Raw genomic sequence first — 57,671 nt, forward strand, 5'->3', positions numbered from 1 at the left:
TCTACTGAAACTTCCAATTCCAAATTGTTATAACCGGAAACTGGAGAGAGTTTAAAATGTAATTTACTGGCACGAGTGGTACTTTGCAATTCAAATCCAAAATAGGCATGAGGCGATATGTGAATGACTTCCAACGGCGGATTTAAAGCCAATGTTCTATCTCTCAAAGTGATTTGTTGGTTTTCCAACTGAGCCACATTGGTGTAAATTTTATGCGGATTGTAATGGGCTTCAACTTCCAGATTTTTACCGAACGCTTTATTATAGGCTTGGGTTAAATGCTCAAAACTTTTATCGATTAAAGGTGTGATAACCAAAGTCGCCGTTTTGATTCCAGGTTGATACGGGTTTTGATTTTCTTGACGATCAATGCTGTACATTTCTGCTTTAATGGCTTTCAGTGCATGATAGCTTCGTTCAAAACCATCATTGTCTTTCTCTTTTAAGGCAGTGTGCATGTTTAACATGGCTAATCCCGATTGCCCCAATAGTTTAAACTGCTCAACCCACGCACGAATTTCATCTAAAAGTACAGGATTGTCCGTGCTATGCAATAAAATGTATGAAGCTTCAACCATGGCCTGAAATTCTTTTTGCACCGGATCGAAATTTTCAATAGTGCTGTCGGCTTCTAGATCTTTTAAAAATGCATCCGCTTTTGGTGCAAAACTAACAGATTCACTTCTTCTGTAACGGTGTCCGTTTGGTCCTAAATCACTGTTATGTGTCGCAAAAATTTCCAAAGCTTTATAACTTTTGGGCATCACAACCTGCAACGCTTTTTTCCAATTATTTTCGGGTTGATATTCAGACATATTCCAAGTATAATCGGCAACACCGTAAATAGCAATTTTAGAAGCTTCGGCATGTTCCATAGGGTTGGAAACAAATCCAGATAAATCTTGGGCAATATCTGTTCCATTGCCATAAGCTGGTCCTAAAAGCATGTGGTTTCTAACATAATCTGAAACGGGGAAGTTCCACCAAATAAAAGCATTACGATTTATTTTAGCGTTAATCCAATTCATGGTTTCCTTATCAATATCAGCCACTACGGTATTTCCGGTCCACATAATTCTTATGGAAGGATCTAATTCTTTTCCCAAAGTTTCCAAATAACCGCCTTCTGGTTTAGACCATCCTTTGTTGTATTCCGTGGGACACATAATCAAAGGTTTAACGTCCTTTTTCTTTTTGATAAATTCGGTATGTAAAAAATTCAACAAACCAGCTTGTTGGTTTGGGTTGGTGCCTTCACCTGAAATATCATCAAAAAACACGGCATATGCGCGTACGCCCAAATCATACATCAATTCAAATTTATGGAGTAGGGCAGTTCGGTCTTCGTTATTCCACTTTATGTCTTTTCCCGGGTGAATGGCCCAAACAAAATCCACATGGTTTAATTCGGCTCTATCTATCAATTTTTTTAATTGATTGGCTTCATTTTCAGGGTATGGTTTTCTCCAATTCGGAGAGCTGTGGTACGGGTCGTCTTTTGGACCATAGATATAGGTATTCAGTTTGTTTTCACCATAAAAATCGATTTGGCGCAAACGGTGCTGAAAACTCCATGGCGTTCCGTAAAACCCTTCAACTGTACCTCGTGCGGCCACATCTGGATAATCTGAAATTTCTCCTAAAGGTGTGGTCTCGTTTTTTAATAGCGCAATCAATGTTCTAACGCCGTAATAGGTGCCTCTTGCATCTCGACCAATAACCGAAATCTGTTTTTTTGTTAAATTTATATGATAGCTTTCGGCCTTATTTGGAACCTTGTTTTTCAGTTTTTTAGGAAATCTATCATTTATGTTTCCTATTTGAATTGAAAGTCCCGAGCCTGAAATGTTATCATTGTTAAAAAATGAAGATAATAGAATTTGTGTGGCTTTATCAGTGCTTTTTTGCTGAAGGTTAAAAAGTCCTGGCGTATTAAAATAGGCACTAATATCTACGCTTTGAGGCTTGGGATTAATATTCAAATCTTGTGCAAAACTGAAGCTAACCGAAAAAAATAGAAGTATAAAAAATGAATGACGCATTGAAATAAGACTCTGTTTATAATAATATTTTAGGGTTGATGTTAATTGCATTTTATTTGTAATCTTTATAATAGTTGATTCCTAAATCATCCCAATGGGTTTGTATTTTTTTAAGGGCTGTTTTAAAACTGTTGTAATCTTTGTTTTCAAGCTGTGTCCAACCCACTTCGGCATAAGCCGCAATTCTTGGGAAGCTTTGCCGTTCAACATCTGCATTTGTTGGTGTCCATTCGCTCCACATTTGGCAACCAAGTCCGTAAATATTGTCGTGGTATTGCGCATCTAAACCATCTGGAATGGGGTTAAAATCATAAGCCTTTTCCAATGGAATACTTTTGTAACTATAATCTAAATAGGTGCTGCTATGTATGGAGTTAACAATGCCATAGCCTTTTTTGGCGGCATCGGTTAATAGATTTAAATCGCCTTTCCAAAAATGAACAATAACATTTTTGGCGAGTTCGGTTTCAGCTTCTTTATCGTTTTGCTTTTCACCAAAATCTTTATGGATGTTTTTACCTAAAATTTCATTCCAACCCATCATTCTACGCCCGTTTTCTTCAATGAATTTTGATATTTTATTGGTAAAATCAACTTGTAAATCGGCTGGCGTTTTAATATTATTTGCCTTCATATATTTTTGAACCGATTTTGAATCTTCCCAAACTTTATAGCCAACTTCATCGCCTCCAATATGTATCACTTCAGATGGGAATAATTCAAACAATTCCAATAAAACATCTTTTATAAAAGTGATGACTTCGGGTTTTGTAACATCGTAATTATCGTACAAACGTCCAAATTTAATGGGCACATCAATATCAACGCCTGCAGTACCTAGCCACGTGTAGGCTGCAATGGCAGCACTGGAATGTCCGGGCATTTCAAATTCTGGAACAATATTTATATGTCTTTCGGCGGCATACGCCACAATATCTTTTATCTGCTCCTGCGTATAGAATCCGCCATGGGGCTCGCCAGAGGTTTTGCCGCTTTTCCAGGTACCTATTTCGCTGTCTTTTCTAAAGGCACCAACTTTGGTTAACAGGGGATATTTTTTAATTTCAACACGCCAACCGGCATCATCTATTAAATGCCAATGAAAGGTGTTCATTTTAAGCAGTGCCATTTGGTCCAGCATTTGTTTTACAAAGGCTTCACCATGAAAATAGCGCGATTCGTCTAACATATAAGCACGCCATTTAAAACGCGGATTATCGTTTATGGTTACAGAGGGCACCAAGTGTTTTGTGGTGTTTGTGGTTTCGGAGGTTTCGTTGGAGATTAGTTGTTTTATGGTTTGTACGGCGTAAAAATACCCGGCGTCATGATTGGCGTAAACCGTTATGTTTTTAGGCGTAACAACCAATTCGTAGGCTTCTTTTTCCAATCCTTCCTTTTGTTGAAAGATGATTGATGCATTTTTATCGCTGCTTGTTTTCAGTTTAAAACCCGTAGTTTCATCAACAAAATCTTGAAGGTTTTTTGCTGCGGCTTGTTGTGCTTTGGTGTCGGCAAAAATCTGTTGGCCGTCTTTAAGGGCAAAAGAGGCTTCGGACAAATCCATTGATGCCGGTTTTGGTAGTAGTGCAATTTCGGATGTCGTAAAGGTTTTGTTTTTTTCGGTACAACTGGTCAATGAAATAAGTCCGATTAAAGTATAGATAAAGAATTTCATTTTGAATATTTTAAGGGTTTTAATGATTGATAAAAATAGTTAAATAATGCGTTTTAAATAATGAATGCCTTCCCGATTTTTTGAATTGAACAGATTTTTAAGGTTTCTTTGGAAAAGCAAGATTTAAAGATGAATTTTGAAATAAATAACCAGTATATTTATAATTTTAATAGTTTTTTGAGGCTACTAATTTTATTTAGGAATCTAATTTCCTTATTGTCCTTAATATAAAATACAAAGGTAACCAATAAATTATTATGTTATACATAATACATATAACTTATTTTTACTAACTTAGTCGCAAAATTTTATTTTAAGAAATCTAATAGTTTGATTTTAAAGTCATAGTATTTCAGAAAATAAAGCTTGATAGAATTTTAATTTGGAACAAAAAAGTCTCTTATTTAAACGTATTTTAAAATGAAGAAAATCCAGAATGCCGTCATATTAATACTTATAGTTTTAACGTTTATTCCGTCTTTTGGTCAAGAAATTTCCAAATTAAGTACTTCGGACTTACCTAGTTTACCAGCAGAAAAACCAAACATTGAATCGCTTGGTTTTGCGGGCATGTTAGGAGGGGCACACAATGGTGCGATCATTGCGGCAGGTGGTGCAAATTTTCCTAACGGCTTGCCTTGGGAGGGGGGCAATAAAGTATGGAGCGCAGATATCTATATTTTTGAAAACGACCAATGGCGTTTATCAGAAACGCAATTGCCCATGCCACTTGGTTATTCGGCTTCGGTATCAACAGATAAAGGCATTTTGTGTATTGGCGGTAATAATGAAACTATGGTAAGCGATAAGGTTTTGCTTTTGGCCTATGATACATCTTCCAAAGAAATAAATATATCTGAATACCCGGTTTTGCCAGAACCTTTAGCATTTTCATCTGCCGTTGTAAACGATGATTTTGTATATGTTGTGGGCGGTAAAAACACAAAACAGAGTACCAATTCATTTTACAGGTTAAACCTAAAAGACCCTAAGGGCTGGGAGAAATTAACCGATTTCCCTGGGCCTCCAAGAGCGCTCCATTGTATTGCAACCCAAGAAACACAAACCAATAAAAAGTTGTTTGTAATTGGAGGAAGGAATGAAGTGTCCGGGCAAAAATCCGAAACGCTCACCACATATTTATCTTACGATTTTAAAAACAAAACCTGGCAAGACGAGGGAAACCTTGAAATAGATGGTAAAACCAGGGTATTAATGGGAGCTTCGGCAGAAACCATGGGTTCCATGCACATTATGGTTTACGGCGGGAGCGATGAGCTGCTTTTTGATGAGTTGGAACACATTGGTTTGCAATTACGAACGGTACAAAACGATTCTATAACCACCGCACTTACAAATAGGAGAGATGACATTTTAAATGAACACCCCGGTTTCTCAAAAGAAATTTTGGCTTATAATTCCATAACCAAAAAGTGGTTTGTTTACGATTCCCTTACAACAAAAATTCCCGTTACGGCATTATCATTTAAAAACAAGGACGAGTTTTTTATTGTTTCGGGCGAGGTTTCACCCGGTATCCGCACACCCAAAGTACAAAATTTTAAAATCGCAGATGCGGCACATCCATTCGGAATTATAAACTATAGTGTGCTTGCGTTATATCTTTTAGTATCGGTTTTAATCGGAATTTATTTTGCACGTAAACAGAAATCTACGGCAGACTATTTTACCGGAGGCGGAAGAATACCTTGGTGGGCTTCGGGTTTAAGTGTTTTTGGTACGCTGTTAAGTGCCATAACATTCATGGCAATTCCGGCAAAGGCTTTTATAACCGATTGGTCTTTCTTTTTTCTTAACATAACCGCCATTTTAATAACACCCGTTATTGCTTTTATTTTCATTCCGTTCTTCAACAAATTAAAAATAAAAACGGCTTACGAATATCTCGAAGACCGTTTTAACTATACCGCCCGTGCATTCGGGAGTTTGTCTTTTATATTGTTTCAATTGGGGCGTATAGGCATTGTGTTGCTGTTGCCCTCGTTGGCCATTTCAATTGTGACGGGAATTCCTGTGGAAACCAGTATTCTTATTATGGGTGTACTGTGTATATTTTATACCACTTTTGGAGGGATTGAAGCGGTAATTTGGACAGACGTTATGCAGGTTATCGTGCTTCTTGGTGGAAGCATTTTGGCCGTAGTATGGATTATGCTACATACCGAAGCCTCATTTGGCGAGATGATAACTTATGCCTCCGAAAGGGATAAGTTTAATATCACCAACATGGAGCTTAACTTTACAGAATCTACATTTTGGGTGGTCTTTATTGGTGGGCTCGCGTCTGCGATGGTTACACAAGGTACAGACCAAACCATTGTACAGCGGTTTTTAACGAGTTCCAGCATTAAGGACTCTCAAAAAACCCTTTATACCAATGCGGTACTTACTTTACCGGCCACCATTATATTTTTTGGTTTAGGAACGCTTTTGTTTATATTCTATACCGAAATGCCTAACGAACTTTCTCCTGCCATTTCCAATAATGATTCGATTTTTCCATGGTATATTGTTCGTGAATTGCCTATAGGGGTTTCCGGTTTGTTGGTTGCAGGTATTTTTTCTGCGGCCATGTCCAGCATCAGTAGTAGTTTAAATTCAGTTTCAACAGCGTATTGCAACGATTTCCATGCACATTTTAGACCTAAAGTGGCCGATGTGAAGTTATTACGTATTGCACGATTGGTAACCATGATAACCGGTATTCTTGGAGTTTTGCTGGCGCTTTGGATGGCAAGTTCCAATATTAAATCGCTTTGGGATCAGTTTTATCGTTTCCTAGGCCTTTTTACCGGTGGTTTAGGTGGTATGTTCCTTTTGGGAATGCTTACCAAAAGAGCCAATGCCAAAGGCACTTTATTGGGCTTGTTGGTTAGTGCCGTCTTAATATGGTACATCAGTGTTTTCACCGATATTAGCTTTTTGATGTACTCCTTTTTTGGTGTTGCTTCATGTTTTATTTTTGGATATATTTTTAGTTTATTGTTTCCTTCAAAGGAAAAAGCATAAAAAGCGGATTGATTCATTTGTGGGTACGACCCGTTCTTATTCTAAAATCTTAACATCCAAAAGCAATTATAATTCTTGGAAACCATTCTAGTTTTGATAGAAATACGGTGTCCTAAAACCTCGTATACTTCAGAATAATATACATTATCGCTTTTGTATATATTTACATATTTAAACGTAACCGTTTGATTGTTAGCTATTTTTTGTTAACTTTATAAATTATATTAATGTCTCTTACGCAGCATTAATCTCCCTATTGAATTTTTTTATTAGTATTTATATACCCTAAATCATCCATTTAAAAGGAGCGGTTTTTATTATCATTCAATGTTATAAACCACCCTTTTAATTTGAAGATGATGTACGTAGGTGTATTTGGTAAGTATTTTATTTCATCACAATAAAACCTAAATACTATGATTCTCAAACACGCTACCCATACTCCGCTAAACGAAGCTGCATTTACGGCCTTGGCTTTAAATGATGCAGATACACATAATTACACTGAAGGTTCCATCACCAAAACCATAAACCATGACTAAAAAAGCCAAAATAATAGGTGTAGAGCGAGAAGTTGCAAACATAGATTACATTGTACCAAACACCTTGGGCCAAAAATTCGAATTAAAATCTTATATCGAAGTGTCTTCGAAGCGCTCAAAAAACACATTGAATACGGTAGTTTTTGAAGAGAACGATTTGGTGGCCTTGCAATTTACCGATAATACGGAGTGGATAGGGCACCCCGAGGATGTTCAGGCCATTTACGATAAAAAAACATTATCAAAACGTTCGCTTTCCAGTGAAGATTATGTTTTTGATATTCAAATCATTTCTGAAGATGCCAGTCGTGGTTTCATTAAACGTGCCATGGTAAAGGTTTTTAGTGTTTTTAAACCCATAGCAAAAGCTAAAAATTCCGTCGAGATTGGGATTCATAAATTGGCGGAATCTTATGATAATCGGATGCAATCGCATCCGGGATTGTACCAGATTAACGACAAATTCACCAGAATAGAATACACAAAAAACCTTGATACAACCCGCCCTATTTTACTCCTTTTACACGGTACTTTATCAACCACCAACGATGCGTTTTTTAAGCTTAACGACAATAACGATACCTGGAACGACATAGTGTCGCTTTACGATAATCAAATTTTGGCTTTAGAGCACTATACGCTGTCTGTAAGCCCGTTGCAAAACGCATTGGATTTTTTAAGGGATTGCCCCAAAGGCTGTAATTTAGATATTTTAAGTCATTCCCGTGGCGGTTTGGTAGCCGATATTTTAGCGAAATGCGACCACCGGAATCCTATTATTGGCTTTAGTAAAAATGAAATAGGAATATTAGGTTCTGACGAGGATGAAGCGGGCAATCAAGAATTGATGGATGCTATCAATAAACTGGCCAAGACAAAGAAAATTACAGTAAATAAAGTGGTTCGGGTAGCGGCACCCGCCAGCGGAACAACCATTTTATCGCGTCGTGTAGACCACTTTTTCAATCTGTTTTTAAACGCTGTGTCCTTGGCATTTGGTATTGGCAATCCTATTTACCATGCCGTTAAAGCCTTTTTATTGGAATTGGTAAGCCAAAAGGAAAACCCCGAAGTATTGCCCGGTTTAAATGCGATGATGCCCGAGTCGCTGTTCCAAAAAATGATGAATGCTTCAGATACCTCGGTGGTCAGCGATTTATACAACATTGCTGGCGATGCCGATATTGGTGGCATTAATTTTAACTCGTTAAAGGTTATTTTGGCGAATCTGTTTTATAAAGCCGACAACGATTTGGTAGTCGATACCAAACGTATGGAGCACGGTGTAAAACGAAAAGAAGGCATTTATAAATTTTTGGCGGAAGGAAGCAGCACCAACCACTTTAATTATTTTTCTGCCGATAATTCCAGTGCCGCCATTATTGAAGCTTTAAGGGCCAACGAAAACAATCCCACTACATTATTTACCAAACACGTTTACACCGAAGGTGAACGCGGTATATTATTAGATGCGCTGTCTTTAGAAGGGGTAAGCCTAAAACCAAAAATTGAAGGTATTACCAAGGATATTGTAATTATCGTGCCAGGAATTATGGGCTCCACGCTTACCAATAATAAGGAAGACCAGTGGGTAGATATGCGCGAATTGAATCGGGGAGCTATTGTTAAAAAACTCAATATCGAAGCCAAAAAAGTGGATGCCAGTGGTGTTATAAAAAAATATTATTACCAATTGGCAGAACATTTATCTGAAAAATATGATGTGATTACGTTTGAGTTCGATTGGCGAAAATCGGTGCAAGAGGCTGCCAAACAATTGCAAACACAGCTTGAAGATTACATGCAATCTACCAGTGGTAAAATTCATATTATTGCACACTCCATGGGCGGTTTGGTAGTACGCCAGTGCATGATCGACCATGCCGATACTTGGTCTAAATTCAAAGAAAACGTACAAAACCGATTCGTTATGTTGGGCACACCTTGGTTGGGTTCGTATTTAATTATGGAAGTGCTCACCGGTCATAGCAAACGCGTTAAGCAATTGGCATTTATTGATTTTAAGCACAACCGTAATGAACTGTTAAAGGTTTTTTGGAAATTCCCAGGGGTTTTTGAATTATTACCTATTGAAAATGATGATGTAAAACGACCATTTTGGCAACAAAACTTTTGGAAATCGATTGATTCGAAAACCAATTTAAAGCACATGCCGGAGCCCAAGGATAACGCCCAATCGCTAAAAGATTTTAAGGCTTACCGCGATAACGTTAAAAAGTTTTTGGAAGAAGATTTAACCAACGACCATTTTAGGAATATTTATTACATCTGTGGCCAATCAGACCAAACGGTTTTTGATTACGAATTCAAGAATCGTTTTCTGTCGAAATATGAAAAACTGGTTTATAAAGCCACGTCTCACGGCGATGGAAGTGTCACCTGGAAAACAGGCATTCCAAAGCAATTGCTAAACACTTCTAATTTATATTATACACATACTTCTCATGGCGATTTGGCCAACGAAGCTTACATATTCCACGGTATTTCAGACATTTTGGAAACCGGTAGCACCAACAGATTGAGCAACCAACAGCCCGCATCGCGAAGCGGAGAAATTATTTCGGAAGTTTTTGAATCTCCAGAACCGCTTTACGATTCAAAGGCCGTTGTTGAAGCACTTTTCGGTACCCATAAAAAAAGCGAGCCAGAAACGGAATTCTTCAATGTAAAAGTAATCCACGGCGATTTAAAAATGTCGGCTTACCCCGTTATGGTTGGCCATTTCTTTATGGATCTAATTTTAAGTGCGGAAAAAGCTTTAGATGGCTATTTGGACAACCGATTGTCGCAACGTTTAGGTATTGGCTATTACCCCGGCGAAATAGGCGAGAGCGAAGTGTTTTTCAACCTTAAAACACAACCCAAAGGGGCTATTGTTTGTGGCTTGGGCAGCACAAACGGTTTAACGTCTTATGTCCTTTCCAAAACGGTAAAGCAGGCAGTACTTAAATACGCCATGTTTATGCGCGACAATTACACCTTGCCACAAGCCAAAAAGTACGCCACCGGAATTTCGTTTGTTTTAATGGGAATAGGTTACGGTAAATTGCCCATTGAAGATTCCATAAAAGGTATTTTATTGGGTGTTGCAGAAGCCAATAAGCAAATTAAAATAACAGGAGAAGGCTTAAAGCTAATCGAGAATATTGAAATTGTAAACTACTACGAATCCATTGCAAGTGAAGCCTATTTTAGCTTAACCAGACTGTACAATATCGATAACCGCGTGGCATTTAATTACACCAAAGGCATTTCGAGGCGTCCCGGAGCAAAGAAGAGAAAAATATTTCAAGATGAAGCTTACGAGAGATGGTTTAATCTTCAGATAACCAGTATTTTGGATACCGATGAAAACATAAAGGACACCGAAACGGTAACAGGGTTTAAGTATGATGCATCCTATGGATTGGCAAGGGTTGAACAAGAAATGGTTAATGTTGGTTTACATAAAATAAACCATTTATTGGAAGAAATGTCAGTCAGTTCAAGTTGGGACCAAAGGTTATCTAAATCCCTTTTCGAGATGTTGATTCCGAATGATTTTAAAAACACCTTCAGAAATCAAAATAACTTGGTTTTAAAACTGGATAAATGTGCTGCTCAAATTCCATGGGAATTACTGCACGATTACCATATTACCGATGTCCCTGCTTCGGTAGACTCTAGTTTTATTAGGCAATTGGTTACCGAAGACACCACGCGTTTTAACCAGGTGGCGTTAAACAATATAGAGGCTTTTGTAGTGGGCGACCCTATTTACAATCAAGAAAATTTGCAACAACTTCCTGCCGCAAAAGCAGAATCTGAGTGGGTATCAAATCAACTGGCAAAAGATGGGTATCATGTTAACGTGCTTTTAAATTCCATCGCAAAACATATTATGATGGAGTTGTTTAGCAAACATTATAAGATGATGCACTTTGCAGGTCACGGCATTTACGATCCCGAAAATAATAACGTAGGCATTGCCATAGGTGGCGGTATTTGTATTGACCCAGCTATGATAAATCAAATAGGCTATGTGCCCGAGTTTGTGTTTATAAACTGTTGTTTCTCAGGTGTTGTTGATGCCCAAGACGATAAATACAGTCAAAACCGATACCGTCTTGCGGCCAATATAGGCACCCAGCTTATCGAAATGGGCGTAAAAGCTATTGTAATAGCTGGTTGGGCTGTTGATGATGCGGCTGCCAAGGTATTTTCAGAAACGTTTTATAAGTGCATGTTAAAGGGTTGCGATTTTGGTAGCGCCGTAAAATCCGCGAGGTTTGAATGTTATCAAGAACACAAACACAGCAATACTTGGGGCGCTTACCAATGTTATGGTAATCAGTTTTATAAGTTCGATACCAGACAAAAATCGAATAGACAACATCAAGAATACGTGGTGTCTTCTCAGGTACACACCGATTTAGATAATTTACTGATTTCCATTCGGGATAAAAAAGTAGATGAAAAAACGGCACTTATCAAATTGGATGCCTTTATCGACAAAGCCGAAGCCTCCAACCTGTTAGATGCGATGGTGTTGGAAAAAGAAGCCCTTATTTATGATGAATTGGGCAATACCGAAGTGGCGTTTCAAAAGTATAAAGGCCTATTTGAGTTTGATAACGGCAACTACTCCATAAAAGCCTTGGAGCAATATTGTTTAGTACAATCGTACAGGTTAGAAAGTATTATTGAATCTATTATGGAATCAGATGGAAAAGACGGGGTTGCCAAGGCCGTTAACACATATCTTGACGAAATACGGTTGCTCACCTTGGCCGGTAGAAATGCCAGCAGGCTAAACATAGTAGGAAATGCCTATAAAATTTCTGCGAAATATTTAGATGGTGCAAAGAAAACCGATCAATTAAAAACGGCTTATGCTTATTATAACGAAGCTATGGAAATGGCATCAGATAAGCACAGCGGGCAGTATTTAAATGCGCTATCAAACATGTTGTTTGTTGGTTTTATCCTCGAAAAGTTGGGTGATGAAAAGCTTTTGGACCGCTTGCAAACCAATAAAGCTTTCGAAAAAGTAACTGATTTATCAAAGTACTTAAAAGATTTCCGTCAAGAATTAGATGATTTTGATAAGGAAGACCTGGATATTTCAGTGCTCATTGGAATGACCGAAATAAGCTATGCTATTTTACTGGTTTCTGAAAACAATGATGACCACCAAGACCAACAAATATTACGATGGTATAAAGATATTTTCAATCAAATATACAGTCCGCGCTATATAAACATTGAAATCTCCCAAATCGATTTCTTGTTGGAATATATTGAAAATCAAGATATTGTAGAGTGTTTGGGCATTATTAAAACCGAATTAAAAAACCTTTTAAAACAATAAACTTATGGCTGTATTATATTTAGGAAGTTGTGATGCTGGAAAAACACCTAGTAGCAGGAAAGATTTTCTTAAACCGTATCATATCGATGGTTTGCTTATCAATAAAGTGTCCTTTAGAGATGACGACAGAACCAAATGGCGTTCCTTTCGAGAAGGCACAGGTGATGATGTGTTGAAGCTTCAGCGATTTTTGTTCAATGCCGGTTTTATGCCTCGCAGTGCTTTTGATGGTGTTTTTGGTTATGTTACCCAAGCTGCGGTAAGGCTGTTTCAAGAGTATGTGCGTTCCATGGAAGGCGTTACCAATATGGTGCCCGATGGTATGGTGGGCAGCGGTACGATGGATCACATAACGCGTTGGGAGAGAGAAAACAAGGTTTCAGACTGGGGGAAAATGTCCAGTCAAAATCCATCTAAATCATATTCAGATTGGATGCAATTGTTGCAACAAGCCAAACAACATTACACGAATAATCCGGGACCTATTTTACAGCATTTGAATAAGTTGACAAATACCTATTCAACAAAAAAACCTGCCGATTGGACGTTTAACACTAGCGATATTCATCTTATAGGCATCCGAAGAAAACAAACCGAAAGTGCCGTTAGACGGGAAAATGATGATTTGTTTGTCTTGCTCATCAATGGGATGGCGTTTACCTTTTGGGGTTCCACCGATGCCAGCGTAAATATGGCAAAACGGAAAGACGAAGCCTTTTTAATTGAAGGACAACATCTTTATCGTTTCGGGTGGCATAAAATATCGGTTGAAAGTAAAATTTACCGCGCTTTAAAACCTAAAAATCCTAAAGGTGTTATGATTATTAGGGATTGGGATAATGACAATGCCTACACCGACAAAGACATACAAGTTAAAGACAACCAAGGTAATGTAAAAGGCTTGCGCGTAAATCCGTCCATTAATATCCATTGGACCGGGATAGGGCGCTCAAATTTCTCGGCAGGCTGTCAGGTTATCGCCGGTAAAAGCTATCTAAACCATAAAAACGAATTACAGGATTGTTCCAAATTTGCTTCAAGTAGTTATAGCGGATTAACGACTTCAAACAAAAAAACCAAGGGCGCTTACAATGTGTTTACCGATTTAATATTGTGTTACGCGCCAAAACAGGTTACGCATTTGTATTATACGTTGGGGCGAGAAGCTTCATTGGATTTGTCGAATAATTTTGGAAGCCAATACGCCAAAGAGGTGTTAAATAGATTAAAATCTGTTTAAGTTTTTTTAAAGGAATATCAAATTAAACTGAAAAACTATCATGAAAAACTCAATCAAAATAATCGTTTTAACAAGTATGTGCCTCTTTTTGACCTCTTGTTATTCGGTAAGGCTTCGAAGCATTAATGGTGCGCCGCAACCAGATCCGTTAATGTTGGGCGATGATTATTACCGCGGCATGGAAGTGGTAACGCTTGATACCGTTATTAAAATAGACCTCACCTCAAAAGATTTTACATATCTGATAAAGGAAACCGATAAATGCAAATCGGGCAAACTCCACACGGTTGAATTCAGAAACACGTTTGGAGGTTCGCTGTTAAGTTTAGTAACCTTTGGAAGAAAACGCAAAATGAAAGTAAAATACGTTTGTATGAAACCAACAAATTAAAGTTATGGCAACCACAAGAACACATGCATTAAAAGAATGGGATACATTGCATAACAATGGCCCTTTTCCGTTAAAAACACTTTATGTCACAGAGTTGGAAGGCGATGGAAACATACCTGATAAAATAGATAGGTATAACGATGCCGCCGCAGAAATCCAAAGGCTTATAAAAGAAACTAATGCGGCCAACCAAGGGTTTCGCGCTTACGGGTCGGCATGGTCCATGAACCATATTGCGCACCATAAAGACAGAATGCACTATAACGGGTTTATGAATATTCATGTACCAATGGTTACAGAGCACCTTCACGCCAACACGCGTTTTGATGCCTCGAATTTATTTTTATTCGAATGCGGAACGATTATTAAACGGGTCTCCGAAGTGCTTTCCGCTCACGGCAAATCCTTAAAAACCACGGGTGCAAGTAATGGGCAAACCATTGCCGGTTGTATTTCTACGGGTGTTCACGGTTCGGCGCTACAGGTTGGTGCCGTTCAAGATTATGTGGTGGGCCTCAATTTAATTATTGGCCCCGACGAAAACGATGTGGTGTATTTAGAACGCCATACAGACCCTGCATTAAACGATGATTTTGCAAAAAAAATAAGTAAAAGAATCATCAGAAACGATAAATTGTTTAATGCGGCTTTGGTGGGCCTGGGGTCGTTTGGGTTTATTCATGGCGTTGTTATTGAAGCCGAACCTCGATTTTTATTAAAGCGTTACGTTAAAAGAATAAATAAAAATATGGCACTTCAATTAGCCGATACCTTAGACTTTAAAAATTCATCATTTAAAATCCCCGAAGAAACTGATGCCCAAGGTTTTGGTCTTACACCTTATCATTACAAAGTATTTATCAATCAATACAGCAACGAACCAAATTATGTGGTAGAATTAATGTATAAGAAGCCTTATAAAGCTGATTATAAAGATCCATTTCCCATCATCAAACAATCCTTGTATCGCGATTTAATTCACTTATTTACCAAAATGGCCGAACATTTCCCCAAAAGTATTCCTTGGTTGGTAAAACGATTGCGAAAAACCATACTACCAAAAGTAGATGAAGAATTAACGGGAACACTTCCAGAAATTTTTTGGGATGCGCCATACCAAGGGCCAGCCTATGCCTGTTCGGTTGGGGTAGACCATAAAAATTCATCAAAGGCTTTAAAACTGCTTGCCGATTTAACAAATAACGAAGGGCCTATTCCCGGGATATTCGCCATGCGCTTTGTAAAACAAACAAAGGCAACTTTGGGTTTTACAAAATTCCCCGTAACCTGTATGCTGGAAATTGATGGCGTGCTTTGGAATAAAACCAGAAAAATTATGAGCCTCACAGAATTTTCCAGACGCATTATTGAGGTTTTAAAAGAAAACGACATTCCGTTTACCATACATTGGGGAAAAAATAGCGATTGGGCGTTTCCGGGGTTGGTAAACCACATGTTCGATGCCGATAAAATTAATGAATGGAAAGCCTGCAGAAGTGCGTTGTTGAGTGACGATATGGCGGAATTATTCTCAAATAAATTTTTAAAAACCATTGGGTTGGCCGATAAAGAATTACCCATAAATGAGGATTTAATAGCATCATTATAAAACAAAAACCATGGAAGCCAAACCAAATTTTCCGTTCAAAACATTAATCTGGGCCGTATTTGCTGTATTGGCCATTTTAATGTTCAGAACCGAACTGAGACAACTTATTACCAATACGGAAGAATTCAGCCTTTTTGGTGTGGAATTAAAGGCGAGTGAAGAAAAAGCAAATAAACTGAATGATTCCATTCAGAATTTTGAGACTACAATTGCCGAATTATCAACCCAATTAATCAGCCAACAAAATAAAATCAACGATTTGGATAACCTTAAAGCGCAATTGCAAAAAGATTTAGAGAATTGTCCGGATGCTCAAGCAGCTTCAATGAAATTTAATGCGCAGGTTACCAAAATATTTAATACCAATAAAGATTTAAAATATAAATCGGATAAATTGATAAATACAAAAATCTTAAAAGGCATAAGCTATAGTGTCAAGCTGATTGTGCCCTCAAATATGGTAAACGCTGATGTTTTTGTAGATGGAAAGCAAGCGAATATTGTAAGCAAATCGGGAATTTTTATAACCGTTAGCGTCGTTAAGAAAAATAGCAGTCACCGTTTTGAGTTAAAAGATGGAACCAAACGCTGTGTTACCAACCAGTTGATTACAAAAAACGAAACAGAGTTACCAATGGTTTGTAATTCTTAAATCTGATTTAAAAGTTTGAATAATGAAATTAAAACCCATGAGAAATAATGTTAACATGTTCATTAAAAGCTTAGGCCTTATACTAATTGTGGCAACCCAGTTGGTTGTTACGGTACAAGCTCAAAATTCAAAAACTAACGTGTACGTATGGGATTTTAAAACCGGCGACGAAACCATTGAAAAATATGCCGAAAAATTCACAGACGACTTTGAAACCGAACTTATTAAGTTGGATAAATACACCGTATTGCAACGTCGGAATCACAATTTGGTTTTGGCCCACCGAAACATGGAAAACGCTATTTCCAACGTTAAAAATTTGCCCACCGAAACCGTTGACAAATTAAAAACCATAAAAGCGGAAATGGTGGTTTTTGGCGAATTAATGGAAGATACGGATAGCGGCATTTACGAAGTCACGGTGTTTTTCCAAAATTTAGGCAACGGCGAAATTCCGAAAAAAGAAAGTGTCATCATTCAAAAAGCTTTGATAAAAAGCAATACGCACCGAAAGGATTATATGAAAAATTTAATAGGAAAACTTCATGCAAAAGAAATTATAGAAGCGAAAAACAAACAGTTCGGTTTTATTTCAAAAAAAATGGACACTTATATGATTAGGGTTAAGGATGTTCAAACAGCGTTTGATGATACTATCGTTAATGCTTTAGATTATGAAGAATACTTTAAAGATTTAGAAAACACGATAAAAGCGTACAACAGCATTTTTTCTGATTTAAATGATAATGGTGAAAAATACCTTTTGGATTTTGAATCGGTTTTCGGAAAAGCCTATGGAAAGGATTTTGAATCAGTTTATAAAGGCATTATAGACGATATTCATAAAAAACACATCCTTAAACTAAATGACATCAGAAAAAAAATATGGGATTATCAAAAAAACCAGAACAATAAAAAAGAACGTGAAAGGATAAAGAAAGACATAATAAGAGATTCAAAAAATTCAACCATAGGATTAAATACGGCAATTGATAATGTTGAAAACGACATGGACAAGCTTTTTTCTAAAATAAAAGAAGACTTGAGAGAATCATAAAATTAACTAAAACGCACAAACATGGAAACGCTTAATGTAATTAAAAAATCAATCGTAATTACCTTTGCAAGTATTATTTTGGCTTGTGGTGCAGAAACCCTAGCAGCTATTGTTTTTATTCCAGCCTTTACTGCAGGATGGCCAGTTGTTGGAGTTCCTGATTACACTATTAATTTGCAGAGCGATGATGAAGGCTTGGAATCGGGTATTATTTTTGGCGATGAATCAAATCACCCAACAGATGCCGATAAACAATTCAATACATTGGATGGCAGTTTTAATGGACTTAATATCGAATTTACCATTAATAGACCAAATGATGTGAAAATGAAATATACAGGTAAAATGATACCTATTAGCGATGAGAACCATACCATAATACGAATGGAATTAAATTCATCTGAAGGTGCATTGGTTTTGGGTTCAGAATAAAAAGCACTGCTTTAACCACTAATTACATATGAAAAAAATACGTATTCTATCCATAGATGGCGGCGGTATAAGAGGCATTGTTCCCGGTATTATCCTATCTTATATTGAAACCCAATTAAAGGAAAAAACAGGCGATCCCAAGGCATCGGTTGGTGCGTATTTCGATTTTATTGCTGGCACAAGCACTGGAGGCATTTTATCTTTACTATATGTGTGCCCCGATAAAAATGGAAATTTTAAATACGGGGCCAAAGATGCTCTTGGTATTTATTTGGATTTAGGAGACGATATTTTTGAGTTGTCCTTAATGAAACAAATTCAAAGTGTAGGAGGTATTACTGATGAAAAATATTCAGAAGTGGAGCTCGAACATGCTTTGGATTTGTTTCTAGGAAACACAACCCTAGGTAAAGCATTGCGACCTTGCCTGATAACAAGCTATGATATTGGCAACCGAAAAAGCTTTTTCTTTTCAAGTATTAATGCCAAAGATGAGGTCTGCGATTTTTTAATGCGCGATGTTGGAAGGGCAACTTCGGCAGCTCCAACTTTTTTTGAGGCCGCAAGAATTAAATCGGTTTTTGGTGGCCCTTACGCACTTGTTGATGGTGGCGTGTTTGCCAATAATCCTTCGTTGTGCGCTTATGCAGAGGCCAGAACCATTAATTTTTCTGAAGTATTGAAAAACCCTGAAAAGCCCGATAAACCAAGCGCTAAAAACATGCTAATTGTATCCATTGGGACAGGCTCTGTAAAACGGCCCTATACATACGACGAGTTTAAAGATGCAGGCATGGTAAAATGGATCAGGCCGTTAATTGATATTATGATGAGCGGCAATGCCGAAACGGTAGATTACCAATTAAAAAAAATATTTGAAACCTTGCCCAAAAAGCACTGTCAGGATTATTACCGCATTCAACCAAAATTGATAAATTCCAATCCGGAAATGGATAAAGCCGATAAAGAAAACATCATAGCACTGCAAGAAGATGGTTTTTTAGCCGTAGCCGATAATAAAATACTGCTCGACGAGATTGTTGATAAGCTTATTGCTAATGAGTAGCCTTTACTCATAAAATTTTTCGTTCAATACAATAGTCATTTGAGACTTGAATATATTGGTGATTTAGCCATGAAAACTGAAAAATAATAGGTTGATAAAAATCATTCCTTTATAATATCTTTTTATTCGTATTAAATACACAATTCCCTCTCCACTTATAGCATAACAACCCCATAAATCCCTAAAAATGGGGATTGATAAACTTACTTTTAATAAATACCTTTCAAGGAGTGAAAAAAATGCTTTGTTCCAGCGTATTCGCATGTAAAATCTAACGCAATGATTTTTGAAGTACTACAAATTATAACTGAAGATGTTAATAATTTTTTTGGAGACAGTCCCGTGTCGCTCGATAATATTGCGTCGGTAGCTTCAGAGCAAGGCGATAATACGGGAGCTTCATCAGATATCATTTTATCCCTACTTAATTTACAGGAAGAGGCTACGCTTAAAAACAAACCCAATTATGCGGTTGAAGGCACGCGGATTTCCTACAAAAATAACATTGTAAACCTTAATCTTTATGTCCTTTTCAGTGCCACTAACGATAAATATGATGAGGCTCTAAAAAACCTATCGAAGATTATTGAGTTTTTTCAAGGAAAAAAGGTGTTCACCCAAGGCAATACCGTTTATAATAGAGATGATGTGTCGATGAGCAAAATCACCAATTTTAGGTTTGTGGTCGATTTGTTTACCCCAACTTTTGAGGAACTCAATTTTGTTTGGGGCACATTGGGCGGCAAGCAAATACCGTCCGTAATGTACAAAGTGAGTCTGGTTGAAATAGAACGGGAGGCCATTCTGGGCAAAGGCGGTTTAATAAGTCAGGTAAATGGCGATTTAACACACAAAAACTAATGGCATTTAGCACCACATATAAACCGTTGTTTGAAGTGGAGTTACTGCATGATTATTTTTTGAATGATGGCACTACGGCTTTTTCAACATTAAGTGATGCCGACAAAAAAAAGCGCCTGAAATTAATCGATATTTCAGAGTTTATTGAGATTGTCCCGTCTCAAGGCACCCTTGATAAAATGGCTGGTCACAAGATCGTTTTTAAAAAACATAAAAGCGGATTGTCGGCCTATTGTAAACTGGTGAACGCATCGCAAAACACACCATTTATACCGATACCGAGCGACTTTAAATTAACTTTTATAATTAGGGTTGCCGACTCGTTTTTTGGCAACTATACCGAACTTACTGTTGGCGGTACTAATATTTTCTTTTTTGGAAATACAAAACCAAGTACCGAAGGAGCAGGTTTCGAGTACATCGCTAAAAACACCGATAGCACTCATGTAACAGATGCTTACCAATTATCTGCCGCAGGAACAACGGCACTATTGGAAAAATTAAAAGACCAAAATAAAATAGGGGTTTTCGGGATTATTGAGTTAACCATGACCGGTGATAACAGCGATTTAAGCATCTTAACCACACTTGGCGATTTAAGAAGCCAATTGCCCACATTTAAAATTCATTTTAAAAACAGAGAGACGTTTTGGCGTTACAAACGCGTTTCAGACGATTCGGAAATTTTCACAACGGCTACGACAAATCCATTGACCAAATACGGTTTTATTGAGGTGAATCATGCCGGTGATAAATTTCCGAATCCAAGCGCCAATCATCTCATTCCAGATAATAATAACTTTTTTTCAGAAATATACATTTAAATTAAGAAACCATGGCAAAAACGTACAGAACACCAGGAGTTTACGTCGAGGAAATTTCAATATTTCCTCCGTCGGTAGCTCAAGTAGAGACCGCAATACCTGCATTTATTGGCTACACAGAAAAAGCAGATAAAGATACCAATAGCTTAGTGCTAAAACCCACAAGAATAACGTCGCTTCTGGAGTACGAAACGTACTTTGGCAAAGCGTTAAACGAAGCCAATATAACCGTAACTATTGACGATGAAATTGATAGCACCGGACCAACACTGCTCAATCGCAGAATAAGTGTCGCCGAAGGTGCTACCCAACCGTATTTAATGCACTACGCCATGCGTATGTATTTTGATAATGGCGGTGGCCCATGTTATATAACCTCTGTAGGAGATTATACGGCAAGCATTAGCTTAACCGATTTAACCAATGGGCTCAATGCTGTTAAAGCATTCGACGAGCCCACGTTATTTGTTTTCCCGGATGCCATAAATCTTGGTACGGCTGCGAACTATTATACCTTAATTAATAGGGCCATGACCCAATGTGTCGATTTAGGCGATCGCTTTACCATTATAGATATGTATGGAAACGATAGTGCTAATTTAAGAAGCAGCAATACCTTGGGTAGCGGCACCGACCTTTTAAAGTACGGCGCTTCGTACCATCCCTTCCTTAAAACAGTATATAATTTTGCTTTTGATGCGGCCGATGTTACCATAGCGCATAACACGGTTGATGAAACTGCAACTGCCGGAACGGGACAATTTGATGGCGGTAATTTAAGCGATTTAGAGGATAGCACTTCGGCGTCTTTCGATTTGGTAGCCTTCAATCAAATTAAGTTGGAAATCAACAAAAAAACAGTCACTTTACCACCAAGTTGCGCTATGGCGGGTATTTACGCTAAAGTAGACAGCAATCGCGGTGTTTGGAAAGCACCCGCAAATGTTTCGGTAAGTTCCTGTTTAGAGCCCACCATAAAAATCACACACGAGCAACAAGAAGGATTGAATATTGATACCTCGGGCAAATCCATTAATGCCATCCGCACCTTTGCAGGAAAAGGCGTTATTGTTTGGGGCGCAAGAACGCTAGCAGGTAACGACAACGAATGGCGATACGTACCCGTAAGACGCTTTTTTAACATGGTTGAAGAATCTGTAAAAAAAGCCACCGAGCAATTTGTTTTCGAACCAAACGATGCCAATACATGGATTAAGGTACGGGCAATGATCGAGAACTTTCTAACCCTGCAATGGCGTGCAGGTGCGTTGGCAGGAGCAAAACCCGAGCAAGCTTTTTACGTTCGTGTTGCTTTGGGCGAAACCATGACGGCACTCGATATTTTGGAAGGCCGCATGAATGTTGAAATAGGAATGGCCGTTGTGCGTCCAGCAGAATTCATCATTCTTAAGTTCTCTCATAAAATGCAAGAAGCATAATTTTTAAAACATCATAATAATTTAAAAAACACAAAATCATGGCAGATTATCCGTTAGCAAAGTTTCATTTCTCAGTAGATTGGGGAGGAACGAAAATAGGTTTCACTGAAGTTTCAGGACTGGATGTAGAAACAGAAGTCATCGAATATAGAGAAGGCTCAAGTCCTGAATACAGTAAAATAAAAATGCCCGGGATGCAGAAATTTTCAAATATTACTTTAAAACGAGGCACGTTTAATAGTGATAACGAATATTTTGACTGGTGGAACACCGTAAAATTAAATACCATTGAAAGACGAGACATCACCATCAATCTTCTAAATGAAGAGCACGAACCAGTGGTTACATGGAAAGTAAAAAATGCATGGCCTACAAAAGTACAATCCACAGACCTAAAAGCCGATGGCAATGAAACCGCTATAGAATCGGTAGAAGTTGTGCACGAAGGCTTGGTTATTCAAAATGATTAAATATGGGATTGTTACCGCCTATTACGAGCTTTCATTTTTCGGTGATTTTTCTCGATTTGCAGCCTAATATCGAAATTGGTTTCCAATCCGTTAGCGGACTTTCGGGTACTATTGAAACAGAAACGGTTGCCGAAGGAGGAGAAAACCGATTTAAGCATCAGCTTCCAACAGGCATTACGTTTCCTAATTTGGTGCTAAAACGAAGTTTGCAAATAAGTTCAAGCGTCACGGCTTGGTGCGAAGATGCTATCGAAAAATTCATCTTTAAACCCATCGATCTGTTGGTTATTCTTCATAACGAGCAACACTTGCCGTTGTATTCATGGAAAGTGGTACATGCCATTCCGGTGAGTTGGTCGGTGTCCGATTTTAACGCGGAGAACAGCGAATTGGCCATTGAAAGTTTAGAGCTTAAATACCAATATTATCAGTCCATTTCAGCAAACGACCTTATACCATTTTAAGTTTTCAAAATTATGCCCATTGAAATTAAAGAATTACATGTTAAGATTAATGTCGATAACGATGTCGATAAAAAGTCAAATGCCAGAGCGAATTCAAACGGTAATAAAGAACAAATCGTTGCAGAATGTGTGGATCAGGTTATGCAAATCATATCAAATTTTAAAGAACGATAAACCATGTTTTCTACAGGCGAACTTACAAAATTGAAAATCATTGCTTATAGCGACGACACGTTTGAAAACGAGGTTAGCGATGGCGAATTTACCACGCTAATCAATCCGGAAAAATACGCCTTTAATTATAAAATTGAACAAAACGAAGACCAAGCACAGGGCACTAGCGCAACGGCACCAAGGTTTAACAAAATTCTGCCAGAGCATCTCGATATTAATTTTGTTTTCGACCGCACGGGTGCTATAAAAACCTCCGAAGCCTCAGAAGATGGTGTTATTGAGGACATCGAGCAATTTAAAAAAGTGGTGTTCGATTATAATGGCGAGCAGCACAAACCCAATTATTTAAAAATTGCGTGGGGCACGTTGCTTTTTAAAGGAAGCTTAACCGAAATGAGTATTGAATACAAGCTCTTTAATCCGGATGGCACACCAATTAGAGCTATGGCCAATGTTAAGTTTCAGGGTACGGCCGAAGAAGATTTGCGATTGGCAAAAGAAAACAACCAATCGCCGGATTTAACACATCTAAGGACTGTAAAGGACGGCGACACCTTGCCGTTGATGTCCTACAGGATTTATGGCGATTCCAAATACTATTTGGAAGTAGCTAAAGCTAACGGTATTACCAATTTTAGGCAATTAGCCATTGGGCAGCAACTTGTTTTTCCGCCGATACAGAAAACCTCGTAAATTATGAACAACAGCAGAACCATACAAACCTCAAAAAGTCCCGACCTTATCACGTTTAAAGTGCTTGTTGAGGGCGAGGAGCTTTCAAAAAAGTATCAGGTTAAACACCTTCTGGTCAATAAAGAAGTGAACAGAATTGCGTCTGCAACAATAACCTTGATTGATGGTGATGCGGCAAAACAAGACTTCGAATTAAGTAATGAAGATTTGTTGATTCCAGGAAAAAAAATAGAGATTACTGCGGGGTATCATTCTGATGAAGAAACCATTTTCAAAGGTCTGGTCATTAAACATAATTTAAAAATCAGAGCCAATTCCTCGTTGCTCATAATTGAATGTAAAGACGAAGCCGTTAAACTAACCATTGGTAGAAAAAGCAAATATTATTACGAGAATACAGATAGCGATATTTTCGAAACCATTATAGATACGTATGGTTTGGAAAAGGATGTAGAAACCACCAACCAAACGCATAAAGAACTTGTACAATACCATACTTCCGATTGGGATTTTATGGTGTCGCGAGCACAAGCCAACGGTAAATTGTGTTTTACTGATGATGGTAAAATAACGATTATGAAACCCAAGGTGGATGACGAAGAGATTGAAACCATTAGCTTCGGGGCAACTTTATTGGATTTTGATGCCGAAATCGATGCCAGAAGCCAAGTAAAAAAAGTGTCGAGTTATGGTTGGAATCCTTCCGATCAGGAAATCATTGAAATTGAAGCCAACGATCCAAACATTCAACTTAATGGCAACCTGTCGTCGTCAGATTTGGCATCTATTATAGATTTAGACAATTTAGAATTAAGGCACGGTGGCGAGGTAAGCGATGTTGAGTTGCAAGATTGGGCAGATGCCAAAATGCTGTTTCAACAACTGGCAAAGGTTCGGGGCAAAGTAAAATTTCAAGGTATTCCTGCCGTAAAACCAGGAACCTTGTTAAAGCTTGAAGGTGTGGGCGACCGTTTTAACGGAAAAGTATATGTAACGGCCGTAAGGCATCAAATTGCAGAAGGCAATTGGACTGTCGATGCGCAATTTGGATTAAACCCAGAGTGGTTTTCCGAAACTTTTGACATCAGTCCGCAACCCGCATCGGGCATTATTTCAGCAATCAACGGACTGCAAGTGGGCATCGTTTCCCAGTTGCAGGACGACCCCAATGGCGAAGATCGCATTTTAGTACAATTGCCCATAATCAATAACGAAGAACAGGGCATTTGGTGTAGAGTATCCTCGTTGGATGCGGGTGATTCCAGGGGGGCATTTTTCAGGCCCGAAATAAGCGATGAAGTGATTGTGGGTTTTATAAACGACGATCCTAACGATGCCATTGTTTTAGGCATGCTTCACAGTAGCGCGAAACCAGCGCCCATTGTAGCATCGGATGATAATCACGAAAAAGGATTTGTATCGCGCAGCGACATGAAAATTATGTTTAACGACGATATAAAATCAATCACCATTGAAACTCCGGCAGGTAAAAAAATTACCATGGATGAAGACGCGGGAAGCATTATTATTGAAGATGATAACTCCAATATACTCACTATGGATTCCAGCGGTATTGCCATGGAAAGTGCTGGGGATATTCAAATAAAAGCGAGTGGCGATGTTAATATAGAAGGTAGCAATGTTAGGGCCAAAGCGAACATTCAATTTAAGGCAGAAGGCTCTGCGGGTGTTGAAATGTCGTCTAGCGCAACAGCCGTTTTAAAAGGCTCATTGGTGCAAATTAATTGATGCCTCAAACCTATAAATAAAAGACATAGAAAATATAGAATAACAATAAACAATAAAAATATATGCCAGCAGCAGCAAGAATAGGAGATATGCACACTTGCCCTATGGTAACGGGGACAGTGCCACATGTTGGCGGTCCCATTTTACCAGCGGGCGCACCCACTGTACTTATTGGTGGTATGCCCGCAGCACGGGTTGGCGATATGGCAGTTTGCGTTGGCCCACCGGATACCATTATTGCGGGGTCTGCAACGGTACTTATTGGTGGTATGCCGGCCGCACGCATGGGAGATTCTACCGCGCATGGCGGTGTAATAGTATTGGGCTTACCCACGGTTTTAATAGGATAATTATGGATAATAATAAATCATTTTTAGGGACAGGTTGGAGTTTTCCTCCAGAATTTGACAAGGCTAAAAAAACAGTGGTCATGACTTCGGACGAGATAGATATTAAAAAAAGCCTCGAAATTCTATTGGCTACAAGATTGGGCGAACGCATCATGCAACCCACTTATGGCTGCAACCTCGAAGAATTGATGTTTAAACCTTTAAATACCACCTTAAAAACATTTGTTGTCGATTTGATTAAGACCGCTATCCTGTACCACGAACCTCGAATTGATGTTGAAAAAATAGATATCGATCCCACCAACGAATTACAGGGCGAACTGCTAATTGTAATAGATTATCGCGTAAGAGCCACAAATTCCAGAGCCAATTTGGTGTATCCGTTTTACAAAGCCGAAGGTACTGAAACCTAAAACCCAAAATAACCTATGAGTAAAGATTGCAACCATAACAACATCCTTTTAAAGCGAAACGGAACCAGCCAGAGCCAAAGGCATATTAATGCGCTCAGTCCGGACTCCGCAAAGCTTCACGATCTCAGCATCGAGGATTGGATGGCGTTTGCTCATGCGTTTGCAGAACACGTTAATTATTTTGATACCGAAACCCATACCACGGATGGAAATTGGCAGCGATTCTTTGTTGAGAAAGAGGCTATTCAAAATCTTTTGCTCGACACCGAAACGAACAAAGATTTAAATCCGCATCTCACATTATTCGTTTGCTTTTTAAGACTGATTGAATTAAGCCAAGACCGATTAAATAACCTCTCTAAACGGCATTTGGATTTTTATTATAAAGAAGTCCTTAAACTCAGTAATAAAGAGGCTGTGCCCGATAAAGTACACCTGCTTTTTGAATTGGCTAAAAATGCTTCGGATGTTAGGGTTAAAGAAGGCATTGCAACCGATGCCGGAAAAGACGCCAATGGTAACAAAAGAATTTATAAAACCCAAAACGAACTCATTGTTAACAGCGCTAAAGTAACCGCGTTAAAAAACGTATTACATAAAAAAGGTACGGGTGTAAAATATTCCGAAATCGCCAATTCCTTTGATGGATTGGGAGGCGATTTTCCGGACGATAATATAAAATGGTGGCCATTCGGTCATCCTAATTTTAAAGATTCAGAGGGTATTCCCAACCTCCCCAATGCAAAACTGGGTTTTGCCATGGCATCGCCCATATTGCTTTTAAAAGAAGGTATTCGAACCATTACCTTCAGCATAACTTTCGGTTCTAAATTGCCATCAACGCCATCAAATAAAATACCGGATAATGTTTTTGATGTGTTGCTAAGCGGTGAAAAAGAATGGATTTCGGCTCAAATAAACACGGTTACTTCTTCCGTAGTAAACAATACATTAAAATTGGTTGTTGAAATTCCGGAAGCAACCGATCCCATTGTGCCTTATGATAAAACCGTTCTGCTGGAAAATTTTACTTCCACAAACCCCATAGCGCGTTTTTTATTTAAAACCGGCGATGATGATTTGGGCTATAATTTTTATGAGTTTTTAAGTGGTGCCATTGTAACATCAATTAAAATAGATGTGGACGTTAAAAACATGCAGGATGTTCTGCTTGAAAACGATTTGGGCCGATTGGATGTATCCAAACCTTTTTTTCCGTTTGGGCCGCAACCCGTAAGGGATTCCAAATTTTATATTGGCTGTCAGGAAGCATTGAACAAGCCGTGGACAGAGGTTAAGGTAAACCTACAATGGAAGGACACTCCGTTTTACGAAAACGCTTCTGAAAACGACCATTTTAGAGAGCATTATTTGGCGTATCGAAAAAGTCATCTACAAAATCTATCAAAGGATAGTTACAAGCTTGATACCAATCCGCCAGAAGATCCTGTTGATGATAGCGACTTAATTGTCCCGGATTCAAACGTCTTTAAAATTGATTTAGAAGTGCTTGCGGATAAGAATTGGGAACCAAAGATAACTGGCGGCGCATTATTTAACCAAAACGAAAGCGGCAGCTACAGTTCTAATTTTACAATTTCGAATACACAGAATGCCAGTGCAAGTTCTAGGGTTCCAAAAACTTCTTCAAAGTCAAAAAAAACAAGTGGAGGCAGTTTTATGGAACGTATTGCTGGATTCAACAAATTGCGAAACAATACTATTTATAACGATGTTTTAAAGGTTTACAACAATTCATTTTTCGATTTTAGGGATGCCATTTCCGAAGGTGTATCAGGACTTTTTGATAACCCGATCCAACAGGAAAATTTTTCTTCAAATGCCAAAAAAGGATTTATTAGAATATCGTTATTGCAATCTTTTCTGCACGATTTCTTTCCAAGGATTTACGCCGTGGCCCTCTCTAAAGATAGTGAAACGGCGTTAATTCCCAACGAACCCTACACTCCATTGGCCGAAAACATGAGCGTTGATTACAAGGCATCGGTTACCAAAACCTTTAATTTGTCAGCATCTTCCGATAGCTTAAAACAAAACCTGACCAATTATTTAGATGAGTCTTTGGAGCTGTTCCACGAGCATCCGTTTGGGCAGTCTGAACAGCATACCTATTTAAAATCCAAGCACGAATTTTTAGGCACAAAAACACAATGCACGCTAGTTCCTAAATGTGAAAAAGGCGAATTATTCATAGGTCTTGAAAATGCAGAACAGCTCCAGCAAATATCATTTTTGATTCAGGTGTTGGAAGGTAGTGAGAATCCCGAATACGAAGGCGATCAAACCTATCAAGGCAATGAAAAGTTAGCCTGGTACATTTTAAGTGAAGACGAATGGAAACCGCTAAACAATGATTTTATCGTTTTTAACAACACCGATAATTTCCTGAAATCCGGTATCGTAAAAGTAGCCATTCCAAAAGAGGCCACGAGTAACAATAACAGGATTCCGGGAGATTTATTTTGGTTTAAAGTCACCAATATAAAAGCTTTTGATGCGGTTTGCCAAATGGTAAGCATCCATACCCAGGCCGAAATCGCAGAGTTTTACAATAATGGCAACGAACTTTCGCATCTCGAAAACGGCTTGCCCGAAAAAACCATTTCGAAATTAGTTGAACGAATAGCCACTTTAAAAGGCGTAACACAGCCTTACAGTTCGTTTGGTGGTGTGCCAAAAGAAACCGACGCCCAGTTTTATCGGCGTGTTAGCGAACGTTTGCGCCACAAACAAAGAGCCATAACCATATGGGATTACGAGCAATTGATCCTTCAGCAATTTCCGAAAATTTATAAGGTGAATTGCTTAAAACACACCTTTGGCGACTCTGAGTTGGCACCCGGATTTGTAACCGTAATCGTGGTTCCCAACATCATCAACCAAAATATTTTTGATGTTTATAAACCGCGAATAAGTAAGGCAAAGCGTAACGAAATACAAGATTTTATCAATGCCATTAACACTTTGCATGTTGATGCTTTGGTTGAAAATCCCATGTACCAAGAAGTTAAAATCGCATTGAAAGTAAAATTTCATGAAGGAAAAGATGAAAATTTTTATAAAAAACAACTGCAAAAAGATATTTCGAAATTCTTGGCGCCATGGGCTTACGAGGAAACAGCCGAAATCAATTTTGGCTTAACACTGCACGAAAGCGTGGTGATTTATTACATCGAACAATTGGATTATGTCGATTATATAAAAGATTTCGAATTGCTTGAAGAAACCAATAAAACCGACAACAGGGGCGAGGTGATATTCAGCCCAGTGCGTGCCGTAGTGCCCGCTAACCAAAAGGTGATTTTAACCTCTGTGAAATATGAAAATCATCGTGTTGAAACCATAAGTACTAACGAATGTGTAACGACCTAAAGTATTGATTGAATGAACGAATCTGTTACCATACCAAAGCAAGTAATTACCAAAAACGATTTGGATTTTGGCTTTCTGCGCGAACTTGGACTTAAGCACCTCGAAAGTTTAGGAAGCAAAATTTGGACCGACTACAACACCCATGACCCTGGGATTACCATCATGGAAATGCTCTGTTATGCCATTACCGATTTGTCTCAACGCATCGATATGCCCATTGAAAACCTGTTGGCATCAGAAACCGATAACTTTAAAAAGATGCATCAGCAGTTTTTGTCGGCTGTAAATATTTTGCCATCAAAACCCGTGTCGGCGTTGGATTATCGCAAGCTATTCGTTCATATAAAAGAAGTGAAAAACGCTTGGATTGTTAAGCACGAACAACAGGTTTATTTGAATTGCGAAAACCATCAGATGGCTTATAACGCTTTTAAGGTTGAAGATGAAAATCAGAAAAACTTCACTTTAAAAGGCTTAAACGATATTTATATCGATTTTGAAGATGAGGTTGAAGACAAAGATGCGGTATTCAAAAAAGTAAAAAAACTGTATCATAAAAACAGAAATCTTTGTGAAGATTTAGTAAACGTATGCGAAATACCAGAGCAACACATATCGGTTTGCGCCTATTTGGACATTAGTCCGGATGCCGACGAGGAGCGCATTCAAGCCTTGATAATTAAGGCTATTGGGCATTATTTGGCGCCGTCCGTTTCGTTTTATTCACTCAAACAAATGTATGATAAAGGTTATACAACCGATCAAATATTTGAAGGGCCCGTACCTTTTGAAAAAGGCTGTATCGAGCCCGAGGATTTTCAAGGCGGATTTATTGATACCGAAGAACTTCGCAATGCATCTTTAAGAAAGGAAATTCGGCTTTCGGATATCATCCAAATCATTATGGGTATTGCGGGGGTTGTAACCATTAAAGATATCTCCATAAAAACCTGCGATGATGACGAAGCCAATAAAGATGCTTGGATAATCTGTGTGAAAGAGAACCACAAACCCGTGTTATGTTGGGATGAAGAGGATGAGGACTGTAAGGATTGCGGTAACAGTATTTTTAATTTCAGTAAAGGGTTTTTGCCCATTGGCGTGAACAAAAAGCGGGTAAAAACCATTCTCGAAACGTTAAATAATGAGGAACAAAAACAACTCGAAAATATTAAAACCGAAGATGTCGTTTTTCCGGTGGGCGAATTTTCAAGTGCCGATGCCTATACGAGCATCCAAAAGGATTTTCCGGAAACCTACGGCATTTCTCCAAATGGTTTGCAAGCCAATGCCGATAAACAGCGCAAAGCCAAAGCGAAACAACTAAAAGCATATTTGTTGTTTTTCGACCAAATTTTGGCCAATTATTTTGCGCATCTTTCAAAAGTAAAAGATTTATTGGCGGTTGATGAGAGCCTAAAAGCACTGTACGGCGTTAATGCGATTTCAGAACTTTCAGAGGCCAATAAGCAAACTTATTTCTCGCAAACGGTTACCGATATTCCTGAAATTGACGAATTGGTTGACTCAGTGAATTACAACGCTAATTTGGTTAATATCTTCAACAATTTAAAAAACGATACGACCAATTCCGCCGAAAACACATTTTACGAACGCCGAAACCAATTATTGGATCATTTAATCGCCCGATTTGCCGAACGGTTTAGCGACTATGCCTTTATTATGAAAATGATTTATGGCGATGCCAATGCGAAATACGAAATTTTAAAGGCAAAAACCCGGTTTGTTGAAGATTACAAAACCATAAGTTGCGAGCGCGGTATCGGTTTTAATTACTGCAATCCCGAGGTTTGGGATACCGAAAATGTCTCAGGCGTACAAAAGCGAATCGCTAGACTTATTGGCGTTTCGGATTATAGTCGCAGAAATCTTTTGGGCGATGCCATTGAAATTTATGATGAAAAAGATAAAACTGAAGACAACCTTACCGAATACCGATGGCGGATAAAAAATGGTGATGATATTCTGCTCTCGTCAAGCAAGCATTACCACAGACTTAGTGAAGCTTTAAAAGAACTCTTTTTGGCTTTTGAACTTGCAAAAAGTGCCGAACATTATGAGTTGAAAAACACGAAAACAGGCCGCACGTATTTTAATATCATCAATCCCAAAATAACAGATAAGCAGAGTGAAGATTACATTGTCGCCCGTCGCATAGCATATACGGCAACCCAAGAGAAATCTGAGCAAAAGCGCGACGAAATTATCGCCTATTTAAAAGATTTAAGCGCTTACGAAGAAGGCATGTATTTGGTAGAGCACGTATTGTTACGGCCAGATACCTACAATGCCACCAACGCCGATAAAAAACGAAGAACACCAAAAACCGAAATTCCGGATGCGCCAGCAGAAACCTTTATGCCCTCATGTTTGGACGGCGATTGCGAGAGCTGCGGACCAACAGATCCGTATTCGTTTAGGGTTTCGGTCATATTACCGGGTTGGACCACGCGATTTTCAAACAAGGATTTTAGAAATTATGCAGAAAAAATAATTCGCGAAGAAATACCAGCGCACGTATTGGCGCGTATCTGTTGGATTGGTCATGTAAAAGGCGTAAAACCAGACGCTGAAAACGACATGCTTCAAATGCAACTTAAATACCGCTTGTTTTTGGAGCAGTTACAAATTAAATGCGCAAACCATCCTTTGAGTAAAGCAGAAATCACAAATTATAGAGCTGTTTTAAGCGATTTTATTCCAACGTTAAATGGTATTCACACGATTTATGATTCTGGAAATCTACACGATTGCGATAACGACGCTACCGAAACAAAAGGTAATAAAATAATATTAGGAAGAACAAATATTGGCAACCTCTAAATAACAATATCATGGCAACAACAAAATTAGATAAAGAGATAAAAGACCCAGCATACAGAAGATTTGTACCCGACCAAGTGCTAACGGCATCGCAGCTTAACGATGTAATCGATCATTTTGAATGTCAGGACCGTTTTACGCGTATTTGCCTTAGCGGTGTTGGTATTGTTTGCGGATTGAACGTGAGTTACACAAAAAACACATCGATTAAAGTTAGCAAAGGTTGTGCGGTAACCACCGATGGCGATTTGGTGCCGTTTCCCGGGGCCACTTTCACGCACGCCAAAATATTTGATGATGTCGAGGCTAAATACGGTCATTTTAATGGTGTTAATTTAATGGAGTTGTTTACAAAAGCGGCAGATGAAAGTAATGCAAAACCCTTAAACACTATCGCCAATTTAGAGGATATGGTTGTGGTGCTGTATTTGGAATATTTCTGTAAAGAAGAAACCCCGTGCACATCAACCGATTGTGACACCCAAGGTGAAGGGCAAACCGCAAAAGTCAGAGTGCTTTTAATTGAAAAAGAAGATGCCAAACGCATTAGCAACAAAGACAACGACCCCATTTTTGATGCGCATAATAACACAAAAAAGCTTGTTGATTTGCCAAATGTCCATCTTAAAAAGGTAGTTTTAAAAAACACGTATATAACACGGAATCGGGTGCAGGTTATAGAGCAAAACTCCAATACGGCCAGTTATTTCAGGCTAAAGGATAGCTACCGAAAAGCCATGCAAGACACTGCAGTTATTGCCAATCTTAAAAGCGGCATCGATAAACTGTTTACCGATTTTAAGGTGCTTTTGGATACCGATTCGGTGGGTACCAAAGCCAGTATCATCAACACAAAAATAACGTCGCTTTTTAAATTATCGTCCAGAAATTTGCCTTTGGATATTCAATACCGTTACGATTTGCTTAAGGATTTGATTGATACTTACAACGAAATAAAATGCCTTCTTTTTGATTTAAGAGTGGTTTGCTGTCCGGAAATTAGCTCGTTTCCAAAGCATGTTTTATTGGGCGAATTGGAGCCGGTTGAAGCGTATGTTCAATGCCGACACAAATTTTATCCGTCGCCAATAATTCCGCACGGCAAGGAAAAATTCGAAAAAATAAGAACCCTGATTTTAAGGATTCATTTTATGCTGAATGAATACAACATCCCGAGTTCTTCAGCAACAATAAAAGTAACACCATCAAAAAAACCATCGGACGAACTCGGTAAAAGAGCGCTTCCGTATTATTACAAAACATCGTTGAATCTGATTAAAAATTGGGATTACGATAAAACCAAAAAACATAAGTCTGATGAAAATCTAGGTTATCAATCCGCTAATTTATCAGAAAGCGATGCCATTCAAAACCCTTTAGATTACGACCTCGATGACCATGATTTTTACAGAATTGAAGGTCATTTAGGTAAAGATTACCGCGATGCCATAAAAGATTTGGATACTTTAAAAACCGAAAAAGGATTGGCTTTTGATATTAAGGTGCTAAGCATCGACGAAACTATTGAAAACATCAATCCAAACGATTACGAGTGCGAATTTGAAGATATTAATGCCGTGTTAAAAGCGTGGCGCGCGGAGCAAAATTGCTTAAATGCCGGGGTTTCCAAATTCTTTTCGGGCTTTAGTTTAAAGCAACAAGGCGAACATAAATTTTACAAACTCTCCAAGCAAAGTAGGGTAGTTTCGAGAGATTCGGCATCAACCGATGCAGCTTCATCAGGTCGTACTGCAACCGGAACTGTTTCCAATATTTCAACGGCATCCATTAAACCAACTTTCTCAGGGTCTACACGCTCTTTTTTGGCCTCAGGCACAGGGTTTACTGGATTTGGAGCCATTGATACCAAAGCTATTCTTGGTAGTTTTAAAGCCTTTCCCGGATTGAAACTTTATAATTTGGATACCGTAGTTTTGGATAATTTGGAAAAAGACGAGGATGTTTTGGGGAGTATTGTTGATAAGGCGATGCGCGAAAAACCAGAAGGTTCGGCTGAGGATATTGTAAATCTGGTTAAAACCAAAATTGATGAAGACGAAACTATCGCCACTTGGGATGCAGATATTAAAAAAGTGAATTTGCACCACGCCGCAGAAATATTGGCTTCTACTAAAATAGCGTCTCGTTTTATCCCGAACGACATTACCGAAATCGATCCCGATAGAGTTGATAAATACAACACCACCATTAAAGACCTTTGTGCCCGAGTAGAGCGGTTTAAGAAAAACATGACCTCGCTGTTGTATAAACCCGAAACCACATATAGAAGGTTTGGACACGAGCAACAGTACGCGTTGCTGCTCAACCAATTGTCGGTTAATTGCTGTTCGGCCGCGAAAATGAAATCGCTTTTAGCCGAAATTGAAATCCGTAAAAAGAAAATCTTGGAGCAAAAACTGCTTTCAAAATTCGTTGAAAAACATTCGGGATTAGAGCACAAAGCGGGCGTAAAACCGGGAGGCACTTTTGTTATGGTTTATAAAGGTGGCATACCAAAAAGAAGTCCTATTTTTCCTTTTAATCCGTCGTTTGGCAATGTGCTAAGCGATGCCGTGATAAACCCCAATATTGGTGCCATAAGAAACCCTGCTATAAATATATTACCGATTAGAAATCTTGAAAATCCAGTTATAAAAGACAGCCTAACCAGAAATTTCGATTTTACAAATATTAACCCGAGAATAACCGATAGATTGGATTTAGGTAACCTCATAAACCCCAATATTCTGGATACTTTATCGGATAGATTTATTTTACCGCCCATTTCCAATATCTCTGAAAATACGGTCGTGGCAGATTTTACGCTGCCCTATATCTGTTGTTCAGATTGTTCCCCGGTGGCTTTTATAGTTCCAAAAACACCGATTTCATTGAGGTTGCCGGTAGATTTTGTTTGCTTAGGCGAGGACACCGAAAAAATTGCCTTCGAGGTATCGCCATCTGATGGCGTTGTTACTGCCGATGTGGCTTCGGGCCTTAATGGCGGCGTTATACAAGAAGATGGCAAGTATTTGTTTGATGCCAGTGCCGTTAGCGAATCGTTACACGGTACCGAAATTAAATTTAAGGTTAACGACCAATTTACAGATGCTCGGATTACGGTATTTAAAAAACCAAACTTCGATTTTGTTGCTTCTGAGCCCGTGTTCTTTAAAGAGAATACCATTGCCAGGGTAAACTTTAATGTGAAAGACGATGAATTACCAGACAATGTAATATTCGAATGGAATTTTGGCGATGATTCCTTGCCAGATAATATCAATGAAGAAAACCCTAAACACGTTTATCAATTAAACCTTGGAGATGATGGCAGCCAAACATTTAAGGTTACATTAAGAGTAACCAACGGCCGATGCAGTCACACCGTAGAACACGATGTGACCATTGCACCGGTGATTTTTGAATTGAATATTGCCAATGAAGTATGCTTAACAGGTGGTGAAAATAGCGATACCCAAATACCGTTTGAAATTTCACCGGAAGATGCCACTGTAAAATTGGCAAAGCCTGTTGAAAGGGTGACCATAAAAGAAAACAATCTCATTTTCCAGACTGGGTTTAAGGCATTTAACAGACCTATTAGATTTACGGTTAACGGACAAGCTGTTAGCGCCGAATGTATAGCGCGAATTAATCCCCAAGTACGAATTATTTTGCCTCCTGCTGAAAAACTGGTAATTAATGCGGCTTCAGATAGAATTGATGTGCCTTTTAGAATGCACAATGTAAACGAGTTTAGTGAAGATACACAAGCTTATGAATGGACTTTTGGCGATGGCGGAACAAGCACACTTAAAAACCCAAGACATGTTTATCGAGCGCCCAGAAATGCCGAAAACGGACAGGTTTTATCATTCGATGTTGGCCTGAAAATAAGCAGCAAAGCTTGTGGCTCCAAGACCTTTAAAACAACGGTAAAAATCCGTGTGCGACGCTTAATTTAATTTAAAATGAAGGAAGCAACACATATTATTAACAAGGTTTTTCTTGAGGTCAATACCAACTCTAGCAAAAAGGCCTTTGCCCTAAAGGATAATCTTGGGGTGTTTTTAAGGCATCAATTGTTTCCTATGATTGAACGTTATTTTGAAACTAAAAACACCGTTTTATCTGGTTCGACATTGCGATTCAATAAAATTGAAATTGAAATAAATCAAACGGATGTTGAAAATTTAAACAGTCTTAAAAACAACATTTTCAATACATTCAAAGAAAAGATTGATTCCGAAATTAAAAACGCATCAAATTACACCGAGGACCAAAATAAATTGGTGTTACTATCTAAAAACAAGAGTAAACAGGATGCTTTTATATATTTTCTGCAAACAGGAGAAAAACCGTGGTGGCAAATAAACACATCGACCTTATTTGACGAAGCAGGTATAAAAAGCATCATTAGTGACGAAGGGTTTTCTGCAAGATTCATAAAAGCTTTAGCCCATCAAAAAGCAAGACAACGACTCGTAAACCAGTTTAACGACAGCATTTTAACACTGCTTTTAGCTACGCCCAATTCTATAAAAACAACAGTTAACCGCAAGATATTTAGTATCTTACAGAGTGACAAGCAATTGCGACATACCTTTTGGATGGCAATCATGAAGGCTTACCGATATAAAGATACCAGTGAGGTTAAAATTATGGTAAAACAACTAACAGTATTTAAAACCATCAATTTAAAGCAGATTGAAGCATTAGAAAACTTTGCGAGTGGCTTGGTAAATAAGCCTTTAAATAAGAAAAAAGAAATTGAGCCTACAAAGGAAAAAGCCCTGTTTTTAAAAACAAATATAACCGAAGAAAAAGAGGACAACGAACAAGAAGAAGAAGTAGCTGCAACAACTGAAAAAAGCCTATACATAAACAACGCCGGATTGGTGCTTATGCATCCTTTTTTAAAACAGCTTTTTATTAATGCAAAATTGGCAGATTCTAAAGGCAACTTGATAGATTCGAAAAAAGAAAAGGCCATTCATTTGCTGCATTATCTGAGTACCAAACAAGAGCATCAGTTAGAAAGCGAACTAGTATTGGAGAAATTTTTATGCGGATATCCTATAAACCAAACAATGCAACGTTTTATAGCATTGCCACAAGATTTTAAACTCATGGCAGAAGAGGTGTTGCAATCTGCCGTAACACATTGGAAAGCACTAAAAAACACATCGCCAGATGGTTTACGAACTGGGTTTTTACAGCGCGAAGGCAAATTAATAGTTGAAAATAAAAACTGCAAAATTATTGTGGAGCGTAAAGCACAAGATATTCTTTTGGATAAAATTCCGTGGAATATCCACCTTATAAAATTGCCTTGGCTTGAACATTTAATATTTGTAGAATGGTAATAACTGACGACTTATGAAAATTTTTAGACGTTATAAAGAACGAGCAACCGACACACCACAAACACCGTTTATTCAGCCCAAATTGAATATTGGTAAACCCGGTGATAAATTTGAAGTTGAAGCAGATGCTATGGCCGATAAAGTGGTAAATAACAAAAATTCGGGAGACACCGTTCAAAAAGCAGAAGGCACAGAAGAAGAGTTACAGCAAAAACCATTGGCGGCATCAATTTCGCCTTTGGTACAAAAGCAATCTGAAACTTCGGAAGAAGAAAACGTACAAGCCAAATGTACCGATTGCGAACAGGAAGAAAAGGTGCAACGCGTGGAGGAAGAGGAAGAAAGTTTACAAATGAAAACTGAATCATCCAACAGCGCCCCAACAAATATTGAATCCTCATTAAAAAGCTCGAAAGGAAGCGGACAAAGGCTTTCGCAACCAATTAAACAATCAATGGAAACCGGTTTTGGCGCCGATTTCAGTCATGTAAATATCCACACGGACAATCATGCCGTTCAAATGAGCAAACAAATTAATGCGCAGGCCTTTACCCATGGCAACGATATTTATTTTAATAACGGGAAGTACAACCCATCATCACGGTCAGGTAAACATTTATTAGCGCACGAGCTAACGCACACCATTCAGCAAAAAGGGATGGTGCGTAAAAAAATACAAAAACTTTCTTACGGAAGTGGCAGTGCGCCACATAGCGATTACAGTGTGGTTCCTAACAAAGAAAAGGGGAGAATTGACAAGGCCATGGGCATAGTAAAAAAAATTGCTGATAATCCAAAAGGTTTTCCTGTGTGCCACAATTTTTTTAAAGATAATACCCCGAGCGGTACTTCAAAAACGCTTAAAGAAGTTTATGACAGAGTGAATGTTTGGTTCGATAAAGACAACACCGTTTATGGTTCGAGTATAGTTCCAAACGATTTGGCTTACACCTCCGAAACATGGCGTTGGGGCAGATGGTCTCTTGCGGGTATGTTTATCCACGAAATGATGCACCTCGCCGGACAAGATAACGAAGCCACCAACGATTTGGCTACCAAAAAATGCAGGCTTCCCGACATTCAGGAATTTAAAGATAAAAGAAAATAAATCAGAAATACAGCTTAACAAAAAAACTATGGAAAAACTATTCGAAAACCTGTTTATATACGAAATCGTTCTGCTGTTTTTAGGCGTCTTTCTGTTTATGATTTTATGCGGATCGTTGGTCTATTCCATAGCCAAAAAGCAAGATATCAAGAAGTTTTTGTATTTTTTTATTATTCCAATCATAATGATAGCATATCCCAGTATTCAAGAAATTCAAATTGAAAAGGATAAGCTGGCCATCGTAAAGTATCAGGATAAAGTTAAAAACGATCCCGATGACGAGGATGCAAAAGAAAAACTTGCAAAAGTCACTGATAAATTAGAAAAAAGAGCGTCAACTCCTGCGGATTTGGCGGTAATCAGTAAATCGTATCTCCTTCTTGAAAAACCCGAAAAAGCTATTTCATTTGCTGATAAAGCGATTTCCGCCGATACAAGAACATTGGATATTAAACCGCCACCAGATAAAACGCCTCCAACCGATTTAGATAGAAATTATGCCGTTGAAAATAGAGTTGATGAATTGAAAGGCATCAAAGAATTGGCCGATATTCAAAAAGACATAAAATCAGATTCTACGGTTTTAAAAGATAGCTTACTGCTTAAAGCTCGAATTCAAAATGTTAAAACAACCAACCCTAAAATTCAGCAATATTTCAATAAAAAATATGTACAAAGAAAATTATCAACTATTAACAAAAATTAATTCATTATGAAAACACTCAAAAAAACTTTTATCGCCTTTATGGCAGTAACCCTGGTAAGTTGCACAAGTCTTTACGATCATTTTACTTATACCGAAACCATTAAAACCAAACTGGACGCCATTAGTCTTATCGATAAAAGCGATGCGCCCTATAGCGATTCGGAGGTACAGATAACAGACCTAAAAAACCAAATGAAAAAAATGGTTATTTACGAAAAAGGCAAAGATAAAAACCAACTTACCACAAAAATGTGGGAGCTTATAAGTAGCGATAAACATTTAATGGGAAGCTATCTTAAGCTTTGGGAAGAAAAAGGGTCGCTCAATACCGCATTTAAAGAACAAGCAAAACCCCAAATTGAAGAAGCTTTTAATTTGATGATTTTCTATGAAGAAAAGAAAGACAAACAAAGCCAGAACGCGTTAACTCAATTTATCAACCAATTTAATTTGTAATATCATGGATTTTGAAAAACTATTAAAAGAGCTAAAAGAAGAAATTGTTGCCGATGCCAAAGATAAATTTGGAGAAGAAGGCAAGCTTATTGTTAGCGATATGAAAGATTATCTTAAAACTTCAGAAGAAAAACTAAAAAAGTGGGCAGGCCTTTTTATTGCCGGTGCCATTGATAAAGACGAGTTGGAGTGGTTGCTAAAAAGCCAAAAAGATTTGTTGGTAATGAAAGCACTTGTAAAAGCTGGAGTTAACAAAATAAAAGCGGGACACTATAAAAACAGGGTCATTAATATTGTATTAAATAAGCTTGTGGGACTCGTCGTTTTGTAAAAACATAACTATGTTTAGGTCGGCAATATTAGATAGGGCATATGCCAAACCAGGCAAATCATCTCCATTTCTACGGGAATCGGAGCATGAGGCTTTTATACAGCCCAAACTTAAAGTCGAAAAGCCCAATGATAAATATGATGTGGGCGCGGATGCGATTGCCGATAATTCTGTGCAAAGGGCAGAAGAGGAAGAGGTCTTGCAGACAAAATCAGAAAGAAGTACAAAGGGACACCCTCATATCGAAAAAACCTTGAACAGTTCAAAAGGAGGTGGAAACCCTTTATCCAATTCCGTTAAATCTGAAATGGAAACCGGTTTTGGGACCGATTTCGGTAAGGTGAACATCCATACAGATGCTAAGGCCATACAGATGAACAAACAGCTTAATGCACAGGCCTTTACCCATGGTAACGATATTTATTTCAATCAAGGGAAGTACAATCCTTTCTCATCACAAGGCAAACATTTATTGGCCCATGAGTTAACGCATACGGTACAGCAGGGAGCCGTTAACACCAGTGTACAGCGCAAACTCACCGTGGAGGACGAATACCCACAGGGCCATATAACAGAAGTAGGCGAACGATCGGGGGCTGGGAAATTGATAGGTGAAGACCCTTCCAATGCACTTTCCAACCAAGACCGACTTGATTTGGTTAAAACGCAATTGGGCAAATTAACACCACATTTTGAGGTAAAGGGCTCGGGAGAAGTGCGTCCCACTTCAGAAAAGATAAAATCGGAAAACGAATTGGCCAAAGATGCAAAAGCCACCGCTTCGTGTTGCCTTAATGTATTGACAAGAAAAAAGTCAACAAATGATTGGCAGATATTGATAACCGACCATTTATTTCCTCATACAGATGATAGCAGGCATAAAATAATCATCAATTCCAACAAAAGCCCTTTTGAACTGGGTTTCCACAATAAAGCTGGAGAAAAGGTTTCTTATGAGAGCCACCCAGAACGTGTTCTGGGGCACGAATTGTGTGGTCATGCAGCCATGCAAGAAATAGATGCCCATGCCGAAGGAAAGCGTGCCGTAACGAATGTACATGATTCTACAATTAATATTGAAAACGAGATAGCAAAAGAGAGCCTTGGTTTAACGGACGAAAAACTTCAGAGAGGCCATGCAGGAGACGGGCCACATAAAGGGGAATCCTTTGGTCATTCACAAGTTATCGATTTCGAATTCAACAAATCGGAAATCGATAAAAAAGGAAAGGAAAAGTTGAAGCTTATCTCAGACATGGTAAGGATTTTTGACCTTTTCGTCGAGATTCGAGGACATTCGGATAATGCGGGCACTGAAAAGGCTAAGCAAGATATTAGTGATGCCAGGTCTTTTAGGGTTCTTAAATTTTTAACGGATTTAGGTGTTTCCGATAATGCTTCGGTAAATGTCGGTGCACCAGGGGAAAATAAAGTAATTAAGGTCAAGCGGTTTTTACGCAAAGGCATGTCGGACAAAGAACCTCGAAAAGAGGATGGTGCCGTTGTCGAACAGAAAGATTTAAGACGGGTAGATGTAATTGTTGCGTCTTTTCCGGCTGGACTTTCCGAAATTCGTGCTGATATTCCTAAAAGCCAAAAAGTAGAATTGGCTAAATTCGATGACGTAAAAGAACCGCCCAAGGTTAAAGACCTCAGAAAAGGAACCCCCTGTGAACAATTATTGATGGAAAAAGCTTTCCCAAAACCTTAAATTAATGTTTACTGCAAAACAACATAATGGGCCACAAAAAACCTCAGGCACACTTTTTGCAACTGCGGACAATTCCTTTATACAGCCAAAACTTAATATTGGTAAACCCAACGACAAGTACGAAAAAGAAGCCGACCAAGTTGCAGATAAAGTGGTTGCCAAAACCAGTATGTATGGTAAGTCTCCGTTTTTTTCTCCATTAACGACTATTCAAAAGAAGGACATCCAAAAACAAGAAGACACCGAAAGTATTCAAGAGAAACCTATTGCAGAAACCATAACTCCAGTGGTTCAGTTAGAGACCGCCGAAGAAGAGGAGACCATTCAAGAAAAATGCCACAACTGCGAAGACAATGATACCATTCAGAAAGCAGAAAACGAAGAGGAAGAAAACGTACAAGCCAAGGCTGAAAAACGAACCAATTCCTTTGCAAATCTAGGAAGCCGAATCCAACAAAACCGAGGAAAGGGCCAGCCGCTTGCTAAACCTATTTTGACCAAAATGCAACAGGGTTTTGGGGCAGACTTTAGCGACGTTAAAATCCATACGGATTCGCAATCGGTAGCCATGAATCGTGATTTAGGCGCTAGGGCATTTACCAACAAAAATGATATCTTTTTTAACGAAGGCGAATTCAATCCGCAATCAAAAGACGGACAAACATTATTGGCCCATGAGTTAACGCATACCATTCAACAAGGGGCTTCCACACGCATGAAGCCTGATGTTCAAAAGAGTGAAGGTGTGGTTGATATGGCAGAATTGATTAAGCAAATAATTCTCAGTAATCAAGAACAAAAAGACGCATTCGACCCCACAAAAGCTAACGAAACTCGGAAAGATGCCGCTGAAAAAGGAATTGAAGCGGAAGAACTGGCGAATTCTAAAATACCTGAAGTTGAGCCTTCGGAACCCGATTTACCAGAAACCGATGTGGACACCGAAACCCCAAGAGTTGCAATACCCATCCCTAAAGAGCCGGATGTTGTGGTGCCATCATCTCAAAAAAAACAAGAAACATCTTCACCGTCAGAAAATATACCAAAAGAATCCGTTACCGCTACCGAGTCAACGAAAGCTTCTTCAAATGATGCCGCTAACAAAGCATCAGATGTAAACCCCGTTGTTTCTACACCAGCACCAATTAACAATTCAAATAATCAAAATGAAGAAGGTGGCGAAACCTTAAAATACTTAGAGAAAGAAAGTGCAGGCGTGTGTGCAAAAGGTGCTGAAAAAGCACAAAAATTAGCGGATAATGAATCGGCGCATGATACTGCTAAAGACAAAGCGGATCAAACCAAGGTTGCGGTGGTACCACCCGAAAACGAAGGACAATCAAGAGGGAACGCAGACCAGGTTAAAACACTTGAAAAGGCTCAAGCTCCTAAGTCTAACGACCAGATTATTAAACGAGAAATGGACAAAGCCATCTCTGATGCTGTGCCTAAAAAAATAAAAGAACTCAATGAGTTTGAATCGGAGAAAAGAGCGCAAGTCATAGGCAATAAAGTTTTGGCGAGCACAGCAAAACAGGTTGGTGAAGTTAAGGGCACTTATAATGAAATAGAAAATAAAGCCGATGCCCAAGAAAGTGATACCCCTGTAGTTTTACCAAATATCGAACAATCACCAAACACCCCTACGCTAAACCTAGGCAAGGGAGCTGTTCCGTCGGTGCCTCAGGAACAAACCGATTTGTCCAATTTTGAAGAAGAAGCCGATGGTATTTATGAAAAAGAAGGCATTTCGCAGGAGATGCAAGCTGAATTTGAAAATGTAGATAGTGGTGATATTGCTGAGGCGAACAAAGAGAAAAGCGTATTGAAAGACAAGGTAGCCGATGCGCCTTCGAGCTTACAAAATTTTGCAACACAAAAGCAAAACAAGGTTGAAACCGAGCTTCAGGCTGAAGAAGCAGTGGTTAAATCTTCAATGACAGATAAAAGGCATAAAGAATTGCAAAACGCTAAATCCAAACAGGTTAAATCCAAAACCGATATGGAGAAAAAACGTGAAGCCGTAACCAAATGGATAAACGACAGATATACAAGAGCAAAGGATTTTGTTGCCGATAAACTGAGTAAACTCGAAACACAAGCGCTAACCAAATTTGATGCCGGCCAAAAATTACATGCCATACAATTTGAACAAAATGTGAAGCGTCGAGTAAATGCCTGGAAATCCGATCGCTATTCCGGGTTTTGGGGCGGTGCAAAATGGCTAAAGGATAAAATTGTGGGCATCGATCATTTTCCGGAGATCAAAGCAATTTTCACCACAGAACGTGCCACTTTTGTTAAAGCCATTGATCTTTTGATTTTGAATATCAATCAAGAAAACGAAAAAACAATTCAGTTTTGCAAAGACGAAATTTCCAATGCCAAAACCAGCATTCAAGAATTTATCGATAAACTCGGTCCCGAACTTATTGATGTTGGTGACAAGGCGCAGGAAGAGACAACAAAAAAACTTGCAGAACTTGATAATCACATAGAAAAAGAGAAGAAAAAACTACAACAAAAATTATGTGATAAAAAGGACGAAGCCATAAAAGCCATTGATAAGAAGATTGAAGAGATGAAAGCGGATATGAGCGGATTGGTGGGTAAATTAGGAGCCTTACTACTTTATGCCGCCAAAAAGTTCTTTAAATGGGCCATTTCAAAAATTGGTGGAAGTGCCGATAAGATCATTTCGGTATTGGATAAGGGCGCTATTGTTCTTAAAAAACTATTTACAGACCCCATTGGTTTCTTCAAGAATTTAGTAAAAGCTGTAGGAGGTGGTATAAAAGGCTTCGTTAAAAACATTGTCTCCTGGCTTAAAAAAGGCTTGGTAAGTTGGCTCATGGGGCAAATGGGCGATAGTGGTTTAGAATTGCCCAAAAAGTTTGATATGAAAGGCATTGTATTTCTGGGGCTTCAGGTAGCGGGCCTTACATGGAATGTTATTCGCGCTCGCATCGTTAAGTCCCTTGGGCCAAAAGGAGAAAAAATCATGTCGGCCGCAGAAAAAACGGTAGATGTTATAAAACGTGTTATTACCGAAGGGCCCATAGCACTTTGGAATATCATTATGGAAAAGGCCGGTGAGATTAAAACCAAGGTTATGGAAGGCATTCGCAATTGGTCTATTACTCAAATCATAAAGAAAATGTCTTTTAAATTACTGAGTATGCTCAATCCCGCAGGAGCCATTGTGCAGGCCATAGTTTTGCTTTACGATGTGGTTATGTTTTTTATTGAAAACTGGAACCGTATTGTAGATTTTGTAAAATCTGTATTTGATTCCATAGGAGAAATTGCGAATGGCGCCTTAGGTAAAGCTTCTCAGTTTATAGAGAATACACTTGGCAAAACAGTACCTATTATATTGTCGTTTGCCGCACGATTTGTTGGGCTTTCGGGCATTGGAAAAGCCATACGTAAAGTTATTGAGACCATCCAAAAACCTTTTAAAAAGATTTTGGACAAGATGATTAAGTTTTTGGTTAAACAAGTTAAAAAGCTATTTAAGTCTGGAAAAGCCAAGGTTAAGGGAGCTGTGGCGGCGGTTTTTCAATGGTGGAAAAAGAAAAAGAAGTTCACTAACAAAGGAAAGGAAGAACATGAGTTAAGTTTTAGAGGAACTGGCTCTAAAGCTAAATTATTCATTGCAAGCGACAATCCACAGGATGTGATACAATATATTGAACAACAAAAAAAGAATCCTAATGCGGATAAGGACACATTGAAAACTGCCAAGAAAATCCTAAACAAAAAATTATACGTGAATATAAAGGGATCGAAAAAATCATCGAGTGAAAAGGCAGAAAAGAAGAAAATGAAGGAGGTAACCAATTCTTTGAACGATATCAGTGAAGCATTAAGCAAATTAGCAGGAAATCCATCGAAACCCGATAATGCCAACTATAATTATTCGGGCGACAAACCTACTAAAGTGTCGGTTGATAAGCTTCATAACAATTCCAAAAACAAAAATGGGACAAAGCCAAAAACGAGCAAGAATTCTGGAACAACTGGTTGGAAAGAGATAAAAGAAGGAGGGTTGTCGAAAATATCTGATAAATGGGTGCAAATGCACTTAATAAACATGAAGTTCGGCGGGCCAGGGGAACCAAAAAATCTCGTGCCAGGGCCAAATAGTATCAATAAAGGAGCCAAACAAGAGCGATTCGATTCATCCGTCAAAAAGCTCCTTCAATCTGGTGGAAAAACTACAGATAGTGTGGTGTGGATAAATGCTGACTTATCTTATCGTAATGGTACTGTCGCTGACAACAACGGTAATCAGATAGACCTATCAAAGTTTGGAGATAAATTAAAATTGGAAGCTGGCTTGCATGTGCCTGAAGGCAACAATTGGGATAAAAAATCATCAAGTAAAATAAAAACTAACATAACTATCCCAGAGCCTGATTTCAAGAAAAAAGATAAAATCTCGTTGAATAATTCCACTGGAACTAATATGAAAAATTCTGGCATTTCACTTTTTAATAGTTCTAAAACCAGTTATGCCAGTTCATTTATTAGTTTCATAAAGAGAGAAAGACCTTTTAATAAATGGAAAGATTTTATTGATAAGTTGATGGTATTTGCCAGAAAATCATCTTCTAATGTGCCACTTACAGATGTCAATAGTATTTATAATATATTAAAAAACAATAAAGGGGTGAAGCTTAAATGAACAATCGAAAAAAAATAAAAGAAAAGTTATTGAAAAACTTACTTACAGATTTCGATAGTATGGGTATATCGATAATACCTCCTGACAGTAAAGTTGCTGTTAAAAAATTAGAGAAGAGGATTTTGGGCTCATTGAATGAAACCTTAAAAGAATTTTATTCTCAATGTGATGGCTATATGTTGAACTGGCAAGGAAAATTGGATGGCTTTAAAATTAAAGGACAGACATCGATAAGACCTGTTTCTATTTTAGATAACTTGAGTATTGGTAACAACAAAGTTCTGTCGTTCTCAAACCTTGAACATGTTCCGAATTTTTCGATTGATTCGTTGATGATTTTCGACATAATAGACAATTTGGGCAATTACGTATTGCTGCGAATTGACGTTGACAATTCCTCATTGTACTTATATACATACGGTAAGAAACTGAATAAAATGGATTTAACAATTGCCGAGTATTTATTAAAAGCTGAGGATTATTTTGGAACAGAATTATGGCAACAGTTCTATATTGAAAAGGCTGATAATATTTCAAATTACTATTGCATTTATAAAAACAACATAACTTTTTATCAACATTTATTAGAGCCAAATGAATTTAAACATGTTAAAGATTCAGTAAAAAATATTTTAGAGAAGTTTAATATTTCAAACATCAATTTCAACTATAAAAATGCAATTAATGATAAACTGGAAGCACTAAAAAAGCAAAGCACATTTTATTTATCTGAATTTAATTTGGGAACCAATGTCAGTGCCAATAGTTTAATGAAAGCCCAAGAATCGATTTGTCAAGCCCTCCCACAGCCAATGATAGATTTTTATGCCCAAATCAATGGGCTAGAAATAGAATGGGAGATAAACAACATTTCTGGAAATTTGAATTATCTATGCTTGGAAGAAATTTATGGAGGAAATGAATGGTATAATGAAAATGATTGGAACAAAACCAATTATCATAATGCTATTATCTGGATAGGTGAAGACCCTAATGACGAATTTTATCAAATCTCGAGAGAGCTTCGACCTTTAGAAATATTCAGTGGAGATTCAAGCTATGTTGGATTCAGGTTTAGTGACGCAAATATTTTTGAGATTTATTATGCATTCAATAGAGATGAGTTAATAAAGCTGCCAATTTCAATAGAAAAATATCTTTACTTAAATATTCGTTTGTTCGGACTTGAAGGTTGGCAAGAATATTATCGCTCAGGAAAACATGCTAAAATAGGTGAGGACTATTTAATAGACCATATTAATACAATCTTTCCTGATTTTAAGATTGAGGAATTTCATTAATATGACATTAATTAATTTCGATATGTAATGAACCAAACCACAGAAAAAAACACCAACAAAACATTAGCTTACCTAAAACGTGTTATCCAATACCGCTTAGATAGCGAATACGGGAACTCCACACCCATACCACCAAAAGCGGTAACTATTGACGACTCCCTACTTTCAACTTTTATTTCAACCCATAACCTAACCGAAACAGAAACCATAATCCTGCTTATCGCATTAGTACCTCATATTTCACCAAATTTTTTTAACACAATCATTTCAGAATACTTGCCCAAAGGCGGCGAGTTCCCAGAATTTGGCGGTATAAAGGGAAAGAATCATCGGGGGATATTACCAACTGGAGAAACCGTGCAATTCATTATAGCGGGTAACGATATAGAAAAACGCAATGCATTGCTTAACCTGTTTAGCGAAGACCATAAATTTGCCAAAGCAGGCATCCTTTATCTTGACGATGTCCCTAAAGGCGAGCCGGTAATGAGCGGTCGGCTGATTCTTGAAACCGAGTTTGTCCAGTTACTCACAACAGGCACTGTTTTAAAACCAAAAATGTCCAGAGATTTCCCAGCGCAACGTATCGAGACCGATTTGGTGTGGAAAGATCTTATCCTTAACAAAAAAACTCTACAACAAATAAAGGAAATAGAAACTTGGCTTCAATACAACGATATTTTGCTTAACGATTGGAACATGAAAAGCCGTATAAAACCAGGCTATCGTGTTATGTTTCACGGGCCTCCGGGAACCGGAAAAACCCTAACCGCCAATTTACTTGGTAAATATACACAACGCGATGTGTACCGCATTGACCTTTCATTAGTAGTTTCAAAATACATTGGTGAAACCGAAAAAAACCTATCCAAACTTTTTGACAAGGCAAAAAGCAAGGATTGGATCCTGTTTTTCGATGAAGCAGATGCTATTTTTGGAAAGCGAACCAATGTGCGCGATGCCCACGACAAATATGCCAATCAAGAGGTTTCGTATTTACTGCAGCGCATTGAGGCGCATCCGGGGTTGGTAATTTTAGCATCTAATTTTAAAAGCAATATAGATACGGCGTTTACAAGACGGTTTCAGTCTATGATTGAATTTGAATTGCCAACATCCATCGAGCGTTTGGCTCTTTGGAAAAATAATTTGCCGTCCAAGATTACCGTTGAAAAATCAATGGATTTGGATGAACTTGCCAAAAAATACGAAATCACCGGCGCTAATATTGTAAACGTAATCCAATATGCCTGTTTAAAAACCATTTCAGAGGACAATAAATCCATTTTAAAATCGCATATTCTTGAGGGCATAAAAAAAGAATACCAAAAAGAAGGCAAATCTCTGCACCTGTAATTTTTTATTATAATATTTGTTCAAGTAGTTGTAAGTCAGTATATTTACACTCATGTTTGGGTTGGTTTTTGGAGAATTTTACAGACTAGCTTTTCAAAACATGAAATTTCTCTCAACTTTATTTTAGATTTCCCTATAAATCTACAAATTATTACAACTGATTTAATAGCTTAAAAATTAAGAATGCTTTGTTTTTTCAAAGCCATTTGCTAGTTGTAAATTTAATTTTATGAGCCCTAAAGGTAACCATACCGCACTTAATCGTTTTAGTAATAAATCTGACCAATGTAAAATTTCAGATTTAACCAAAGCCTGCGATTGCCTTGATAATTTACAGATAGCGATTTATCAACTTAATATTGAAAAGTTCATTTACAGTAATTTGGCTTTAAAAAGAATTTTAGGAAACCACGCTACTGAAATTATAAATAAGAGTTGGGATTATTGGTTTGATATGGTGAGTGATGACGAAGTTTTGTCGGTGAAAAATAAAGTAAATAACTTTTTCTCAATGCCTTACATCAATGCACCTTATGTTTTAAAGTATCATATTATAAATGAAAACGGCAAAAGAATTTTGTTAAGACATGAATTATTACTTCATTATTTGGAAGGTAATGTTTTAGCTATCAATTATTTTTTTGATATCACCGAAAAGGAAAAAATTGAGGATTACTTTAAGCTAGCCAATAATACAGCTAAAGATACTTATGAAAAAAAGAACTTGATTTCGCCAAGGGAAGAAGAGGTGTTAAAACTGGTAGCCGATGGATTTTCGTCTAAGCAAATTGCCGATAAGCTTTTTATAAGCAATCATACGGCCATAACACACCGTAAAAACCTCATTGAAAAGTTTAAAGTAAAAAATACAGCTCAATTAATTAAAAGGGTGTCAAGAAATATAGAATTATGGTGATTTACCCTTCAAAAGATTAACTAAATTCTAATTCAAAAAATTGAGGCTATCCAAAAAGTCAATGTCCATTCTAAATATCGCATTGAGCGCAGTCGAAATGCTTTGGTTTTCAGAATATTAAAAATGATATTATGCTCAGTTTGACACGGGACAATCACTTTTCAGACAACCTCATTAAAACTTGAAATCATTTAGCTTTTTCCAACAACACGATATCGTAAGTTGTGTTTAATGTTATCACACCTTTATTTACTGTTGCGGTTTTACCACTGTAAGCATCGTATAAAATATCCGCGTCTTTAAAAACTTTAGAAACCTCTAAAACTTTTTTACCCTTTGGCAAATCTAAACCGATAACGACCAAATCGATAAAATTATCTTTTGAAAAACTTCTGCTAAACAAATAAGGTGTTTTCGAAATCATTTGATGATTTCCTGCGCCCACAGCGGGATGATTTGCTCTAAATTGTCCTAATTTTTGCCAATGATATATAATGTTTTTGGTTTCGGAATCTTTTTCAATAGCCGTCCAATTCATATTAGAACGCAACGTGGCATCGCCCACTGTACCTTCAATGATCAATGAACGTGCCGATTCATCGCCGTAGTATATTTGAGATGTTCCCGGGGCAAGTAGCAGTTTTGTTGCTGTTTCGAAAGGTTTGTTGCGAGCAGCATCAAAAGGTTGCCCGTCATCGTGCGACGACAAATAGTTTACCGTGCCGTATCCTTTTAAATCGTTATTTAAGTAGTTTGAATAATTAGCAAACAAGGTTTCGTAATCTTGTTGTGAAGCATTCCATTTGAATTGAAAATTGATGAGACTTTGAAAAGCATGATCAAAATAATCTACTTTTTTATCTCCAAAATCGAAGTATTTTCCTGTATTAATGCCGTAATTATAAACCTCGCCCAATAAATAAAATTTATTATCATCTAAAATATTATCGGGATTTTGCTTTTTGAATGCCGCGAACGCATAGTCGCATTGGGTTTTAAATTCTTGCCATACATATTCCTCAACATGCTTAACCGTATCGACCCGATAACCATCAATTCCAAATTCCGTGATGTAATCGGTCAACCATTTCATGATGTAAAATCGAGGCGCTCTCGGGTATCCCGTTCTTGTAAAAAAGGCATCGAGTTCAGCTATTTCCTGTTCGTAGCGACCTTCTGATTTCCATTTTTTAACCAGTTGTGGTGGCAGTTCAACGGCATCATTGCTTTCTGTTTTTATATCCGGAAGATTTTCTACTAGGGTACAGGTTATGGTATTTTTGTAGCTATCGTAAGTACAATTAGGCTCGGTGCGCACCCAACTTGATGGCCAAACAGGGTCTTTTTCAGTAACAGGTCCGGTGTGATTGATAACGGCATCCAATAAAATCCGGATACCATTTTTATGGGCGACTTGCACCAGTTTTTTTAAATCTTCCTTGGTCCCGAAATTGGGGTCGATGGCAGTCCAATCTTTAGTCCAATAGCCATGAAAGCCATAGGTAGCGCCAGTACCTTCGTCTGTTCCACCATGAATTTGTTCTACAATTGGCGTCATCCAAATGGCATTAACGCCTAAATTGGTAAAATAGCCAGATTCGATTTTTTGAGTAATGCCTTTTAAATCGCCACCTTCAAATCCGCGAAGTTTGCCTGTTTGCTTTGTTCTGTTAAAATTAATATCGTTGGATGCATCGCCATTGTTAAACCGATCGGTTAAAAGAAAATATATGTTTGCCGATTCCCAAACAAATGGCGTTTTCACTTTTTCTTTTAATGTGTTTTCTTTTGAATTGTTACAATTAAAAAAAACAAAAAAGGATATTAAGATTAATACATACTTCATTTTGTTTGCGTTTTTAAAACCTCGCAGGTCTGATTTACTTATTTGATTTTTAATATGAAAGATTCCAAAGCATCTACATTTATATTAATGGTGGCGTGGTCTTCTTCAATCATTAAATTTGTTGAAAACTGATTGTATAACTGGTCTTCAACTTTATAATTGGCTTCGCTCAAATTCCACGATTCAATGATGTTTTTAGGAATTTTTAAGTTGAAGGAATAGCTGCTTTTAGCATCAAAATTTGAAATTATAATGAGTTTTTCAGTAGCGCTCCAACGCACAAATGATAGGACTTTGTCGTTATATCCAGAGGTATGCTTTCTGTTGTACCAATGGATATCTTCATACTTATCGGTAAGTGCCGAACTGGTAATGGTAAAGTTTAACAAGCGCTTATAAAAATCCCGTAATGCTTTTTCTTCATCAGTTAATTGTCCGCCATCAAATTGTTTGTTGTTCATCCAGCGTTGATGTGCCGGTACGCCGATATAATCGAAAATCGAGGTGCGCGTGGGTTTACCAAAACCAGCATCTTCAGAACCATCTTCTCCCACTTCCTGTCCGAAATAAATCATGGTTGGCGAGGTGCTAATGGTAGCGGAAACCACCATGGCAGGTTTGCCTATTTGGGCACTTCCAGCAAAATCTGGACTTGCGATACGCTGCTCATCATGATTTTCAAGAAAGTGAAGCATTTGGTGCTCGATATCTTTTAAATCATCAATTATGGCTGGGATATAATCTGTTTTACCTCGCCCTTGCATCACGCTTTTTATTGTATCGTATAATTGGACTTTGTCGTATAAATAATCCATTTTCCCTTTATGAATATAAGCTCTATAAAGTGTGGGATTATAAACTTCGGCCAATAGAAAAGCATTGGGATTTTTCATTTTTATTGCCGAATTCATATAGCTCCAAAATTCAACCGGTACCATTTCAGCCATGTCGTAACGAAAACCATCAACACCCATATCGATCCAATACAATGCAATGTTTTTGAATTTTGTCCACGAATTCGGCACCGTTTTATCTTGCCAAAACTGAAAGTGTTTTTTATAATCTTCATTTTCAAACCCATTGGGAAGGGTGTCAAAATCTTTTCTTCCATCGGGGCTAATGCCATAATTGATTTTTACGGTTTCGTACCAATCGTTCATTTTGGGTTGGGATAATCGAGACCCATTACCTGTCCATTTCGCAGGAACTTCGTCAAACTCACCATCTTCCAATGGATGTGTTTCGTCGCCTAATGGCGAATAACCGTGCTCCCAATTGGGAACTTTAAAAGCTTCGTTTGTGTTGTAATAAAAATTATTGTTTACATGATAAACAACGGTTTTATCGTCGGATACACCAAAATCCTCCACACCGTTTGGATTGGTTAAACTTTGGTAATTACGCGCCACATGATTGGGCACAATATCAATAATCACCTTTAAACCAGCGTTATGGGAACGTTTAATTAGGGCTTTAAATTCTTCTAATCTGTGCTGTGGGTTTTCGGCTAAATCTGGATTAACATTGTAGTAATCCTTTACGGCATAAGGCGAACCTGCTCTCCCTTTTACAACGTCGGGATCGTCATTTGAAATGCCATATTCGGTGTAGTCTGTAATCACACCATGGTGCGGTACGCCTGTGTACCAAATATGTGTTACGCCCAAATCCTTTATTTCGCGGAGTGCTTTGTCTGTAAAATCGTTGAATTTGCCAACACCGTTTTCTTCAATCGTTCCCCAAGGTTTGTTGGTTGTATTTGTGTTTCCAAACAAACGTGTAAATACTTGATAGACGACTTTTTTACTTTTTAACCCTTTTTTGTTTGTTGTTGATTCTGCAACTTGGTTAGCTTCTTTTTTACATCCCATTACTATCGAAAAAAGGAGCATTATAATAAATATATTTTGCTTACTCATGCTGCTCTTTTTAATTTTTTTATTGATTTATTTCTTTTAAATTGTTTCATATTAATAAGCATAAATTGGTTATTCGTTAACAAACAACCAAGAAACAGCTTGCTTAAATTCGGTTTTCCAAAACGATTCGCTGTGCGTTCCATTTGGCACTATTTTTTTATGGATATGCTCTGGTAAAAATCCGTTGGACTGCATCAGTTCAACCATTTTATTGGTGCCATTTACCATTTCTTCGCCTTCTTTTTCCCCAACTAAATAATAGGACTTTGAATGGTTTGGTTGCTCTTTTGTAAACTGAAAACTAGTTTCGGCATACCAAAACGATGGGGAAAATACAGCGGCTTTTCCAAATATATCGGGCCTTTTTACTGCTGCGTAATGCGCAAACAAACCGCCCATTGATGATCCGGAAATACCCGTATTTTTGTTATCGGTTTTGGTTCGGTAAACGCGGTCGATTTCTGGTTTTAAGTGGTTTACCAAAAACCCTAGATACTGTTCACCTTCGCCTTTGCCATACTTTTTATTGTCCCAGGCTGAATATTCATTTATACGTTTATCTCCACCGTGGTCAATAGCTACAACTATAAGTCCAAACCCAGTTTCATCAAATATGTCATTTAAGGTTTCATCGGCTTCCCATTCGCCACTGTAAGAGGTTTTTTCATCAAACACATTCTGGCCGTCTTGCATGTACAAAACAGGATAACGTGCTTTGGACGATTGGTAATTTGGTGGTAAATACACGCTTATTTTCCGCTTTCGTTGCAGTTGTGGTATTTCAAAATTTTCAGCGAAAACATGCACGTTTTTGGACGCTGTAGATGCTTTGCTTTTTTGATTTGGATGACTCCAATTAACAATATTTACTAAAACCGTATCCCTGGTTTTTATAAAAGAATGGGTTCGGTTTTCTATGGGATTACCGTTGATTTTACACTCTACTTTGTCCCAATGTCCTAATGTGAATTTATAGCTTATAGTTTTAGCTTTTTTTGTAATGCTTATACTATATTGATTGTTTTTTTTATGGAGTTTGAATGGTGCTTTGCCACCAGACCAACCTTCGAAATCACCAGAAATGTAAATATCGTCATCAAAATTGTGAGCTTCTGGCAGGTCGTTAATTACAAACGTAACAACCGCTTTATCCGATAGCACCGTATCATCTTGTTTTTTCTTATTTGAACAAGACAAAAATGCCATGCTTAAAAATAGGACGATAAGTTGCTTTTTCATTCTTTATTTCTCTCAGACCCAGACCTGTCAGGTTTTTAAAACCTAACAGGTCTTTTATTATAATTTTGTACTTAAAATGGTGCTTCCTTTTTCATTCAATAAAAGACTGTCTTTCCATACTACTTTAGCATCCGTAATAACATTAACCAAGGTTTTTTCCGTTAAACCCATTTCCTCAAATCTGTGTAAATCCAATTGTGTTGGTTCTTCATTTTTATTTAAAATATGCACTACAGTTTCATCTTCAAAAACCCTGAACATCACATATACGCCTTGTTCCGGGGCAAAATGAATGGTTTTCCCCTCGTGAATGGCTTTACTGTGCTTTCTGTAATTCAACATGTTTTTAAGGAACAATTGCATGTCCTTTTGCTCAACTGTTAGCCCTTCGCCTGTAAAGGCATTAACGGTATCGTTTGCCCAACCGCCAGGGAAATCGGAACGGATTAATCCGTGGTCTCCGGGGTTATCAAAATCGTGCATTAGTATTTCCGTACCGTAATAAATCTGAGGGATTCTTGGTAAAGTCAGCACATAGCTTAAAGCCATTTTGGTATTTGTAACATCGCCTTTTAGCTGTGTAAAAATGCGACTCATATCGTGATTGTCTGGGAAAATCATAAAATCTTTTGGGTTGGCATAATGAAAATCGTTAGCCAAACCTTCATATATTTTAACGAAGCCTGTGTCCCATGATTCCTCTTCATTTAAAGCTTCAACAATTAATCGTTGCATGGGGAAATCCATCGGGGATTTTAAATTCGATTTGTAACCATCCCTATTATTAGCACCATCTTGCCAATATCCAACTATTAATGGATTTAAACTCCACTCTTCGCCAACAATGTTAAAGTTTGGGTATTCGTGCATGATTGCACCCGCCCATGTACTCATAAAATGTTTATCGGGATAAGGATAGGTGTCTTGACGAATACCGCCTAAGTTTACAGTTTCAATCCACCAAATACTGTTTTGAATGGTGTATTTAGCCATAAACGGGTTGCGTTGATTCAAGTCTGGCATCGCCGAGACAAACCAACCCACATTCATGTTTTTTTTGTCTTTTTTTGAGGCATACATATCTTGGTTTACGGTTCGCCTATGATTGGTGGTAATACTTTTGTCGCCGCTCCAATCATCTCTATTTTTTTCATAGTTTTCTTGATAATTTATCCAATCTTTAAAAGGTAAATCTTTCATCCACCAGTGTTCCAAACCACAATGATTGGCGACTTGGTCCATGATTAATTTCATGCCTTTTTCAGACATTTTTGAGGACAAGGCTTTATAATCTTCTAGCGTGCCGTAGCGCGGATCGACCTGATAATAATCGGTAATGGCATATCCATGGTATGAACCTTGAAACATATCATTGGTTAATAACGGACAGGACCAAATGGCTGTAAATCCTAAATCGTCAATATAATTTAAGTGGTTTATAATGCCTTGAATATCACCGCCGTGGCGTGCATAATCATCGGTTCTGTCAATGGTTGTTTCGTGCAAGGTTTTGTTGTTATCGTTCGTAGGATTTCCGTTTGAAAACCTATCGGGTGTAATCAAATAAATGGCATCGCTACTGTTAAACCCTACATAATCTTCAGGATTTTTTTCTCTGGCTTTAAGCTCATAAGTATAAACCAAATCATCATGGTTTTCTTGTTTAAAAGCGATATTGAATTTGCCTGCCTTTGTGGTTTCAGAAATATTCAAATCTATAAACAGATAATTTGGGCTATCTGCTTGTTGGACCTTTTCAATAGAAACGCCGTGATAAGAAATCTCTGGAGTCCATTTTGAAATATTAGGATGATGCACCAAAAGTTGTAATGAAGAATCCTTAAAGCCTACCCACCAATTAATAGGCTCAATGCGGTTAATGTCGTGCTTTTCAATTATTGAATTGTTTTTATCAACCTCATTTTCAGTCATATTGCTTTCT

Annotated in this window: 39 protein-coding genes (2 of these 39 cut by a window edge); 33 read left to right on the forward strand and 6 right to left on the reverse strand. The window is 37.9% G+C overall.

Annotation, left to right across the window (positions count from 1 at the left end; genetic code table 11):
* Both ACN5J7_RS12850 and ACN5J7_RS12855 read right to left on the reverse strand, forming a co-directional pair.
* A protein-coding gene (locus tag ACN5J7_RS12850; protein ID WP_418604220.1) for a beta-N-acetylglucosaminidase crosses the window boundary here: on the reverse strand, positions 1 to 2,042 show its 5' portion. 151 nt of this gene lie to the left of the window's left edge; only the first 2,042 of its 2,193 coding nucleotides appear in the window; it begins with the start codon at positions 2,040 to 2,042; its stop codon lies beyond the left edge, outside the window.
* A 52-nt stretch (positions 2,043 to 2,094) separates the two neighbouring features.
* Entirely contained in the window at positions 2,095 to 3,720 is a 1,626-nt protein-coding gene (locus tag ACN5J7_RS12855) for a beta-N-acetylhexosaminidase (protein ID WP_418604221.1), read from the reverse strand.
* 420 nt (positions 3,721 to 4,140) lie between these two features.
* Here ACN5J7_RS12855 and ACN5J7_RS12860 point away from each other — a divergent pair, with 420 nt between their 5' ends.
* The 33 genes from ACN5J7_RS12860 (at position 4,141) to ACN5J7_RS13020 (ending at position 50,725) form a co-directional block, all read left to right on the forward strand.
* A complete protein-coding gene (locus ACN5J7_RS12860) occupies positions 4,141 to 6,750 on the forward strand; it encodes a sodium:solute symporter family transporter (RefSeq protein ID WP_418604222.1) in 2,610 nt (869 codons plus the stop codon).
* Between the two features lie 416 nt (positions 6,751 to 7,166).
* Entirely contained in the window at positions 7,167 to 7,292 is a 126-nt protein-coding gene (locus ACN5J7_RS12865; protein ID WP_418604223.1) for a hypothetical protein, read from the forward strand.
* Positions 7,285 to 12,663, forward strand: coding sequence for a DUF7379 domain-containing protein (locus tag ACN5J7_RS12870; RefSeq protein ID WP_418604224.1), 5,379 nt, complete (start codon positions 7,285 to 7,287; stop codon positions 12,661 to 12,663). The genes ACN5J7_RS12865 and ACN5J7_RS12870 overlap by 8 nt, the downstream gene beginning before the upstream one ends.
* Before the next feature lie 4 nt (positions 12,664 to 12,667).
* On the forward strand, positions 12,668 to 13,903 hold the full coding sequence (locus tag ACN5J7_RS12875) for a peptidoglycan-binding domain-containing protein (RefSeq protein ID WP_418604225.1): 1,236 nt from the start codon (positions 12,668 to 12,670) through the stop codon (positions 13,901 to 13,903).
* A 40-nt stretch (positions 13,904 to 13,943) separates the two neighbouring features.
* Positions 13,944 to 14,294, forward strand: a complete 351-nt coding sequence (locus ACN5J7_RS12880) for a hypothetical protein (RefSeq protein ID WP_418604226.1) — start codon at positions 13,944 to 13,946, stop codon at positions 14,292 to 14,294.
* A gap of 4 nt (positions 14,295 to 14,298) precedes the next feature.
* On the forward strand, positions 14,299 to 15,903 hold the full coding sequence (locus ACN5J7_RS12885; protein WP_418604227.1) for an FAD-binding protein: 1,605 nt from the start codon (positions 14,299 to 14,301) through the stop codon (positions 15,901 to 15,903).
* A gap of 10 nt (positions 15,904 to 15,913) precedes the next feature.
* On the forward strand, positions 15,914 to 16,555 hold the full coding sequence (locus ACN5J7_RS12890; RefSeq protein ID WP_311942402.1) for a hypothetical protein: 642 nt from the start codon (positions 15,914 to 15,916) through the stop codon (positions 16,553 to 16,555).
* 22 nt (positions 16,556 to 16,577) lie between these two features.
* The gene (locus tag ACN5J7_RS12895; RefSeq protein ID WP_418604228.1) at positions 16,578 to 17,612 is read left to right on the forward strand and encodes a hypothetical protein; all 1,035 of its coding nucleotides are present in this window, start codon (positions 16,578 to 16,580) and stop codon (positions 17,610 to 17,612) included.
* Positions 17,613 to 17,633: 21 nt separating this feature from the next.
* Positions 17,634 to 18,044, forward strand: a complete 411-nt coding sequence (locus tag ACN5J7_RS12900) for a hypothetical protein (RefSeq protein WP_418604229.1) — start codon at positions 17,634 to 17,636, stop codon at positions 18,042 to 18,044.
* A 28-nt stretch (positions 18,045 to 18,072) separates the two neighbouring features.
* Positions 18,073 to 19,110: a patatin-like phospholipase family protein gene (locus tag ACN5J7_RS12905; protein WP_418604230.1), complete on the forward strand. Its 1,038-nt coding sequence runs from the start codon at positions 18,073 to 18,075 to the stop codon at positions 19,108 to 19,110.
* Between the two features lie 279 nt (positions 19,111 to 19,389).
* Positions 19,390 to 19,971, forward strand: coding sequence for a DUF4255 domain-containing protein (locus ACN5J7_RS12910; protein WP_311942417.1), 582 nt, complete (start codon positions 19,390 to 19,392; stop codon positions 19,969 to 19,971).
* Positions 19,971 to 20,795, forward strand: a complete 825-nt coding sequence (locus ACN5J7_RS12915; protein WP_418604231.1) for a hypothetical protein — start codon at positions 19,971 to 19,973, stop codon at positions 20,793 to 20,795. The genes ACN5J7_RS12910 and ACN5J7_RS12915 overlap by 1 nt, the downstream gene beginning before the upstream one ends.
* A gap of 11 nt (positions 20,796 to 20,806) precedes the next feature.
* Positions 20,807 to 22,234: a phage tail sheath C-terminal domain-containing protein gene (locus tag ACN5J7_RS12920; protein WP_388012773.1), complete on the forward strand. Its 1,428-nt coding sequence runs from the start codon at positions 20,807 to 20,809 to the stop codon at positions 22,232 to 22,234.
* Positions 22,235 to 22,272: 38 nt separating this feature from the next.
* Entirely contained in the window at positions 22,273 to 22,704 is a 432-nt protein-coding gene (locus ACN5J7_RS12925; protein ID WP_311942429.1) for a phage tail protein, read from the forward strand.
* A 2-nt stretch (positions 22,705 to 22,706) separates the two neighbouring features.
* Positions 22,707 to 23,168, forward strand: coding sequence for a phage tail protein (locus ACN5J7_RS12930; RefSeq protein WP_388012777.1), 462 nt, complete (start codon positions 22,707 to 22,709; stop codon positions 23,166 to 23,168).
* 12 nt (positions 23,169 to 23,180) lie between these two features.
* Entirely contained in the window at positions 23,181 to 23,342 is a 162-nt protein-coding gene (locus ACN5J7_RS12935; RefSeq protein WP_418604232.1) for a DUF5908 family protein, read from the forward strand.
* A gap of 3 nt (positions 23,343 to 23,345) precedes the next feature.
* The gene (locus tag ACN5J7_RS12940; RefSeq protein WP_418604233.1) at positions 23,346 to 24,035 is read left to right on the forward strand and encodes a CIS tube protein; all 690 of its coding nucleotides are present in this window, start codon (positions 23,346 to 23,348) and stop codon (positions 24,033 to 24,035) included.
* Positions 24,036 to 24,038: 3 nt separating this feature from the next.
* Complete coding sequence (gene vgrG / locus ACN5J7_RS12945) at positions 24,039 to 25,784, forward strand: type VI secretion system tip protein VgrG (RefSeq protein WP_418604234.1); 1,746 nt, start codon at positions 24,039 to 24,041, stop codon at positions 25,782 to 25,784.
* Between the two features lie 62 nt (positions 25,785 to 25,846).
* Complete coding sequence (locus tag ACN5J7_RS12950; protein WP_311942447.1) at positions 25,847 to 26,134, forward strand: PAAR domain-containing protein; 288 nt, start codon at positions 25,847 to 25,849, stop codon at positions 26,132 to 26,134.
* A 2-nt stretch (positions 26,135 to 26,136) separates the two neighbouring features.
* Positions 26,137 to 26,547, forward strand: coding sequence for a GPW/gp25 family protein (locus tag ACN5J7_RS12955; RefSeq protein WP_311942450.1), 411 nt, complete (start codon positions 26,137 to 26,139; stop codon positions 26,545 to 26,547).
* A gap of 15 nt (positions 26,548 to 26,562) precedes the next feature.
* A complete protein-coding gene (locus ACN5J7_RS12960) occupies positions 26,563 to 29,940 on the forward strand; it encodes a baseplate J/gp47 family protein (protein WP_418604235.1) in 3,378 nt (1,125 codons plus the stop codon).
* A 12-nt stretch (positions 29,941 to 29,952) separates the two neighbouring features.
* A complete protein-coding gene (locus ACN5J7_RS12965) occupies positions 29,953 to 32,784 on the forward strand; it encodes a hypothetical protein (RefSeq protein WP_418604236.1) in 2,832 nt (943 codons plus the stop codon).
* An 11-nt stretch (positions 32,785 to 32,795) separates the two neighbouring features.
* Entirely contained in the window at positions 32,796 to 36,749 is a 3,954-nt protein-coding gene (locus tag ACN5J7_RS12970; protein WP_418604237.1) for a PKD domain-containing protein, read from the forward strand.
* A gap of 6 nt (positions 36,750 to 36,755) precedes the next feature.
* Positions 36,756 to 38,150, forward strand: coding sequence for a contractile injection system tape measure protein (locus ACN5J7_RS12975; RefSeq protein WP_418604238.1), 1,395 nt, complete (start codon positions 36,756 to 36,758; stop codon positions 38,148 to 38,150).
* A gap of 13 nt (positions 38,151 to 38,163) precedes the next feature.
* Positions 38,164 to 39,258, forward strand: a complete 1,095-nt coding sequence (locus tag ACN5J7_RS12980) for a DUF4157 domain-containing protein (RefSeq protein ID WP_418604239.1) — start codon at positions 38,164 to 38,166, stop codon at positions 39,256 to 39,258.
* Between the two features lie 28 nt (positions 39,259 to 39,286).
* Positions 39,287 to 39,964, forward strand: a complete 678-nt coding sequence (locus ACN5J7_RS12985; RefSeq protein WP_418604240.1) for a hypothetical protein — start codon at positions 39,287 to 39,289, stop codon at positions 39,962 to 39,964.
* A 6-nt stretch (positions 39,965 to 39,970) separates the two neighbouring features.
* Positions 39,971 to 40,420 carry a hypothetical protein gene (locus ACN5J7_RS12990; protein WP_311942470.1) on the forward strand — a complete coding sequence of 150 codons (450 nt, stop codon included), beginning with the start codon at positions 39,971 to 39,973 and terminating at the stop codon, positions 40,418 to 40,420.
* A 4-nt stretch (positions 40,421 to 40,424) separates the two neighbouring features.
* Complete coding sequence (locus ACN5J7_RS12995; protein ID WP_311942473.1) at positions 40,425 to 40,751, forward strand: hypothetical protein; 327 nt, start codon at positions 40,425 to 40,427, stop codon at positions 40,749 to 40,751.
* Between the two features lie 10 nt (positions 40,752 to 40,761).
* Positions 40,762 to 42,462, forward strand: coding sequence for an eCIS core domain-containing protein (locus ACN5J7_RS13000; protein WP_418604241.1), 1,701 nt, complete (start codon positions 40,762 to 40,764; stop codon positions 42,460 to 42,462).
* A gap of 4 nt (positions 42,463 to 42,466) precedes the next feature.
* Positions 42,467 to 47,152, forward strand: coding sequence for an eCIS core domain-containing protein (locus tag ACN5J7_RS13005; protein ID WP_418604242.1), 4,686 nt, complete (start codon positions 42,467 to 42,469; stop codon positions 47,150 to 47,152).
* On the forward strand, positions 47,149 to 48,453 hold the full coding sequence (locus tag ACN5J7_RS13010) for a hypothetical protein (RefSeq protein WP_418604243.1): 1,305 nt from the start codon (positions 47,149 to 47,151) through the stop codon (positions 48,451 to 48,453). The genes ACN5J7_RS13005 and ACN5J7_RS13010 overlap by 4 nt, the downstream gene beginning before the upstream one ends.
* A gap of 27 nt (positions 48,454 to 48,480) precedes the next feature.
* On the forward strand, positions 48,481 to 49,809 hold the full coding sequence (locus ACN5J7_RS13015) for an ATP-binding protein (protein ID WP_418604244.1): 1,329 nt from the start codon (positions 48,481 to 48,483) through the stop codon (positions 49,807 to 49,809).
* 229 nt (positions 49,810 to 50,038) lie between these two features.
* On the forward strand, positions 50,039 to 50,725 hold the full coding sequence (locus tag ACN5J7_RS13020) for a helix-turn-helix transcriptional regulator (RefSeq protein WP_311942490.1): 687 nt from the start codon (positions 50,039 to 50,041) through the stop codon (positions 50,723 to 50,725).
* 187 nt (positions 50,726 to 50,912) lie between these two features.
* On the opposite strand, the gene ACN5J7_RS13025 is transcribed toward ACN5J7_RS13020, so the two are convergent.
* The 4 genes from ACN5J7_RS13025 to ACN5J7_RS13040 form a co-directional block, all read right to left on the reverse strand.
* Positions 50,913 to 52,571: an alpha-amylase family glycosyl hydrolase gene (locus tag ACN5J7_RS13025; protein WP_311942494.1), complete on the reverse strand. Its 1,659-nt coding sequence runs from the start codon at positions 52,569 to 52,571 to the stop codon at positions 50,913 to 50,915.
* A 38-nt stretch (positions 52,572 to 52,609) separates the two neighbouring features.
* The gene (locus tag ACN5J7_RS13030; protein WP_418604245.1) at positions 52,610 to 54,490 is read right to left on the reverse strand and encodes an alpha-amylase family protein; all 1,881 of its coding nucleotides are present in this window, start codon (positions 54,488 to 54,490) and stop codon (positions 52,610 to 52,612) included.
* A 69-nt stretch (positions 54,491 to 54,559) separates the two neighbouring features.
* The gene (locus ACN5J7_RS13035; RefSeq protein ID WP_418604246.1) at positions 54,560 to 55,729 is read right to left on the reverse strand and encodes an alpha/beta hydrolase; all 1,170 of its coding nucleotides are present in this window, start codon (positions 55,727 to 55,729) and stop codon (positions 54,560 to 54,562) included.
* Between the two features lie 57 nt (positions 55,730 to 55,786).
* A protein-coding gene (locus tag ACN5J7_RS13040; RefSeq protein WP_418604247.1) for a glycoside hydrolase family 13 protein crosses the window boundary here: on the reverse strand, positions 55,787 to 57,671 show its 3' portion. Its footprint extends 68 nt past the window's final position; the window shows 1,885 of its 1,953 coding nt (coding positions 69-1,953); the start codon falls outside the window, past its right edge; it ends in the stop codon at positions 55,787 to 55,789.

The sequence above is a fragment of the Hwangdonia sp. genome (assembly GCF_048381975.1).
Taxonomy (GTDB): Bacteria; Bacteroidota; Bacteroidia; order Flavobacteriales; family Flavobacteriaceae; genus Hwangdonia; species Hwangdonia seohaensis.

Bases quoted from the DNA above. Each gene is read 5' to 3' on its own strand.
- ACN5J7_RS12920 (WP_388012773.1), top strand. From the start codon at position 20,807: ATGGCAAAAACGTACAGAACACCAGGAGTTTACGTCGAGGAAATTTCA.
- ACN5J7_RS12865 (WP_418604223.1), top strand. From the start codon at position 7,167: ATGATTCTCAAACACGCTACCCATACTCCGCTAAACGAAGCTGCATTT.
- ACN5J7_RS12980 (WP_418604239.1), top strand. From the start codon at position 38,164: ATGAAAATTTTTAGACGTTATAAAGAACGAGCAACCGACACACCACAA.
- ACN5J7_RS12995 (WP_311942473.1), top strand. From the start codon at position 40,425: ATGGATTTTGAAAAACTATTAAAAGAGCTAAAAGAAGAAATTGTTGCC.
- ACN5J7_RS13030 (WP_418604245.1), bottom strand. From the start codon at position 54,490: ATGAGTAAGCAAAATATATTTATTATAATGCTCCTTTTTTCGATAGTA.
- ACN5J7_RS12950 (WP_311942447.1), top strand. From the start codon at position 25,847: ATGCCAGCAGCAGCAAGAATAGGAGATATGCACACTTGCCCTATGGTA.
- ACN5J7_RS12895 (WP_418604228.1), top strand. From the start codon at position 16,578: ATGAAATTAAAACCCATGAGAAATAATGTTAACATGTTCATTAAAAGC.
- ACN5J7_RS13000 (WP_418604241.1), top strand. From the start codon at position 40,762: ATGTTTAGGTCGGCAATATTAGATAGGGCATATGCCAAACCAGGCAAA.
- vgrG (WP_418604234.1), top strand. From the start codon at position 24,039: ATGAACAACAGCAGAACCATACAAACCTCAAAAAGTCCCGACCTTATC.
- ACN5J7_RS12860 (WP_418604222.1), top strand. From the start codon at position 4,141: ATGAAGAAAATCCAGAATGCCGTCATATTAATACTTATAGTTTTAACG.
- ACN5J7_RS12955 (WP_311942450.1), top strand. From the start codon at position 26,137: ATGGATAATAATAAATCATTTTTAGGGACAGGTTGGAGTTTTCCTCCA.
- ACN5J7_RS12900 (WP_418604229.1), top strand. From the start codon at position 17,634: ATGGAAACGCTTAATGTAATTAAAAAATCAATCGTAATTACCTTTGCA.
- ACN5J7_RS12990 (WP_311942470.1), top strand. From the start codon at position 39,971: ATGAAAACACTCAAAAAAACTTTTATCGCCTTTATGGCAGTAACCCTG.
- ACN5J7_RS12870 (WP_418604224.1), top strand. From the start codon at position 7,285: ATGACTAAAAAAGCCAAAATAATAGGTGTAGAGCGAGAAGTTGCAAAC.
- ACN5J7_RS13015 (WP_418604244.1), top strand. From the start codon at position 48,481: ATGAACCAAACCACAGAAAAAAACACCAACAAAACATTAGCTTACCTA.
- ACN5J7_RS12930 (WP_388012777.1), top strand. From the start codon at position 22,707: ATGGGATTGTTACCGCCTATTACGAGCTTTCATTTTTCGGTGATTTTT.
- ACN5J7_RS12965 (WP_418604236.1), top strand. From the start codon at position 29,953: ATGAACGAATCTGTTACCATACCAAAGCAAGTAATTACCAAAAACGAT.
- ACN5J7_RS12910 (WP_311942417.1), top strand. From the start codon at position 19,390: ATGATTTTTGAAGTACTACAAATTATAACTGAAGATGTTAATAATTTT.
- ACN5J7_RS12880 (WP_418604226.1), top strand. From the start codon at position 13,944: ATGAAAAACTCAATCAAAATAATCGTTTTAACAAGTATGTGCCTCTTT.
- ACN5J7_RS12940 (WP_418604233.1), top strand. From the start codon at position 23,346: ATGTTTTCTACAGGCGAACTTACAAAATTGAAAATCATTGCTTATAGC.
- ACN5J7_RS12925 (WP_311942429.1), top strand. From the start codon at position 22,273: ATGGCAGATTATCCGTTAGCAAAGTTTCATTTCTCAGTAGATTGGGGA.
- ACN5J7_RS12970 (WP_418604237.1), top strand. From the start codon at position 32,796: ATGGCAACAACAAAATTAGATAAAGAGATAAAAGACCCAGCATACAGA.
- ACN5J7_RS12855 (WP_418604221.1), bottom strand. From the start codon at position 3,720: ATGAAATTCTTTATCTATACTTTAATCGGACTTATTTCATTGACCAGT.
- ACN5J7_RS13025 (WP_311942494.1), bottom strand. From the start codon at position 52,571: ATGAAGTATGTATTAATCTTAATATCCTTTTTTGTTTTTTTTAATTGT.
- ACN5J7_RS12915 (WP_418604231.1), top strand. From the start codon at position 19,971: ATGGCATTTAGCACCACATATAAACCGTTGTTTGAAGTGGAGTTACTG.
- ACN5J7_RS12875 (WP_418604225.1), top strand. From the start codon at position 12,668: ATGGCTGTATTATATTTAGGAAGTTGTGATGCTGGAAAAACACCTAGT.
- ACN5J7_RS13035 (WP_418604246.1), bottom strand. From the start codon at position 55,729: ATGAAAAAGCAACTTATCGTCCTATTTTTAAGCATGGCATTTTTGTCT.
- ACN5J7_RS12905 (WP_418604230.1), top strand. From the start codon at position 18,073: ATGAAAAAAATACGTATTCTATCCATAGATGGCGGCGGTATAAGAGGC.
- ACN5J7_RS12885 (WP_418604227.1), top strand. From the start codon at position 14,299: ATGGCAACCACAAGAACACATGCATTAAAAGAATGGGATACATTGCAT.
- ACN5J7_RS12985 (WP_418604240.1), top strand. From the start codon at position 39,287: ATGGAAAAACTATTCGAAAACCTGTTTATATACGAAATCGTTCTGCTG.
- ACN5J7_RS12935 (WP_418604232.1), top strand. From the start codon at position 23,181: ATGCCCATTGAAATTAAAGAATTACATGTTAAGATTAATGTCGATAAC.
- ACN5J7_RS13010 (WP_418604243.1), top strand. From the start codon at position 47,149: ATGAACAATCGAAAAAAAATAAAAGAAAAGTTATTGAAAAACTTACTT.
- ACN5J7_RS13020 (WP_311942490.1), top strand. From the start codon at position 50,039: ATGAGCCCTAAAGGTAACCATACCGCACTTAATCGTTTTAGTAATAAA.
- ACN5J7_RS13005 (WP_418604242.1), top strand. From the start codon at position 42,467: ATGTTTACTGCAAAACAACATAATGGGCCACAAAAAACCTCAGGCACA.
- ACN5J7_RS12960 (WP_418604235.1), top strand. From the start codon at position 26,563: ATGAGTAAAGATTGCAACCATAACAACATCCTTTTAAAGCGAAACGGA.
- ACN5J7_RS12975 (WP_418604238.1), top strand. From the start codon at position 36,756: ATGAAGGAAGCAACACATATTATTAACAAGGTTTTTCTTGAGGTCAAT.
- ACN5J7_RS12890 (WP_311942402.1), top strand. From the start codon at position 15,914: ATGGAAGCCAAACCAAATTTTCCGTTCAAAACATTAATCTGGGCCGTA.